The sequence below is a fragment of the Neobacillus novalis NBRC 102450 genome, assembly GCF_001591805.1.
GTDB lineage: Bacteria > Bacillota > Bacilli > Bacillales > Cytobacillaceae > Neobacillus > Neobacillus novalis.
Genome location: NZ_BCVP01000025.1, coordinates 57,672 through 115,342 on the forward strand (window position 1 = coordinate 57,672; position 57,671 = coordinate 115,342).

At 36.9% G+C, this 57,671-nt stretch carries 56 protein-coding genes and 2 pseudogenes (2 of these 58 cut by a window edge); 4 read left to right on the forward strand and 54 right to left on the reverse strand.

The window, feature by feature from the left end; all coding sequences use genetic code 11:
• The 9 genes from tkt to BANVL01_RS18380 form a co-directional block, all read right to left on the reverse strand.
• Window positions 1-867, reverse strand: the beginning of a protein-coding gene (gene tkt, locus BANVL01_RS18340) for a transketolase (RefSeq protein ID WP_066094959.1). It extends 1,128 nt beyond the left edge of the window; the window shows 867 of its 1,995 coding nt (coding positions 1-867); the start codon lies at window positions 865-867; the stop codon falls past the left edge of the window.
• Window positions 868-894: 27 nt separating this feature from the next.
• The gene (gene zwf / locus BANVL01_RS18345) at window positions 895-2,397 is read right to left on the reverse strand and encodes a glucose-6-phosphate dehydrogenase (RefSeq protein ID WP_066094958.1); all 1,503 of its coding nucleotides are present in this window, start codon (window positions 2,395-2,397) and stop codon (window positions 895-897) included.
• 297 nt (window positions 2,398-2,694) lie between these two features.
• The gene (locus tag BANVL01_RS18350) at window positions 2,695-3,015 is read right to left on the reverse strand and encodes a winged helix-turn-helix transcriptional regulator (protein ID WP_066097184.1); all 321 of its coding nucleotides are present in this window, start codon (window positions 3,013-3,015) and stop codon (window positions 2,695-2,697) included.
• A 45-nt stretch (window positions 3,016-3,060) separates the two neighbouring features.
• Window positions 3,061-3,558: a hypothetical protein gene (locus tag BANVL01_RS18355; protein WP_066094956.1), complete on the reverse strand. Its 498-nt coding sequence runs from the start codon at window positions 3,556-3,558 to the stop codon at window positions 3,061-3,063.
• A gap of 194 nt (window positions 3,559-3,752) precedes the next feature.
• Entirely contained in the window at window positions 3,753-4,424 is a 672-nt protein-coding gene (gene rpiA / locus BANVL01_RS18360) for a ribose-5-phosphate isomerase RpiA (RefSeq protein ID WP_066094952.1), read from the reverse strand.
• A gap of 27 nt (window positions 4,425-4,451) precedes the next feature.
• Window positions 4,452-5,777, reverse strand: coding sequence for a glycosyl hydrolase family 18 protein (locus tag BANVL01_RS18365; protein ID WP_066094949.1), 1,326 nt, complete (start codon window positions 5,775-5,777; stop codon window positions 4,452-4,454).
• Window positions 5,778-5,819: 42 nt separating this feature from the next.
• Complete coding sequence (cdaS, locus tag BANVL01_RS18370) at window positions 5,820-6,443, reverse strand: sporulation-specific diadenylate cyclase CdaS (RefSeq protein ID WP_066094946.1); 624 nt, start codon at window positions 6,441-6,443, stop codon at window positions 5,820-5,822.
• Window positions 6,444-6,546: 103 nt separating this feature from the next.
• Entirely contained in the window at window positions 6,547-7,032 is a 486-nt protein-coding gene (locus BANVL01_RS18375; RefSeq protein WP_066094943.1) for a hypothetical protein, read from the reverse strand.
• Between the two features lie 14 nt (window positions 7,033-7,046).
• Window positions 7,047-7,532 carry a CBO0543 family protein gene (locus BANVL01_RS18380; RefSeq protein WP_066094940.1) on the reverse strand — a complete coding sequence of 162 codons (486 nt, stop codon included), beginning with the start codon at window positions 7,530-7,532 and terminating at the stop codon, window positions 7,047-7,049.
• A gap of 313 nt (window positions 7,533-7,845) precedes the next feature.
• On the opposite strand from BANVL01_RS18380, the gene BANVL01_RS18385 reads away from it, so the two are divergent.
• Window positions 7,846-8,433, forward strand: a complete 588-nt coding sequence (locus tag BANVL01_RS18385) for a hydrolase (protein WP_066097181.1) — start codon at window positions 7,846-7,848, stop codon at window positions 8,431-8,433.
• A 117-nt stretch (window positions 8,434-8,550) separates the two neighbouring features.
• Here the strand turns inward: BANVL01_RS18385 and BANVL01_RS18390 are convergent.
• From BANVL01_RS18390 to BANVL01_RS18485, 20 genes and pseudogenes are all read right to left on the reverse strand, one after another.
• A pseudogene (locus BANVL01_RS18390) lies at window positions 8,551-8,820 on the reverse strand (NAD(P)H:quinone oxidoreductase, type IV); the annotation flags it as partial.
• 12 nt (window positions 8,821-8,832) lie between these two features.
• Complete coding sequence (locus BANVL01_RS18395) at window positions 8,833-9,261, reverse strand: organic hydroperoxide resistance protein (protein ID WP_066097179.1); 429 nt, start codon at window positions 9,259-9,261, stop codon at window positions 8,833-8,835.
• Window positions 9,262-9,610: 349 nt separating this feature from the next.
• Entirely contained in the window at window positions 9,611-9,886 is a 276-nt protein-coding gene (locus BANVL01_RS18400; protein WP_066094937.1) for a hypothetical protein, read from the reverse strand.
• Window positions 9,886-10,599 (reverse strand): pirin family protein, encoded by a 714-nt coding sequence (locus tag BANVL01_RS18405; RefSeq protein ID WP_066094934.1) that lies wholly within the window; start codon window positions 10,597-10,599, stop codon window positions 9,886-9,888. The genes BANVL01_RS18400 and BANVL01_RS18405 overlap by 1 nt, the downstream gene beginning before the upstream one ends.
• Window positions 10,600-10,845: 246 nt before the next feature.
• Window positions 10,846-11,511, reverse strand: coding sequence for an NAD(P)H:quinone oxidoreductase (gene wrbA, locus BANVL01_RS18410; protein ID WP_066094931.1), 666 nt, complete (start codon window positions 11,509-11,511; stop codon window positions 10,846-10,848).
• Window positions 11,512-11,561: 50 nt separating this feature from the next.
• Window positions 11,562-11,987 (reverse strand): DoxX family protein, encoded by a 426-nt coding sequence (locus BANVL01_RS18415; RefSeq protein WP_066094928.1) that lies wholly within the window; start codon window positions 11,985-11,987, stop codon window positions 11,562-11,564.
• A gap of 26 nt (window positions 11,988-12,013) precedes the next feature.
• Window positions 12,014-12,628 (reverse strand): alpha/beta hydrolase, encoded by a 615-nt coding sequence (locus tag BANVL01_RS18420; protein WP_305781546.1) that lies wholly within the window; start codon window positions 12,626-12,628, stop codon window positions 12,014-12,016.
• Between the two features lie 31 nt (window positions 12,629-12,659).
• Complete coding sequence (locus BANVL01_RS18425) at window positions 12,660-13,268, reverse strand: flavin reductase family protein (protein ID WP_066094921.1); 609 nt, start codon at window positions 13,266-13,268, stop codon at window positions 12,660-12,662.
• Between the two features lie 23 nt (window positions 13,269-13,291).
• Window positions 13,292-14,230 (reverse strand): ring-cleaving dioxygenase, encoded by a 939-nt coding sequence (locus tag BANVL01_RS18430; RefSeq protein ID WP_066094918.1) that lies wholly within the window; start codon window positions 14,228-14,230, stop codon window positions 13,292-13,294.
• 130 nt (window positions 14,231-14,360) lie between these two features.
• Window positions 14,361-14,588: pseudogene (locus BANVL01_RS18435) on the reverse strand (DoxX family protein); the annotation flags it as partial.
• Window positions 14,589-14,634: 46 nt separating this feature from the next.
• Window positions 14,635-15,057, reverse strand: a complete 423-nt coding sequence (locus BANVL01_RS18440; RefSeq protein ID WP_066094916.1) for a MarR family winged helix-turn-helix transcriptional regulator — start codon at window positions 15,055-15,057, stop codon at window positions 14,635-14,637.
• A gap of 872 nt (window positions 15,058-15,929) precedes the next feature.
• Window positions 15,930-16,592 carry an HAD family hydrolase gene (locus BANVL01_RS18445; protein WP_066094913.1) on the reverse strand — a complete coding sequence of 221 codons (663 nt, stop codon included), beginning with the start codon at window positions 16,590-16,592 and terminating at the stop codon, window positions 15,930-15,932.
• Between the two features lie 112 nt (window positions 16,593-16,704).
• The gene (locus BANVL01_RS18450; protein WP_066094909.1) at window positions 16,705-17,385 is read right to left on the reverse strand and encodes a transaldolase family protein; all 681 of its coding nucleotides are present in this window, start codon (window positions 17,383-17,385) and stop codon (window positions 16,705-16,707) included.
• Between the two features lie 73 nt (window positions 17,386-17,458).
• Window positions 17,459-17,836 carry a PTS glucitol/sorbitol transporter subunit IIA gene (locus BANVL01_RS18455; RefSeq protein ID WP_342342367.1) on the reverse strand — a complete coding sequence of 126 codons (378 nt, stop codon included), beginning with the start codon at window positions 17,834-17,836 and terminating at the stop codon, window positions 17,459-17,461.
• A 121-nt stretch (window positions 17,837-17,957) separates the two neighbouring features.
• Complete coding sequence (gene srlE, locus BANVL01_RS18460; RefSeq protein WP_066094907.1) at window positions 17,958-18,971, reverse strand: PTS glucitol/sorbitol transporter subunit IIB; 1,014 nt, start codon at window positions 18,969-18,971, stop codon at window positions 17,958-17,960.
• 20 nt (window positions 18,972-18,991) lie between these two features.
• A complete protein-coding gene (gene srlA / locus BANVL01_RS18465) occupies window positions 18,992-19,543 on the reverse strand; it encodes a PTS glucitol/sorbitol transporter subunit IIC (RefSeq protein WP_066094904.1) in 552 nt (183 codons plus the stop codon).
• A gap of 18 nt (window positions 19,544-19,561) precedes the next feature.
• Complete coding sequence (locus BANVL01_RS18470) at window positions 19,562-20,011, reverse strand: transcriptional regulator GutM (RefSeq protein WP_235845650.1); 450 nt, start codon at window positions 20,009-20,011, stop codon at window positions 19,562-19,564.
• Between the two features lie 30 nt (window positions 20,012-20,041).
• Window positions 20,042-21,964, reverse strand: a complete 1,923-nt coding sequence (locus BANVL01_RS18475) for a BglG family transcription antiterminator (protein ID WP_066094901.1) — start codon at window positions 21,962-21,964, stop codon at window positions 20,042-20,044.
• Between the two features lie 112 nt (window positions 21,965-22,076).
• Window positions 22,077-22,877: an SDR family oxidoreductase gene (locus tag BANVL01_RS18480; protein ID WP_066094899.1), complete on the reverse strand. Its 801-nt coding sequence runs from the start codon at window positions 22,875-22,877 to the stop codon at window positions 22,077-22,079.
• Between the two features lie 318 nt (window positions 22,878-23,195).
• Window positions 23,196-28,367, reverse strand: coding sequence for an AAA family ATPase (locus BANVL01_RS18485; RefSeq protein ID WP_066094896.1), 5,172 nt, complete (start codon window positions 28,365-28,367; stop codon window positions 23,196-23,198).
• Between the two features lie 199 nt (window positions 28,368-28,566).
• Between BANVL01_RS18485 and BANVL01_RS26875 the strand changes: the two genes are divergently transcribed.
• Window positions 28,567-28,743: an anti-repressor SinI family protein gene (locus BANVL01_RS26875; RefSeq protein ID WP_082805065.1), complete on the forward strand. Its 177-nt coding sequence runs from the start codon at window positions 28,567-28,569 to the stop codon at window positions 28,741-28,743.
• Here the strand turns inward: BANVL01_RS26875 and BANVL01_RS18490 are convergent.
• The gene (locus BANVL01_RS18490) at window positions 28,724-29,440 is read right to left on the reverse strand and encodes a response regulator (RefSeq protein ID WP_066094893.1); all 717 of its coding nucleotides are present in this window, start codon (window positions 29,438-29,440) and stop codon (window positions 28,724-28,726) included. The genes BANVL01_RS26875 and BANVL01_RS18490 overlap by 20 nt on opposite strands.
• A gap of 285 nt (window positions 29,441-29,725) precedes the next feature.
• On the reverse strand, window positions 29,726-30,922 hold the full coding sequence (locus tag BANVL01_RS18495) for a YhgE/Pip domain-containing protein (RefSeq protein WP_066094890.1): 1,197 nt from the start codon (window positions 30,920-30,922) through the stop codon (window positions 29,726-29,728).
• 166 nt (window positions 30,923-31,088) lie between these two features.
• On the opposite strand from BANVL01_RS18495, the gene BANVL01_RS18500 reads away from it, so the two are divergent.
• Window positions 31,089-31,706: a TetR/AcrR family transcriptional regulator gene (locus tag BANVL01_RS18500; RefSeq protein WP_066094887.1), complete on the forward strand. Its 618-nt coding sequence runs from the start codon at window positions 31,089-31,091 to the stop codon at window positions 31,704-31,706.
• Window positions 31,707-31,923: 217 nt separating this feature from the next.
• Here BANVL01_RS18500 and BANVL01_RS18505 read toward each other — a convergent pair whose 3' ends face one another.
• The 10 genes from BANVL01_RS18505 to BANVL01_RS18555 form a co-directional block, all read right to left on the reverse strand.
• Window positions 31,924-32,310 (reverse strand): hotdog domain-containing protein, encoded by a 387-nt coding sequence (locus tag BANVL01_RS18505; RefSeq protein ID WP_066094884.1) that lies wholly within the window; start codon window positions 32,308-32,310, stop codon window positions 31,924-31,926.
• Window positions 32,311-32,378: 68 nt separating this feature from the next.
• The gene (locus tag BANVL01_RS18510; RefSeq protein ID WP_066094881.1) at window positions 32,379-33,365 is read right to left on the reverse strand and encodes an MBL fold metallo-hydrolase; all 987 of its coding nucleotides are present in this window, start codon (window positions 33,363-33,365) and stop codon (window positions 32,379-32,381) included.
• Between the two features lie 359 nt (window positions 33,366-33,724).
• Window positions 33,725-34,738, reverse strand: a complete 1,014-nt coding sequence (locus BANVL01_RS18515; protein WP_066094879.1) for a pirin family protein — start codon at window positions 34,736-34,738, stop codon at window positions 33,725-33,727.
• Between the two features lie 110 nt (window positions 34,739-34,848).
• Window positions 34,849-35,793, reverse strand: a complete 945-nt coding sequence (locus tag BANVL01_RS18520) for a ring-cleaving dioxygenase (protein WP_066094876.1) — start codon at window positions 35,791-35,793, stop codon at window positions 34,849-34,851.
• A gap of 319 nt (window positions 35,794-36,112) precedes the next feature.
• Entirely contained in the window at window positions 36,113-36,388 is a 276-nt protein-coding gene (locus BANVL01_RS27865; protein WP_066094870.1) for a hypothetical protein, read from the reverse strand.
• A 187-nt stretch (window positions 36,389-36,575) separates the two neighbouring features.
• Window positions 36,576-36,968: a hypothetical protein gene (locus tag BANVL01_RS18535; protein ID WP_066097173.1), complete on the reverse strand. Its 393-nt coding sequence runs from the start codon at window positions 36,966-36,968 to the stop codon at window positions 36,576-36,578.
• 201 nt (window positions 36,969-37,169) lie between these two features.
• The gene (locus tag BANVL01_RS18540; RefSeq protein WP_066148023.1) at window positions 37,170-39,053 is read right to left on the reverse strand and encodes a TnsD family Tn7-like transposition protein; all 1,884 of its coding nucleotides are present in this window, start codon (window positions 39,051-39,053) and stop codon (window positions 37,170-37,172) included.
• Window positions 39,022-40,731, reverse strand: coding sequence for an ATP-binding protein (locus tag BANVL01_RS18545; RefSeq protein WP_066094864.1), 1,710 nt, complete (start codon window positions 40,729-40,731; stop codon window positions 39,022-39,024). Before BANVL01_RS18545 ends, BANVL01_RS18540 begins: the two co-directional genes overlap by 32 nt.
• On the reverse strand, window positions 40,709-42,877 hold the full coding sequence (locus BANVL01_RS18550) for a TnsB C-terminal domain-containing protein (protein ID WP_066094861.1): 2,169 nt from the start codon (window positions 42,875-42,877) through the stop codon (window positions 40,709-40,711). The genes BANVL01_RS18545 and BANVL01_RS18550 overlap by 23 nt, the downstream gene beginning before the upstream one ends.
• Before the next feature lie 15 nt (window positions 42,878-42,892).
• Complete coding sequence (locus BANVL01_RS18555) at window positions 42,893-43,702, reverse strand: heteromeric transposase endonuclease subunit TnsA (RefSeq protein ID WP_066094858.1); 810 nt, start codon at window positions 43,700-43,702, stop codon at window positions 42,893-42,895.
• 645 nt (window positions 43,703-44,347) lie between these two features.
• On the opposite strand from BANVL01_RS18555, the gene BANVL01_RS18560 reads away from it, so the two are divergent.
• Window positions 44,348-44,533 (forward strand): hypothetical protein, encoded by a 186-nt coding sequence (locus tag BANVL01_RS18560; protein ID WP_066094855.1) that lies wholly within the window; start codon window positions 44,348-44,350, stop codon window positions 44,531-44,533.
• 228 nt (window positions 44,534-44,761) lie between these two features.
• Here the strand turns inward: BANVL01_RS18560 and BANVL01_RS18565 are convergent, their stop codons facing one another.
• The 13 genes from BANVL01_RS18565 to BANVL01_RS18625 all read right to left on the reverse strand — a co-directional run.
• Complete coding sequence (locus tag BANVL01_RS18565; protein ID WP_066094853.1) at window positions 44,762-45,232, reverse strand: hypothetical protein; 471 nt, start codon at window positions 45,230-45,232, stop codon at window positions 44,762-44,764.
• Window positions 45,233-45,479: 247 nt separating this feature from the next.
• Entirely contained in the window at window positions 45,480-46,133 is a 654-nt protein-coding gene (locus tag BANVL01_RS18570) for a hypothetical protein (RefSeq protein WP_066094850.1), read from the reverse strand.
• Window positions 46,130-46,810 carry an ABC transporter ATP-binding protein gene (locus BANVL01_RS18575; protein WP_066094847.1) on the reverse strand — a complete coding sequence of 227 codons (681 nt, stop codon included), beginning with the start codon at window positions 46,808-46,810 and terminating at the stop codon, window positions 46,130-46,132. Before BANVL01_RS18575 ends, BANVL01_RS18570 begins: the two co-directional genes overlap by 4 nt.
• Before the next feature lie 775 nt (window positions 46,811-47,585).
• Entirely contained in the window at window positions 47,586-48,224 is a 639-nt protein-coding gene (locus BANVL01_RS18585; RefSeq protein WP_066094841.1) for a hypothetical protein, read from the reverse strand.
• The gene (locus BANVL01_RS18590; protein ID WP_066094837.1) at window positions 48,221-49,039 is read right to left on the reverse strand and encodes a hypothetical protein; all 819 of its coding nucleotides are present in this window, start codon (window positions 49,037-49,039) and stop codon (window positions 48,221-48,223) included. Before BANVL01_RS18590 ends, BANVL01_RS18585 begins: the two co-directional genes overlap by 4 nt.
• Before the next feature lie 178 nt (window positions 49,040-49,217).
• Window positions 49,218-50,252, reverse strand: a complete 1,035-nt coding sequence (locus BANVL01_RS18595) for a DUF4179 domain-containing protein (RefSeq protein ID WP_066148026.1) — start codon at window positions 50,250-50,252, stop codon at window positions 49,218-49,220.
• Window positions 50,242-50,775, reverse strand: a complete 534-nt coding sequence (locus BANVL01_RS18600) for an RNA polymerase sigma factor (protein WP_066094834.1) — start codon at window positions 50,773-50,775, stop codon at window positions 50,242-50,244. The genes BANVL01_RS18595 and BANVL01_RS18600 overlap by 11 nt, the downstream gene beginning before the upstream one ends.
• Before the next feature lie 481 nt (window positions 50,776-51,256).
• Window positions 51,257-53,059 carry a glutamine--fructose-6-phosphate transaminase (isomerizing) gene (glmS, locus tag BANVL01_RS18605; protein WP_066094831.1) on the reverse strand — a complete coding sequence of 601 codons (1,803 nt, stop codon included), beginning with the start codon at window positions 53,057-53,059 and terminating at the stop codon, window positions 51,257-51,259.
• A 53-nt stretch (window positions 53,060-53,112) separates the two neighbouring features.
• Window positions 53,113-53,268, reverse strand: coding sequence for a hypothetical protein (locus BANVL01_RS27420; RefSeq protein ID WP_156482359.1), 156 nt, complete (start codon window positions 53,266-53,268; stop codon window positions 53,113-53,115).
• A 261-nt stretch (window positions 53,269-53,529) separates the two neighbouring features.
• Complete coding sequence (gene glmM, locus BANVL01_RS18610) at window positions 53,530-54,879, reverse strand: phosphoglucosamine mutase (protein WP_066094828.1); 1,350 nt, start codon at window positions 54,877-54,879, stop codon at window positions 53,530-53,532.
• 35 nt (window positions 54,880-54,914) lie between these two features.
• A complete protein-coding gene (locus BANVL01_RS18615) occupies window positions 54,915-56,150 on the reverse strand; it encodes a CdaR family protein (RefSeq protein ID WP_066094825.1) in 1,236 nt (411 codons plus the stop codon).
• A complete protein-coding gene (gene cdaA / locus BANVL01_RS18620; RefSeq protein ID WP_066094822.1) occupies window positions 56,143-56,970 on the reverse strand; it encodes a diadenylate cyclase CdaA in 828 nt (275 codons plus the stop codon). Before cdaA ends, BANVL01_RS18615 begins: the two co-directional genes overlap by 8 nt.
• Before the next feature lie 315 nt (window positions 56,971-57,285).
• A protein-coding gene (locus BANVL01_RS18625; RefSeq protein WP_066094819.1) for an anti-sigma factor family protein crosses the window boundary here: on the reverse strand, window positions 57,286-57,671 show its 3' portion. 238 nt of this gene lie beyond the right edge of the window; 386 of the gene's 624 nt are visible here — the last part of the coding sequence; its start codon lies off the right edge, out of view; the stop codon is at window positions 57,286-57,288.

The window sequence follows — 57,671 nt, forward strand, 5'->3', positions numbered from 1 at the left end:
TACATAGAAATCTTCTTCGTATTCCCAGCCATACGCCTTTTTGGTTTCTTTTGCTTCCTCAGCTCCAAGTGGGTTACCGTGTGCTTTATTCGTTCCAGAAACTTTAGGGCTGCCAAAACCAATAATCGTTCTAACTTCGATTAATGTTGGCTGCTCTTGATTTAATTTCGCTTCTGCAATAGCTTTTGTGATTTCTTCGACATTATTTCCATCTTCTACACGCAAATACTGCCAATGAGCAGATTCAGCTCTTTTTTTAATATCTTCAGAGAATGAAAGATTTAATTCACCGTCTAAGGAAATATCATTAGAATCATATAAGGTAATTAACTTACCTAGTTTCATATGGCCAGCCATGGACATTGCTTCATAAGAAATACCTTCTGATAAATCTCCATCTCCAACGATTGTGAAAGTATAGTGATCAACTATTGGGTATGCTTCTTTATTAAATTTCGCCGCTAAATGAGCTTCAGCCATCGCCATTCCTACAGCATTGGCAATCCCCTGTCCCAATGGGCCAGTTGTAACATCAACACCATCTGTATGACCAAATTCAGGGTGGCCAGGTGTTTTACTGTTTAATTTACGGAAGCTTTTCAAATCTTCAATAGATACATCATAGCCGCTAAGATGAAGCAAGCTATATAACATACTAGAACCATGACCAGCAGATAAAACGAAGCGATCACGATTGAACCATTTTGAATGATTAGGATTATGTGACAAATGATTTGCCCAAAGTGCATAAGCCATTGGTGCTGCTCCCATTGGCAATCCCGGATGACCAGAGTTTGCACGGTTAATGGCATCGATTGATAAAGTACGAATCGTATTCACAGCTAAAGTTTCAATTGCTCTATTCATAAAATTTCCTTCCTCCTCGGAACTTGCTTATTGTGCTACTAATTCTTGAACGGGCTCACTTAAATCTTGTAACTTTTCATCATCGAGCCACCATTTGAATCCATCCTCCTCAAGCAATCGATGTGCTGCCGTAGGACCGTTGGTACCTGCTGGATATAAATGAAGGGGTAAGAGGTTTTCTTTAAAAGCCTCAAGGATAGGTTGTACCCACTGCCATGACAATTCTACTTCTTTCCAATGAGCAAAGAACGTGGAATCCCCACGAATAGCATCAAAAATCAATCGTTCATATGCTTCAGGTACTTCTTTTTGTTCATTTGAAAAACCAATCTTCACAGGTTCTATTTTTCCATTCTTAGGATTCCTGCTGTTTAGTTGTAAGGATACATTTTCATTAGGACCAATCTCGATCATCAAAAGATTTGATGCCACTTTATTTGCCCAACCCTTTTGACCAGCATTTTTGAATTCAATAACAATCCGTGTAGATTTTTCAGCCATTCTTTTTCCTGTTCGAATATAGAATGGCACCCCTTGCCAAAATGGATTGTCAATCCAAAGTCTTGCTGCCACAAAGGTATCATTTTGGGAGGAAATATCAATTCCCGGTTCATTTCGATAACTTACAACCGGCCTACCCAATATCTCGCCTGAACGATATTGACCACGAACAATATTTAAAATAACATCCTCTTTTTTTAATGGACGAACAGATTCGATCACTTTTTTCTTTTCATTTCTGATTTCATTCTGGCTGATTTTCTTTGGCATATGCATAGCAGTCATCATCAAGATTTGCAGCATATGATTTTGAACCATATCACGAATGGCACCTGATTGATCATAATATCCGGCACGTTCTTCAACCCCAACCGTCTCACTAGCAGTAATTTGAACATTCGCAATATGCTGGTTGCTCAATAGAGTTTGAATGACGGGATTTAAAAATTGTAAATCCCCCAAATTTTGAATCATCGACTTACCTAGGTAATGGTCAATTCGATAGATTTCATCTTCTTCAAAAACGTTGCTTAATTTTGCATTTAGCTCCCGTGCTGACTCTATATCGCGTCCAAATGGTTTTTCGATAATGAGTCGTTTCCATCCTTTTGTAGAACCTAACCCACTTTCTTTAATATTTAAGGAAATGACATCAAAGAACGCAGGTCCGACGGATAGGTAGAACATCCGATTTTCCGGAATATTTAGTTCACTTTCACGTTGTTGAACAAGGTTTAGAAGCTTCCCATAGTCATCAACGTTTGTTGCATCTAGTTTCTGGTAACGAAATGCAGAAAGGAAAGCATCCATTTTGTCGCGGTCGTCCACAACACGCCTTGAAAATGTCTTGATTGATTGCTCGACATGATTTTCAAACTGACTATCGGACACTTCACGTCTACCAAGTCCAATAATTGAAATCGATTGAGGCATTTTTTGATCAAGATATAAATTATATAAGGCAGGAAATATTTTTCTCTTCGCTAAATCACCTGTTGCGCCAAATAAGACGAAAGTCATTCCGTTCATATTCATTCCTCCTTGCTGCTGCTTTCAATTTATTCTATCCATTGTTTCAATTTCGTTTTACTAAATTCTCGAATCTGAGATATTACTGAAAAAGAAAAGCCCCTATTGCCTCTCAAATACCAAATTACTCATAGTATTTTTGTTCCTAGGTAACTTTATGTAACCATAATAATACTTTTTTATTCGTTCGTCAAGATATTTGTGTCTAATTTGTGAACTGGTAAATCATTGAAGTATCTACGGTGAAATCAACAAATAAAATATCCCAAAAGAATGTACTTTTGGGATTGCCTCACTTTATTTAATTTTCATCCATTTCATTGCCCATTGACTAATAGGTCCAAGAATTTTCGCTAATTCATTACCTTTTTTGGTTAATAGGTATTCTGTTCTTACTGGCCTTTCAGGGATAACATGACGTAAAACGATCCCATGCTCTTCCAATTCTTTCATTCTCTCCGTTAGCACTCGCTTACTTAAATCAGGGATCATTGTATGAATTTCACTAAAGCGTTTCGGTCCACTTAATAATACATAAATAATCAGCCCTGTCCATCTTTTTCCAATTAATTCAAAAGATTTTTCAATCTCCGGACAAAGTTCTGCCTGTTCTTCTATCAAATATCTCACTCTCCTTTTTTATTGGAATCAGAAGAAAAATTATCAACAAGCTATCTTTTTCTTTTGTACAGCAATTTTAACATCTAGATTAGGAACGTTTAATAATCCTTCTAACACTGAAAGTTTTGCCTTATGTTCCTGGATTTCTATATCACTAACAACGTTTGTTTGTTTATTATTATAGATCATTTTCCTTACTAATTCCTTGAATTTTGGAGATTCAATTAATAAATAATCAATTAGTTCGATTGCAGCCTGCTTTTCCAGTTCATTCTTAACTGCAAAGATACTTTGTTGATCCGGATCAAATACAACGATAGATTGTAAATCCTCTGTAATTCTTAAACCAAAGTAGCTTTTTTTCGTTCCGTAAAATTCATTATTCCGTATCCGCATTAAATCTACGCCAACCATCATTTCATAATAAGGAATGTTCTTATTTGGATATTGAAAACCACTAAGTTCAATGTTTGAAATTTCGTCAATAAATATTTCCTTTTCAAACTTAGTTTGGATAACCTTTGATTCTATCAAGTTCATTATTAAGACCTCACTTTTAATTTTTCTTTATATAATAAATTATTTGAACGAAAAGTAACAAGTGTATAAAAAGTAACCTGATTATATATAATATTATAGTTAATTAAGGTGAATAAGTCAATTACCTAATTTTTACTGCCCTCTAGCACTATATAGAAAAAATCATAAACCCCTTCATGTAAATCATGAAGGGGTTATACTCGTCCATTAATGATAATGTTCTTTTCTCTATTCAAGGTAATGACTTTATCGGCCATTCCAACAAAAAGTCCATTTTCGACAACACCCGGGATCAGATTCATGTTTTTCTCGAGTTCACCAGGTTGGCCAATTATGGGGAATATGCAATCAATAATATAGTTACCATTATCGGTTAAAAATGGGGCCCCCTTGTTTTGCCTTAGCTGTGGGCTACATCCAAGATTTTGAATATGTTTCATCGTCATTTCATATCCAAAAGGCACCACTTCTACTGGAAGTGGGAATGACCCTAATTTATTCACCCTTTTATGGGGGTCGGCTATAACGATAAAAGATTTAGCTGCTTTTGCGATAATTTTCTCTCTTAAAAGGGCACCACCTCCTCCTTTAATGAGATTAAAATCATCATCAACTTCATCTGCACCATCGATTGCTAAATCAATTTGTTCAATTTCATTAAACGTAACAAGTGGGATTCCTACTTCTTTTGCCAATTTCTCCGTTTGGATTGAAGTTGGAATCCCTTTAATAGATAGTCCCTCTTCAACCAGTTTTCCAAGCTTAGATATGGTATGAAATACAGTAGACCCCGTTCCAAGTCCAACGACCATACCATCTTTCACGTATTCTACAGCCTTTTCTCCAACCACTTTTTTATCATTCAAGGATTTTTACCTCCTTTTTTTGTACCATTAATGCACATTGAATTCATCTAGTATCATTTCCTCGGTCTGAGGCATAGTTAGACCGAGGTGCCAGCAGCCCATCCCCGCTAATCCATATTGTCGAATAACACGGAGTTTAACAAGCAAGCTTCGCGGGTCTTCAAACCACACTTCATGTAACTTTCCTTTATTATCAACATAACGAAACGATGGGGCAGCAGCATTTTCATCATAGTGAATCGGACTTTGATATCCAGTATATAAATCAATCGCATGTTGGGTCGAATAAGCAGAGCCAGAACGCTTATTACTTCCTATTACCCAATCATACGCATATTGTGGAATTCCCAACATCAGCTTTGATCTATCAACAACTGAGACAGCATAATCCAGAGTGGCTCTGACTCTGTCTATTGGGGCAATTGGACCAGAAGGACCTCCAGGCCAATGCCAATCATATGTCATCAAGAACATTTTATCCAGAAATTTCCCCAGCGTTTTGTAATCATAAGCTGTGGAATAGGATGGGACCCGATCTCCTTCTTTTGGCGGAACGGCCATCATAACTTCCATTCCTGCTGGATGAAGCTTTGCAGCTAATTCTTTAATAAACAAATTGAGGTTATCTCGATCTTGCGTTTTCACCTGTTCAAAGTCAACGACAATCCCTTTGTAATCATGACTATCCAATAGGGAATAAATATTATTAACCAGCTTTTTCCTTAACCAAGGCGTACTTATTAATCGATGAGTAAGATTTGGATCAAACCCTTTTTCGCTTAAATTTGTAATTGTAGCATATGGTGAGAGATTCTCTTTCCAAGCAATCTTATGTGCTTGGTTTTCAGGTGTTTCAATGATGTTGCCTTGTTCATCGGAACGATACTCAAACACGAAAATACTTGAAAGGGTCTTTTTATAATTATTCAGCATCCAAGCGTTGGTATTCTTATCTTTTGGAACAAAATAGGTTCCGGTCCATACATTCATTTTTGGAGGGCGAGGAATACTTAATTTCTGGCCGGGCACAATGACACGACTGTTTAAATGATTTTGTTGCATTAATGTTTCTTCGCTAATGGCATGACGATTAGCAATCGCCCAAATACTGTCACCCGCTTGTACAAAATAAGTTGAACCAGGTATCAACATCGCCTGGCCAAGGACTAATTGGCTATTCTTAGCTAAACCATTTAGTTTAGCAAGTTCATCACTATCAATTTTGTATTGTTTTGATATTTTGGTTAGGCTATCTCCTGACTTCACTTCATGGATGACTTGAGCGTAAGTCAATATAGGAGTCATTACTACCATATAAGCCGCAATCATCAATATCAATAAATTCTTAGCCATAAATATCCCCCTGGAAAATTTTTCTCAACCCTTTTAGATACTTTAGAACACAATTTGTTGTGTCGTGTTAATTGGATATAATTTTCCGTTTAAGGCAAATGAAATTTTACCTGTTTCTTCAGAAACAACCAGTGCAAGAGCATCACTTTGTTCCGATACTCCTATAGCAGCACGGTGACGTGTGCCAAGTTTTTTTTCTGTAATCATCTTCGTTAATGGAAGTATATTAGCTGCTGAATAAACTTCATTACCTCTGATTAATACTGCCCCATCATGCAGCGGGTTACCCGGATAAAAAATGGAGGCCAATAGCTTTGGTGTAACCATTGCACCTATAGTTGTTCCTTTTTGGATAATGTTGTCAAGAGAGTCACTTCGTTCAATTACAATCAACGCACCATGCTTACGTTTCGATAGATGCTGAGCTGTAGCGGTTAAATCCTCATATGTGTCAGTAAAGGACGATAAGTAACAATTTAAATAAAAAGAAGCCGCCATTGATTCAATTGAATTCAGCTGTTCTTTAACATCCTCTAGACTACCCAAAACACAATAGTTTTCGTTTCCGAGTACATTTAAATTAGATTGAAGCAAATGGATTAGGTGTTGAATTCCATCTTCTAAATTTTGTTTCATTGGTGAAAAATCGCAATTTTGAATGTCCATCTGTTTCCCTCCAACAACTGTTTTATCCTTTTAAACCTATTGAATAGAAATACCCCAGCTACTGGTCTCAAAAAAAAGCCCATGTGGATAGGCTCTTTTGAAATTAAGAAGGTCTCCCACGATAATTGGTTTTAGAAGTAATTTTTATTAATATATAACGAATTATAAATCCAATTCCTAACCCAGGTATCAAAGACAATATTGGAAGCCAAATAGGACCAAATGATATACCGAAAAATATCTTTGGCGAGTACATAAGACCTACTGTGACAAAATAGGCTCCAAAAGCAAATGGGACAAACGATAACCGAGGATTCTTACCTTCCGCATATTTATAGGCATCATACATTGCAAACATATAAACACATGGATAAAACATAAGCCATTGGTAATCAACCACTCTGGCAGCATCATTTATCTTCCCAAGAAAACTAAACATGATAGCTTGATTAAATAAACTGTTTACATTAATGATGAATTCTAAAAGGATAAACAAAACTCCTTTTAAAAGGTGACCATTTAATAATTGACCAAAACCTGGAAAGGCAATACTCCAAAGAATTGCTTCTAACTTATGCGTTTTATTCATAATATCAACCTTTATTATTCGGTTATATTTGGATTACCTTTTATTTTATCTAATATTTTTATTAATCCCACCAAACCTCTAATCGTAAATAAAGTAAAACTCACACTCCCGAATGTATGGATTGGTGACCATTTTTTCCATTTAAATAATCTAGAATTCTTTTCAAAATACCACTGACCGATACTCATCGGAACACTGAATGCTAAACTTTTCAATAAAATTTTTCCAAAATTATCATTATAGGACATTTTCACCCAAATAACACTTAAAATGGGGAAAAACAACATGTCATAAATAATGTTAGTTTTAAAAATTTTCCCTAAAGGCCGAACTGGATATTCAATTCTTTTGGTTCCGACAACATAAGCATCAACCAGAGTCGCAAGAACCCCTTTCGAGAAGAAAATAAGAAGATTTTCTCTCATTTTTGAACCTCTAAATAGAAATGGCAGGGCAACTACACACAAACCAGTGAGTAAATTTAACAACTTTTTCTCCATTCGATATCATCCTTTTTATCATTATTATTTTTAAAATTACCTTAAAAAATTTATTTATACCTACTCTAAATTGCTAGAAAAATATATTAGCAAGAGTAATTCACTCCTTATTGTCTTTATGCATATACTTTGATGAATTTAATTTTATAGTCCCAAAAATAATGGAGGTATTAACATGAATCCTGTTGTTTATCGGTGCCCACTTTGCAGAAACCATTTTTATCGAATTCCTTCCGCAGTCCCTGTAAATTCAAAGAGTACCACAACAGGCCGCCGTTCTCAGCATTTGCTTTCCCCGACTGACCATATTCTAATGTTAACCGACCATCAACCGCAAATGGTTTTTTCAGTCCAATCACATGATACTGCACTCCTGCGCAACAATATCGCCGGGCTAGCAAAAACCGCGAAATTATTCAGTATCCCTACTATATTGACATCAATAACAGCGGCAACTTTCAGCGGTAAAACTTTATCAGAAATCCAATCAGTCTTTCCTGATCAAAAACCTATTGATCGAACAACGATGAACGCATGGGATGATCTAAGAGTAGTAAGGCAAATCAATGCATATGGAAAAGGAAAAATAGTCATCGCCGGTATGTGGACAGAGGTGTGTTTGCTTGAACCGGTTCTGAGCGCTATCTCCGATGGGTATGAAGTATATTTTGTTTCGGATGCCTCAGGTGGAGTAACTAAAGAGGCCCACGATATGGCGGTTATACGTATGACACAAGCTGGAGCAACCCCAATTACTTGGCTGCAATATTTGCTTGAGTTACAACGTGATTGGGCTCTTAAAGAAACCTACAATGGGACACTCGATATTGTTAGGCAGCACGGAGGTGCTTACGGATTGGGAGTTATATATGCTAATGAGATGTTTGGGGCTTTTACGTAAGAAAAGGGATTAATCATTTTGCTAAAGACCATTAGTAGTTTAGTATTAAAAAATACTTTGGCTAAAAATAGAAAAACTAATCGGAGTTCCAATTAGTTTTTTATTAAAAAATGAATGATTTGCATTTTTTACCCATTCTGCAATTGTAACAGTTCGTTTTGCTTGATGTTTCACAGCATCTTGAACGGCACGAACATCTTCAACCATCTTACCTGACTGATCTACTGTTACACTGGTTCCATACGGATTTCCACCAGCCCCGAAAATGACTTGATTTGTATATCCTGGAGCTGCAATAATAGCTCCCCAATGATGCATCGTTGTATATAATGATAAAATTGTGGCTTCCTGACCACCATGAGGGTTTTGTGCAGAGGCCATACAACTGCCGAATCAGTTTTATTCAATAACCTCTAGAGTTACGTCAATATTCCCTCTTGTTGCTTTTGAATATGGGCAGAATTCGTGTGCCTTATGTACAAGGTCTTCTAATTTTTCTTTTTCAATACCAGTTCCTTTTACTTGTAACGTTACAGCAATTTTATATCCTTGATCATCTTCATCTTTTAAGAAACTAACATTTGCTGTTACTTGTGATTCAAATTTGATATGTTCTTTCCTAGCCATATGCTGTAAAGCTCCATCAAAACAAGCAGAATATCCAGCTGCGAATAACTGTTCAGGGTTTGTAGCGTTTGGGAACTCTTTTGCTCGAGGAGATCCCGGCATCGCTAGATCAAATTTTATATTACCATCACTCGATTCAACTCTGCCTTGTCTTCCTCCTACAGCTGTTGCAGATGATGTAAATAAGGGTTGTTGAGTCATTGTTTTGTTTTTCTCCTTGCTTGTTAAATTTCCATTTTCCCCCTGCTTATTATTTCCTTCACTTTTAATTGATATCCCAATTAAGGAATACAAATTAGTAATACTTGATTTTACACGATTTTCTGTTCGTGGAAAATCTAAGGTCGAATACGAAATCGGCCTCGCATTAATGGCCGTGAATATCCGAATATATGTGGCAAGAGTATAAGCTCTTGTCGGTATAATCTTAAATCAAAATGAAAAAAGTGAAATCGCGCGTACGATTTCACTTTTTTCATTGATTGAGGCTACTTCTGTCCCAGCCTCTCTTATTAAAAAATATGAGGGTTTTCTAATGATGCAACTTCTTTCATTGAGTCGGATAGACAGTTTTATGATCAGCAAGGATCATCAATTGTTTTTCCTTAGATTGAAAATTAATTTGTGCATCAGAGGAGTAATACCAGATCTTTTCGTTTTCCTTTACCTCAAATATATTTAACTCATCCTGAAAATTCAAAATTCCCGAAGCGGTTTCCACATCAACTGGCAACGAGATCAGCCAATGGTGGTCTTTTTTTTCAATAGTGTATATATTAGTTTGACACAGCAATCGGCTGCCTATAGAATGACGAATCATCAGCATTAAAATTCGCCTCCAGGTAAATCAATTAATAAAAAGAAACTATCTTGATTTCCGTGAATGGTAATTTCATGGGTGTCAGTGATTCGAGCTGCGTCCCGGGACTTTAAAATGGAATCCTTATTTATTGAGATTTCCCCCTCTATATTAAAGACATAAATCTTCCTGCCTGCTTCCTGTCGAAAGTTAAGTGTCTTCTTGTCTTCTAGCTTTGATAAGTAAAGGGTTAAATCTTGATGGATTTTAGCCACCCGATCTGAGCCGGTACGGGATATTACCGGTAATAAGTGATTATGTAATTGTTCAATATCATATGAAATGTCTTCATAGGACGGGATTAGCTTCTTTTCATTCGGTAAAAACCATAATTGTAAGAATTGTACTTCTTCCTGATTGGACGCGTTAAATTCGGAATGAAGCACACCAGTTCCAGCACTAATACGCTGAATGTTTCCACGACTAATAATTCCAGCATTTCCTAAGTTATCTTCATGTTTAAGCTGTCCCTTCAATACAATAGAAACAATTTCTGCTTCACGATGTGGATGAATCCCAAAGCCTTTTCCCGCCTGAACGGTGTCATCGTTAAAGACACGTAACGGACCAAATTGGATATTAGAAGAATCATAATATTCACCAAAGGAAAAACCTAGATTACTCTCCAGCCAATCATTTTTTACTGTGTAGCGTTTACCTGCAGGATAAAGTTCAATCAACTTTTTCCACTCCTTAGCTTAAATTTATTAAAAGGTTTTCCAGCGTTATTAATTAGTCATTAATTCTTTCTTCCAAAACAACAAAAGTTGGAATATATAACCGGATTTCTTCCGCTATATGCTCCAACTCTTTCTTACTTCTGCTAGAGATCATTTCATATTCTTTGGTTAAGAATTCGAAAAAGTCCTGATTGCTTAAGATTTAATTGTTAAGCTAAACGAAAGTTTCGATTAGCTTCTTACTATTTATTGATTTGCTTTTTTTACCCATTCTGCAACTGTAACTGTACGTTTCGCTTGGTGTTTAACCGCTGCCTGTACATCTTCAATCATTTTCCCATCTTGACCAACTGTAACACTTGTTCCATATGGATTACCACCGGCACCAAATGTAACTGGATCAGTATAACCAGGAGCAGCGACAATTGCACCCCAGTGATACATAGTCGTATAAAGTGATAAAATGGTTGCCTCTTGACCGCCGTGTGGGTTTTGAGCGGAAGCCATCGCACTTACAACCTTATTCACTAGCTTTCCATTAAACCAAAGTCCGCCCGTTGTATCTAGGAATTGCTTCATTTGTGATGGCATATTACCAAAGCGAGTTGGTACACTGAAAATAATGGCATCAGCCCATTCTAGGTCTTCTAATTTAACCTCTGGCACATCCTTTGTTTTTTCAACTGTAGCTTTCCAAGCAGGATTTCCTTCAATAGCTGATTTTGGTGCAAGTTCAGGCACTTTTAATACTTTTACTTCTGCACCAGCTTCTCTCGCACCTTCTTCAGCCCATTTTGCTAGTTGATAGTTTGTTCCACCCATACTGTAATAAATCACTGCTAATTTTACATTAGTCATTTTTTCTGTCTCCTTATCAGATGAATTACCAAATAATTTGGATAAGAATCCCATTATAATACACCATCCTATTTTTTCTTTCATTTAAAATTTACATTCATTTATCAAGCAGCTCTTTTGAACTCATTTGAACCTTTATGAAAAATCAATTGGCTAACTGATAATAGTTTGCTCCCATTAATTACAAGAAAAACTGCCATTGCTAAAAATGCTAAATCTAACTCATATCCAGCCATCTGACCATTTCCTAATAAACCAACCGCAAGTTTCACTTTTAATGTTGCCCCAATCATTAGTAATGCAAACAACGCAGATATTAATCTTGTTGCTACTCCAATGATTAACGCGACACCGCCCACGATTTCAATCAAAGCAACACCATATGCCATAAATCCTGGTAATCCCATGCTTTCAAACCATCCGACAATATTTTCAATTCCACCTTGAAACTTTACAATTCCATGAATTAAAAATAATGCCCCTAGTGTTACTCGTAAAATAAGTGCCCCAATTTCGTTTTTTAACATCATTTTCTACCTCTCCGTTATCCTATATTCTATTTGATCATTACCTTACGATACCAAGTCGCAGCGGCTTCGACTTCTTGCATTGTTAATTGATGACCTCTATTCTCCCAATGAAGTTCTACGTTTGCATTAGCCTTTTCCAATAAAGATTGTAATTCAGCCGATTCCATTGGCGAGCAGATTGGATCATTGGTCCCAGCTGCAATAAACACAGACTTACCTGATAAGTCAGGAAGATCCATTCCTTTTCTCGGTACCATTGGATGGTGAAGGATCGCACCCTTTAATGCGTTTTGATAATGGAATAATAAACTTGCTGCTATATTCGCTCCATTTGAGTATCCAATTGCGATAATATTATCTCGGTCGAAGCCATACTTTTCTGCTGCTTCATCAAGAAACTCATTTAATTCTTTTGTTCGATAAATTAGATCTTCTTCATCAAAGACACCTTCTGCTAATCTGCGGAAAAAACGAGGCATCCCATTTTCTAATACATTCCCACGGACGCTTAATACATTTGCCTCATCATCAATCATTCCTGCAAGTGGCAGCAGGTCTAATTCATTGCCGCCAGTACCATGAAGCAATAATAACGTTGGTTTTGTTGGATCTTGGCCTTTATTAAATATATGTTTCATTATTTATCTCCCCCGAAAATAGGTTTATTAGGAACTATTTAGGTCTTTCTATTTCAAAAATTTCACCAATTTTGGCGTAATTATTTCCAGCCAAACGACTTACAGCCGCTAAGCCCCTAGGGTCAATTCTTCCATTTTCATAAATATCGCTTTCGATATGAAATTGAACAACTTTTCCAATAATCAGGTCACACCCTGGAGTACCCGTGCCTCCCAATTCTAAGGAATGCTCCAAAGAACATTCCATTCTGATTTTCGCCTCCTTAACTCCAGGAACTGAAATTTTCACACTTTCTACTGGAGTTAAGTTTGCTAACTCAATCTCACTCACTTCTGGTGGAAGGTTTGCAGCTGTTTTATTAATTTTTTCAACATTTTGTTCATCCACGATATGAACTACAAATTGTCTGGATTCTTTGATGTTTCTTGCTGTATCCTTTTGTCTCCCCGTTGAGCGTTGAATTGATAATGAAATCATTGGGGGATTGGATGACACGATATTAAAATAACTAAATGGTGCACCATTTAATACGCCGTCTTTCGAAATTGTTGTGACGAAAGCAATCGGTCTAGGTATGATGCTGCCAATTAGAAATTTATAATTTTCTCTTTCAGACAATGAGGCTGGATCAATTGAGAGCAAAGAAATCATTCCTTTTCGTGTGATCAGTCTAGTTTTCTTACTTCAAACGGAAGCAAAGCTCGTTCTAACTGTCCTCTATGTTGTTCATACTGTTCTGGCAGCATCAATTTTTCACCCATTGTCTCTTGAGATTCATCATGAGCAAATCCTGGAGGATCAGTTGCAATTTCAAATAGAATTTCCCCATGTTCTCTGAAGTAAACGGCATTAAAGTAGTTCCTATCCTGTACAGGAGTAACACCATACCCTTTGGATGCCACGTATTTTTGCCAATCCAATTGATCTTGATCATCAATCGCCCGCCAAGCAATGTGGTGAACGGTGCCTACACCCATTTTTCCACGTCCATTTGGAGTTAATTTAATGTCGATAATATTTCCAATATCAGCAGTGGAACGAAAACGCGCTAAATCACCTTCTTTACCTACTAATTCAAGTCCCATTACTGTTTCCAACAATTCGGCCGTTTTGTTAGGCTGTGTTGATAAAAGAGTTGCTCCACCAAAGCCTTTGATGGCAACTTCAGGTGTTACCTCTCCGAAAGTCCAGGTATTTACTTCCCCTGCTTCTCTTTCTACAATTTCCAAGTGAAGTCCATGTGGGTCATCAAATTCCAAAAATTGTTCTCCAAAGCGTTCCATTTTAGTAAAAGGAATGTTGAACTTTTCTAGTCTATTTTCCCAAAATCCCATGGCACCTTTCGGAACTACATAAGAAGTGACACCTACTTGACCGTCTCCAATGATTCCTTGGCGGGCTCCCGCCCATGGAAAGAATGTAATGATGGTTCCTGGCTTTCCACCTTCATTACCGAAATAAAGATGATAGGTACCTGGATCATCAAAATTGACTGTTTGTTTTACCATGCGCAGCCCCAAAACTCCTGCGTAAAAATCTACATTTCCTTGCGGATGTCCTACGATGGCTGTGATATGGTGAATTCCCATTGTTTTCTTACTCATTTTTCAACACCCCTTTTTAAAGTACAATCCAGTTATTTTAAAGGAATTCGATACCTTATTTTGTTCCTAATCTCCATTTATTAAATATAATAACATTCATTTTAATTCAAGAATTATCAATTTGAGATATTTAGAATAAAAATGAATCTAAAGCATATTGACCAGGACCGATTGAAGCTATTCCAATGGCAACTGCAAGCAAAGTTAAGTTATATTCATATCCATTCGATGTTGCCCATAATCCGTTTGGAGCGTGAACCTTTACGATCACCATTGGCATAGTCCCTGCAATCAATATTCCTGCAAGTGGGGTTAAAAGTCCTAAAGCAAATAATATGCCGCCAATAAATTCTGCTAATTGTTTTTGCCTCGAATCCGAGGGATTTTTTTAAAAAAATGCACGTTTACACTTTATTCCTTACTTTTTTTAAAAGCTGCACCAATGCCTCTACCTCATCAGAATGTAATGAATCAAACAAATGATTGATGAACTCATGATATTTCGGCATGAATTCGTTCATCAATTCATTACCATCATCAGTTAATGTCACATGTATCACTCTGCGGTCATTTGCACAGGCATTTCGACTTAATAAACCTCTTTGTTCTAGTTTATCTATAACATAGGTCATCGACCCACTTGATACTAATATACATTTGCCAATTTGTTGAATCGTTTGTTTCCCTTTTTGATAAAGCACCTCTAAAACGGAAAATTCGGTAATACCTAGCTTGTTTTTTGCTATTTCTTCCTTTATTCGATCATGAATTGCTTTAGATGTTTGCATTAATAAAAGATAGGGCTGATTATTGCATTTCCTTTCCATTAATATCACCCCTTTTTTAAGTCTTGAATTCGATTATCTTGAATCTGAGATAATAATAATTCTAATTCATGTGTTTGTCAATAACCTATTTATTTTTAGTACATCGCTGGAGTGATTGTAAAGGAGATCAATGATGTACTTTATGGCCTGCTTTCTAAATTTCAACAAATTTCTTCGTTGCGTTAGAACGAAAAGCTTATTACCTTGGGTTAGATTACATATTCAAATAAACGATTGATTAGATTTTATAAAACTAATCAATCGTTTGTTTGAAATTGGATTAAGTGCTTATAAGTAACAATTTTCCCCTGAAAATCAATCCAAATAATGTCGGAAGTATGCTCCTCCTTGACCCTAAAAACCGCATTCTATGTCTAAAAATAGGTTTCCAAAGCTTAGATTACAAGTTTCGACAGGTTTTTCCATTTTTCTAGTTCAATTAAACGTTTGATTGAATTTTGTCTAATTCCTTCTGCTCCTATGATTTTCTCGGGAAATTGATCAAAATAATATCGAAATGAGCTCGACTTTTTTCACCCCCATTTCACTGCTTATCTATTTTTTACAACCCCTAAAACAAAGCCATCATATCCCTTGCTTCAACAATCCAACATTTAGAAAGGGACTGCCACTTTTATTGGAGAAAAGAAAAAGCAGTCAATGGCTGCTTTTTCTTTCTTATTCACACAAAACTACAACGCTTCAACATCGACAAACGACTTCATCAAATGTGACGAGAAGCTCCTTATTTTATTCTTAATACAAATTTCCCTTTTGCTCTACTTGATTCAGAGTACTCTATCGCCTTCTGCGCTTCCTCAATTTTGGGGAGGCTTACTGTGTGCGTACCTCATCAATTCAACTGTTGGATATTATTTAAGAAGAAACATCTCTTTACAAATATCAATGTTTATATCTTTGAAGTACTCAACAATCTTATCCGCCTTACTTAAATCCATGTTGTTAAATTCCGGATTGTTATATCCAATACATGTCATTCCTGCTGCTTTTGCGGCTAAGGTACCATTTTGGGAATCTTCAATGACCAAACAATTGGCTGGCTTCACATCTAACTCTTTAGCTGCTTTTAAAAAGACATCTGGGAACGGCTTAGAATTTTCACAGTCTTGACCTGTGACCAACACTTGAAAGGTATTATTTAATTGAAAGATTTCAACTGTATAATAGATGTCTTCAAGTGGAGAGGAAGAGGCAATCGCTAAAGGAACGCCCTGTTTATGCAAATGCATAATGAGATCCAACACTCCAGGAATGGGACGCAAACCATCTCTTTTTATAATGTCTTTCCGTATCGCTTCCATCCGTTTAATACACTCTTCCACTGATAAAGAAATCGCAAGCTCCTCTTTCATTTTCGTCCACGTATATTCTGCGGTGGTTCCCATGAATTGATGGTGGTAACTGCTATCCACAGAAATGCCTAACTCATTTAATAGAGTATCCTTTGCTTGAAAAAAGCTATCTTCAGAGTCAATAATTACCCCATCCATATCAAAAATAACAGCTTCTAGCATATAATCTCCCCTCATTTATGTATTTCACCCATTCCCCCCACATGCTCTTGAAAGTAAACTATGATGAATCTAGCATTTTGAGGATTCTGACCATTCTAACAAGATCTATCTTTTACGAGTTAAATAGAGTCGTTTTATTAATGCCATACGCATTCTGCCATTGCTCTTTAAATGCAGACACATCTGCTGGAGTGGCAGGAAAAGAAAGAAATTTCTCAATTAAATCAGGACTAACTGTTACAGTATGTGCACCAGCCAGGCATACATCGTGAACTTGTTGAACATTTTTAAAGCTGGCTGCTAAGATTTCTGTTGGTAACTGATAGGCAGCAAATAATTCAGCAATTTCCGCTACTACGTTTACGCCATTTCCAGTCAAATTATCAATGCGGTTTACATACGGCGCCACATAGTTGGCACCAGCCATTGCTGCAATAAGTGCTTGAAAGGCAGTATAAATGGTCGTCGCGAGTGTAGGAATTTGTTCAGCTGAAAGGAGTTTAATCGCTTTTATACCTTCGACGGTTGCAGGAATTTTGATCACTACATTCCCAGGAATCTTACTGGTAATATAGTTTGCTTCCTCCATCATTTCTTCTGCTGTATCCCCAATCACTTGGACGAATAATTCCTTTTCTTCTCCGATGACTTCTCTAATTTCCTTCAGTTGCTCTAAAAAAGGGCGATTTTCTTTGACAATGATAGACGGATTCGTGGTAACACCCGCAATCGGAAAATACTCATTTAGTTTGGCAATCTTTTCTACATCTGCCGAATCAATATAAAGTCTCATTATTCATTCCACCTCGTAAAAGAGAGGCTTATCTTTTACAAGTAAGCCTCTTCCTATTTAAATAGAATAATAACTATTCATGAACAATCTTAAGTTCTGTGCCCATTTCAATGGCAGGAATTTCTTTATTTTCTAAATACAACGTCCCAGGTAATTCTGGTGTAGTGGAGCCATCGAAACGCAATGTAATATGCCCAAGAGTCGTTAAGTTTCGTTGAACAAGATTCCCTGCGGAAGTAATTTCAAATGGTACATTATTAATGAATAGTTTGTCTCCTGCTTGGATTTCTCCCTCTGCCTCTACCACATCGATTTGATAGCAAAAATCTTTAAGGTCCTGAGGAGCCCCGGTACCAAACAAAATAAACATATTTTCTTCCAAGAATGAATTTGCGAATGGACCAATACTTTTTACTTTATTTTCATAAATTGTTTTCATATCCTGCGGCACGACAGCCAATTGTCGTACCTACCTCCTATGCAATAGATTAATCGTTGCTAATTTTCTTCATTCCTAAATATCTCTAGTATTGAAAATGATCAAATTAGAAAGAGCAATCCGTCATATCTAATTATTCATATAAACCGAAACTTGCAAGCCATGCAACAAATACCCTTGGAACCCCTATTAAAAATCTCGAATAGAGAACAGATGGCACCCCAACTTCTACTGTTTCTGCTTCTGCTTCTGCAAGTCCTAATCCTACAGGAATAAAGTCACAGGCATTTTGTGTATTAATCGCAAATAAAGCTGGTAGTGCTAAGTGTGGCGGAATATTGCCCTTACCGATTTCAACCCCAATCAATGTACCAATAACTTGTCCAATTACTGCGCCTGGGCCGAGTAATGGAGACAAGAACGGTAACGAACAGATAAACCCGATTAAGAGAAGCCCCCAAATATTACCTGCGAGTGGCGACATGACCTTCGCAAACACATTACCAATCCCGGACCCTTGGATAATTCCGATTAATAGGGATACAAACGCCATGAACGGAATGATCGTGTTAATCATCGTTTGAACGGCATCACGCCCTGCTTGATAGAAAGTATTAATAACTTTACCTGCACCAAGTCCAAATTTTGTTACGATGCTTTTATTCTTTTTATCCGCTAAAGTTTGAGAAATCTTTTTATCCGCACTATATTTGAATTCCCTTTCAGGATCTTCAATCTTTTCGGCAGCCGCTGCTACAAATGCCTTTGAACCATCAGCGGACTGGATTTGATCGAGGTCAACTGCCGAAACATAAATATCTTCGGTGATGAATTTAGCTAATGGACCTGTTTTTCCTGTCGGCATAATATTAACAGTTGGAATACGCTTTTGCGGATAAATCCCACAGCGCAATGTACCGCCACAATCAATAATCGCCACCATAGTGTTCTCATCAGGAACCGATGTTTGAAAACCATTTACAGCTTCTCCGCCAGTCAATTCAGCTATTTTATCGACAATGGCAGGTTTAGCACCGCCGCCAGTAATATAAACAATTTTATTTTTCTCAGCAGTCGGAGTAATCGTTAATGGACCTCCGAAACCACCGCTGCCTTTCTCAATTTTAATGGAACGATATTCAGTCATCTTATAACCCCCCTCAAATCCTAGTGATTTAATTTAACTTCTGATTTTAATTTTATTCCTTGTTGTTTTTCAACCATTTTTGTTGTAAAGTCCGTAATCCAGCCGGCAAAGAAGTTCATGACTAAACCAACTAAGAGGTAACGAACAGCTAATTCTGCTGTACTAAAACCGAGTTGTTCAATCCCTGCTGCAATACCGAGAAAGATAAACAACTCTCCTGGGTTAATATGAGGGAATAATCCATTGCTTGTATGACAGAAATAAGCACCAGAAGCATAATAACTTGGTTTGTATTTTTCTGGTAAAAAACGTCCTAATGACAAAGACATTGGATTCCCTAGCATAAACGATCCGATAAATGGAAGAACCATATATCTTAATAGTGGATTTTTTGATGATGCTGCCGCCAGCTTGTTTATCCGTTTTTCCCCAATCAATTGGATCAAGGTATTCATCGCAACTAATAATAACAAGACGACGGGAACAATCCCTTTCATCCATGAAATAAATGTATCCGCACCAGTTTGAAATAATTTCATAAATCCTTCGGCAAATGTAATCATAATATCCATGCTAATTTCACCTCTTATTTATTTTTTAAAAGAAACAACGCGTTCCGCCTGCAGCATCATCCGCTTAAAGGGACTATTCTTTTCAGGAATTTCTCCCCCGCTCATGATGACTTTGTAATTATGAACCGCATCAAGAATGGCTGATTTCAACAATTTGTTGCAATGACCTAAATCTTCTTCTCGTATTGTTTTAATGTTTTTATCTTCAAAACCCGGTAAGTCCCTGACTTTGGCCATAACCGTAACGCCTTGCATTTTCTTCGCCTTAAGAATTTTCCCGCTATTCGTTACAGCAAACAGGACAATCGTACCAGCACGTACCTTTCCAGGTTTTTTACCGATGGCTACTTTCCCCATTCTGCGCAGTTCTGCATACGACTTCGAAAAATGCTTAATTTGCAGAAAACCTAATCCCATTTGAACTAAAAAGGCACCCGCGATAAATATCATAATAATGATCATTTGCATGAGATTTCACTTCCTAACTTGTTGATTACCTTATGACCTCGTTGCTTGCTCAAGGTATTTAGATAGCTCTTCATAATTGGCTGCGTTTGCTAAATCAAATAACAGCTTTTTGTTTGCAGAAATCTTAATGATCTCATCGTATATTTTTACGAGAAGGCTCGCATCATACTCTGTTTGTTCCGGTATACCCAGCAGAAAGACTAATTTAATATCTCTTCCTTCAACTTGTACCACGTTAGGATATACCCCAAGTGCCAATTCGATTTTATTCGATTGATTGTTAATGGTATGTGGCAGGGCAATATATTGATCAAACACCATTGATCCTTTTGCTTCCCTATCCAAAAGCCGTTCCTTAAAACCCGCGTCAAGGTAGCCTTTATTCACTAAATCATCAATCATCCTATTCACGTTTTCTTGATAGCCTTTGCTGCTATCTAAAATGAAGTATTTATCTTCATTAATTAATAGCTTAACGATGGAATTATGATTTCCAACGTCTGTAAGTTTGAACTTTTGCAAATAGGTCACTTTTTCAATTTGTTGGGAAACGCTTTTTTCATCAAAAATTTCATTTATCATGATTAACGGTTTATCAAATTCAATGGCTAATTTTACTGTTGAAAAAACAATGTCATACTGCTCGAAAAGATCTTTTGTTACCTCTGTTTCTGAAAAAAGGTCAATTTCTGTACCTTTATTCAAAATGCGCTGTAATTGAATCGCGACTAATTTGGCTGTACCTCTACCGGTTCCGCAAATGACAGCGACCCGCTGCAAACGTGCAACTTTTCCTTCATTTTGAGCGATAAACACACCAAAATAAAAGGCGATATACCCCATTTCATCTTCAGAAACCTGTAGATCATACTCATTTTCAATGACTTGCCCAGCTATTTCGGCCATTTTATAAGCGACAGGATATTTTTCCTTTACATCAGCGAGCAACGGATTTTTTATCCGCATATTAAACATCAGTCGATTTAGCATGAAGGTTATATGATATTGTAAATCTTTAAAAAACACTTCATTATCGCGGACAATGTCCTTTTCAAAGCCAACCTGCTCGAAAATCTGATCCAACAGCCGTTTAATTTCATCTGTAATCGTAATATCAACCATCGTGTGATTGTTAGTCGGCGTCCTTCTGCCCGCAATAGGAATCGAAATAAATAAGCGTTCTGGTTCAGGAATCGTTATGGGCAACTGACTTTCGATGGCCGATACGATTTCTTCTGCAATTCGATATTCTTTTGAATGTAAAAGCTTATTGTACTTCTCATTAAGCTTTTCAAGAGGATGATTTCTTACTAAGCGATCTAACATAACAATGATTGACTGCATTAATCTATTAAATGTGGTTGATTCTAAATCGTGTTGGCGCGCAATTCTTATGACTTCTGCTTTAATATCCTCATCCAATGGGTAGCCGCTATAAAGATAGTCATAAATGTTATCAAGTATAAATAAGCGTAGATCGAGTTCATTACCACTTAAAAACATCCCGCTATTCGGTTTTCCACGAATGGATAAATTATAGCTTTCCAAGGCAACAGACGCCTTTTTCAGCTCATTCACTAGCGTTGTTCTACCAATATTCATAGCAAATGCTAATTCATCTAAGGTATTCGTTTCATCGCTATTCATTAATCGTTCGATGATAAAGGCAATACGTCTTTGTGGTGAATCAAGCAAATTTTTCTCTGAATTAATTTTTCTAATCAAGTCTTCAAATAATTGCTCATCCTCAATATATAAGCGGTACCCTTTACCTTTTTCGTTCAATAGTGACGCAATTCCATCCAAATCACTATTGAGTTGCTTAATATAATTGCGAATGGTTCTTGTACTAACCCCCATTGTTCCGGCCAAATAATCCAATGAGCAGTACGTTTTCTTTTCGGTCAATTCAATTATCTGAACAACGCGATTATCCATTATTAAATCAGACATGCTTCACTTCACCACCTTTTCTAATGAATGCTTTATCTAGAATTGTAAATGATCTTTTCAATAAAGCATTCAAATTAAAGGCAATCATTTAGTTCTAAATAGCTCCAGATTGTTAACCTCGGGACTTTCCTCCTGAGATGTTAATTGTTGTTCCCGTAATATAACTAGAACGTTCTGAAGCAAGGTAAGAAACCAAATTGCCTATTTCCTCCAGTTTTCCCTCTCGTGCCAATGGAATTGACTTGCTGTAATCTGTTGTCAGTCCATCTACTGTAACGCCACGAGTGTAGGCAAGCGCTTCATTATAAGCAGAAGTTCTCAATCCTGTTGCTTCCATAATACCTGGTGCAATCGCAACAACCCGGATATTATATTTCCCTAATTCCTTTGCCCATGCACGGGTAAAGGCGATAACTGCTCCTTTTGTAGCTGAGTAACAGCTTTGCCCTGCAGAGCCTTCTTGACCAGCTTCGGAAGCAACGTTTATTATAACACCGTTATTATTTTTCAACATTTCTTTTGCCGCTGCTTGTGCACAAAGGAAAGGTCCTTTTTGGTTGACAGCTACCATAAAGTCAAAGTCTTTCTCACTTAATTCGTATTCAGGCTTTTCCCCTTTGACATCCACTAATAATCTCGGAAGATTCACACCAGCATTATTCACTAGGATATCCACACTTCCAAATAATTCAATCGTTTTCGCAACCATTTGATTCACGCTTTCATTATTGGTTACATCACATTTCACAAAGTAAGAGCCGTTCGCTTGTGGTCCTTCCTCTCCTTTTATATCAGAAACAACTACTTTTGCCCCTACCTTCAATAATTCTTCCGTAATGCTTAACCCGATGCCAGATGCACCACCCGTTACAATCGCTACTTTCCCTTCTAATTCAAGCCAAGAATTATCCATCACCATTGCCTCCCATTCAAAGTCTATTAAAATTGATTTAATCCTTAGTTTTATTATAGGGAGTGAGGAGTACTAGATTAATACACAGTTTTTCACTTGAAATTGAAAAGGGTTGCATTTTAGAACGAAGCAAGGGGTTGCACATAATGATTGAAATTTTCCGTTGTTAATCAAACGTTTGATCAATAAAAAAGAACCGAGATGGGCGTACTAGCAGTACGCTTCTCGATTCTATGGATTTATCCGATTTTGCCTCTCGTTTTCCCTTCAGGTATCAACTTTCTAAATGAGGGAAGGACCTTGTTACATTCAAATAATCTATTTATTCATCTGTTCAGCTACTAAAAGTTCTGATTCATTTAATTGTACAGCTGGAATTGTGAAGTAGATGGAAGTTCCTTTCCCCGGTTCACTTTCCGCCCAAATTAATCCTTTATGGAAGGAAATAATTTCCTTGCAGATAGCCAAGCCCAGCCCATGTCCTTCCTTAGAGGTATGTCCTTTCTTTGTATAGGACCGTTCAAAAATGTTTTCAAGGTCATCCGGATTAATTCCGGAACCGGAATCGTGGATGGCGAAGGTAACATGGTCAGATTTTTCCTCAAACAGCAACTGCATATGAATCATACCTTCTGCTGTATGCTTAATGGAGTTACCTATCAAATTTGATATCACCTGATCAATTCTTCCGATATCTACGTTAACCAATGGATAGAGCCTGCCCTGCGATAAGGGGTCTGAAGCTTTGAATTCCAGCCCATTTTTCGTTACATCCCATTCGTACTGACCACATAGATGCAAGAACAGTTTATCCGCTGCAACGTTTTCCATTGAAAAATTAATATTTCCAGCGGTAAGCTGGGACAAGTCAAATAAATCCTGGATAAGCCGGTTTAGTGAATAAATACGTTCCCTGGTTCTTTTTAGATAGACTAATTGTTGTTCAGGAGTATCTACTATTCCATCAATAATAGCCTCGATATAACCTTGAACGGATGTAATGGGTGTCCGTAAATCATGCGATATATTTGATAATAAATCACGCCTTAGTGCTTCTTCATTTTGTAGCTTTTTGTTTGTTTCAGCAAGCCTTTCTATAGCATGTTCAAGATCCGCTGTTCGTTCTTTAATTTTATCTTCAAGAGTTGCGTAAATCCTTGCATTTTCAATAGAAATGGCTGCTTGAGATGAAAGCATCGTGAGTGTTTGAATATGTTCTTCTGTAAACGCGTGAGAAATCAAGTTGTTTTCAAGGTATAAGATTGCAATTAACTGGTTTTGATGGCATATTGGTAAGGATAAAACAGATTTTGGCCCGCTTTTCCTTATATAAGGGTCATCTACAAAAAGCCCAAATAAGGTGGCATTTTCAAGAACTACATGTTCCCTTGTTTTATAGACATAATGAATGAGCTGCAGGGGTACTTCATCACTGAGTTCGTTAATATCACCAGGTAAATCTGTAATGAAGCTGCCATCTAAATCTCTTTTAACAACGATGTCTAATTCATTATTTCGATATAATAATAAAAAACCCTTTTCCGCACCTGCATTCTTTAATAAAGTCGTAATCATGGTAACAATTAATTCCCCGAAATGGATTTCTTTAGATATTGCTTGCGCAGATTTTAGGATTGTCTCCACATCAATGTTTAGATTACTCCTTACGATGCCTTTTGTTTTGTTTAATGGCTCGGCTATTTCCGGGAACTCAAGCAGAAGATGATCCGCTTTTCTAACAGCTCCCCAAAGCATGTAATGTTCATGTGCAAGTTTTAAATAATAGCGGCCTAATTGCACATATCCGGTGCTAATGCTGTAATTTCCAGCACATTCATAAATGATTGCGATATCCTGTTTGAAGTTGTTTTCAATTGCATAGAAAATAGCCTTTTCAAAATACGAATCTATTTCCTCCTTGCTTTTCTTCAAAACCCTAAATAATTCAGCCTCCATTAAATAATACTTATGTTTATAATTCGTAGGTGAGCATTTGGCCCATTTTTTCATTTTCTTAATATTTTTTCTCATATTGCGGATGTGTTTCTTTTTTTCTCTTATTGTACATTTGTCACAAATGCGGCTGAGCCATAACGTACGGTAGAAATAATAATCCGGAGTAATGACGAGTACATTCGTATGATCAATTAACGTAGATAGTTTTTCTAAAAGTTTTATAGCCTGCTCTTTTTCCTTTAAGAGATATGCCATTTGAAGCCTTAACGTAAAGTGAACAATATATCCCGAATCATCATCATTGGAAATTGGCAAATCAAAAATAGGTTCGATATTAAATGACAATAGCACATCAAGCCAATGTTTCATTTCGTTCATAAAATCAACAGATAGCCGATAATTAATACTTCTGACAAATTCCAGCTGCTGATTAACTCCCGCCAGCACTTCCTGAAGCCCCTCCCCTTTCAAAAGAAGGGTCATAATAATAAAAGAACTTGCAGCGCCTGCTAAATGTATGTTGCCTGACTCCACACTATACTTCTGCGATTCATAAAGATAAAAAAGATTCTCTTGTAAATGATTTTTCCAATGATTCACAAACGTAGCATTAACGAAATATACTCTTGCTTTTAAGCTTTTACTATTACTTTTCTCAGCATGCTGAATGGCTAGTTTTCCAAATTCAAAGCTTCTCCTAAAGTTTCCAAACCCGGCACCTTGAATAAGCGAAAAATTATTAAATACTAAACTGGAAATATCAGTTTGCCCATTTTTTAATGTGAACGTAAACGCTTTTAACATCAAACTAGTTGCAAGGTTTTGATTCACATGAAAAGCAGGTGCATTAATATTAATTAATGTTTGCATGAGCTCTTTTTTTGTATCATCCTTCATAACAGGTAAATCCATAAGTTTCAAGGGATTTTTGTTTCTAAATGCAAGCTGAATACGAATTAATTCCATCACAATATCTATTTTTCCTGGATTGCTGTTAATTTCCCAATCGTACAGCTGTAATCCTTTTATTCCTGCATCAACTGCATCTTTTACCCTATGTAAATGTGTAAATAAAGTAATCTTTAAATTATATAATTTTAACTTCTCTTCTCTAGAATGCGCCTTTGCCAAAACCTCATCAAAGGCGGTCTCTGCCTCCGGAAAATGACTGTTTAAATAGGCTGTTTCACCAAATCCTTTTGTAATTTGATAGGTTAATGAATAGCTTTGCTGCCACGAATCCGAAGCTAAAAGTTCCCTGGCCATTAAAAAATATTGATAAGCCGACTGAAAGGCAGCAGCCTTTTTTGCTTCCTCACCCGCTAAGGCATTAAGGGAAGCAAGTTCCTTTCTTTCCTCGTCGTTTAAGAAAACAGCACTAGTATTCAAATGGGATACGGCCTCAAATAAAACTTCATTATCTAAGTAAATAGACTTGTTGTTTTTTAAATATTTCCCGATTTTCAAATGAATTTCTTGTTTCTCAACTTCTGTAAGCAAAGAGTACATAGCCTGCTGAACCTTATCGTGAATGAACAAGAATCGTTCTTCATCCCGATCCTCTTTCCCGACAGGTGAAAGAATCAGAAAACCCTCTTTTACTCCTTGTAATAAATCCGTTATAGTCGACTTCTTTTCTGAATTGAGAAGCGCTGCCAATATATGTATATCGAATTCCTGTCCAAGGCAAGAGGCTGTTTTGAGTAATGTCTGGAGCTCTTTAGGCTGTTTTTTAATCCGGTTAACAAGGTAACTAACAATGTCTTCGCTAATTGTTAAATCTTTTATCATTTCAAAATGAATTGTTTTTATTGAGCCGGATTGTGAGATTACTTTTTCCTTTTCGATGGTATGGAAGAGTTGTGTGATATAAAAGGGGTTCCCCATAGTGATGTTATAAATCATCGTGGAAAGTACTTCCCCATTCTGATCATCAACTTGGTATTGATCACATACCCATTGTTTTACCTGTTCTTCTTGTAGATGGTTAAGTGTGATTGATGTATGAACTTTGTTAGAATCATGCATTTTTTGAATGGCAGCACTTGCAGCCTTATTCAAGGCTAAATCTGAATCGTCCCGAAAAGCAAGGATAATAAATAGATTCCTAGTACTAACATTCGAAACTAAATATTCAATCAATTCTAATGAAGCTGCATCGGCCCATTGGAGATCATCTATAAATAATACAAGAGGGTTTTCTTCAGTAATTAGATTGATTAATTTATGAAATATCATAAGTAAGCGGCTGCGGCTTTCAATTGATGGAAGAACTTCTACCATAGGCTGACTACCGATAATCCATTCTATTTCAGGCAACACGGCAGACATGACGCCGGAATCGTTTCCAAGCCCATCTGCGATTTTTTGTTTCCAAAGCGAAAGGTTCGTTTCTCCTTTCGAGAGGATAATGCGAACCCAGGTTTTCAATGCCTGTGCAATCGGAGCGTATGGAATATTTTTGAGCAGCTGATCAAACTTTCCTTCTAAAAATAGGGCCTTCATTCCCATAGAACTATTTTTCAAATGACGAACAAGTGCTGTCTTTCCACTTCCAGATTGGCCAGAGATAAAAACAGTTTGCTGGTGGCCGTTTAAGGTATGATGCATCATCTGGGCCAATAGATTAGATTCTTGATCCCTTCCGTAAAGCTCATCTAGCTTTAAAAAGTTTTTTGCATTATCCATTAACCCCAACGGGAAATCCTCAATCCATCCCTTTTTTTCATACTCCTCGCAGCAATATTTAAGATCCCTCTTTAATGAGGCCGCCGATTGGTAGCGATCATCCGGTGACTTTTCTAATAGTTTTAGGATGATTGAAGATAGAACACCAGGGATTTCAGGATATATATCCGTAGGTGATTCAGGCAACCTGGTAAAATGGGCATGAATCGTTTCTAAGGGGTCAGTTGAACTGAAAAGCAAATGGTTCGTTAGCATTTCATAAAAAATAATACCCAAAGTGTATAGGTTTGAACGGAAATCCACTTTTCTGTTCATTCTTCCTGATACTTCTGGGGCCATATAGGCAATTTGTTCTGCAGGGAGTTCATAGGTTCTTAGTAAATTTCCCCGGGATATGGAATGGAATAAACCTAGTAACAGGAGTCTTCGATTTGTTAAATCAATCATTAAATTGTATGGGTTTAGCTGAAGCAGTAAAGCCCCTTTGGCATGAATGTTTTCCAGTATCTCACATAGTTGAATGGCCAAAACGAAAAAGTTTTGGATAGAAAATGATTGGGTGTTTATTAGTTTTTTATAAGGAATTGCAGCAAACGTTTTATACACCGGCATGATGTGGTTCCCGTTTTGAATCAATCGGATTGGCTTAATAAAAAAGGGATCATTAATAGCAGCGATTAATTCGCAAAATGCCTGCAATTCTTCAATATCTGCTTTGTATGGGAGACCCACTACCTTTTGGATAACGATTTCCTCGTTTTCCGCGATGAAAATTCCTTTATAATATTCAGCGAATGAATCTGCGGTTATTTTTTTTAATTCTTTAAAGCCTGTTAGTTTAAGCATTTTGGTCCCCACCTTATAACCGAAGGAATTTCGTATAGGTTCTGTCAATTAAGTCCCTATTTCTCGTTTTTCAATTCACATAGGGACATTATGAAATTATATGCTGCAAAAACTTTAAGTAAACTTTAAGTGAATTTATACAGAAGTTATACTAAAGCGCCTAACATGATATTAGAATATTCAGAAACAGGAGGTCGAAATGAAACAAACCACGATTAATTGTGTTCACCCTTCTTTTGATGACACTTTAAAGGAGGAGGAATTGGATTCAGAATGGCTTTCCCTTATATGTAAAGCAAAAGAAATGGGTATTTCATTAACTGAAATTAAGGAGTATTTGTTAAACCCTGGCACTATCATTCGGAAGGATCGGTAAATTTATAACCAATTCCTCGGACTGTTTGAATAAATACGGGTTTTGCCGGATTAGTCTCAATCTTTTTTCTTAGGTTGCTGATATGAACCATTACGGTTCTATTATCACCAAGGCTATCTTCACCCCAGATTAACTGAAATAATTGTTCGACACTATAAACCCTATTTACATTGCTGGCCAAAACACATAATAATTGATACTCTTTAGCAGGTAAAGAGATTATTAATTCCTCTCTTTTTACGACACAACTATCTGTGTCAATGGTGAAACCGGGGAAATACAAAATCGGGTTCTCCCTTTTATTAAGTGCATTTTTATTCTCATAGCTGTTTTGTTTGACCCTTCTTAATTGTGCTTTAATTTTTGCCACTAAAACGCCTGGGCTAAAGGGTTTTGTAATATAATCATCGCCGCCAATCCGCAAGCCTAGGATTTTATCAATATCATCTTCTTTTGCACTTAAAAATAAAATTGGCACATTCGTCTTATTACGTATGGCTTGACAGGTTTCAAATCCGTCAAGCCCCGGCATCATAACATCAAGCAGAATTAAATCTATGTTGTGTTTTTCAGAGAGAGTGATAGCCACTTCGCCATTCTCCGCCAATAATACCTTATATCCTTCTTTTGTTAAAAATAGATTCAAAACTTCACGAATATCCAGATCATCATCGACAACTAGAATCAAATCCTCCATTATGAATTTCCCCCTAAGAAACTATCTTATGGTTTCATTATTTTCCGTTTTTTAAATAGTTATTTTATACTAAGCATCTCCCTTCTATTTTACTATAAAATAACAAAATATTCCCTAATTCTCCAATTATGTTTAATAAATAATAACGCACCCGTTTGTTTGTGTACATTTTTTCACAAACTTTACCAATAAAGCCGTTTCTCTATAGAGAAACGGCTTTATTGGTAAACAGGGCAACAACTTTTCCATTTAATGTCTTCTTCTAAAGTTAAGTTAACAATATTCTTACATATTTCGAGAATCCGATCCTACTTCCTTCACTTTATTACGTTTTAAAGCAGTACCAAGTATGACAATCATGCCTGCTAATCCAATCCAAACAAGGACAGAAATTGGAGTGTTCCAGGTTAAGCCTTCCCCAAAGAAGAATATTTTTCGAAGACCGTCTACCATAAATCGCATTGGCAACCAAGAATAAATCCAATCCCGATAAAATGGAGACATCATTTCAGGTGCCATTGCAAGTATTGGTCCCCCGAAGAATAGCAATAAGGCAAAGAAGCCGATACCCTTAATCCCAACTAATGAAAGTACAGCTAAAATCATTAGGATGAAAGTAAATGAGGTAATGGTTAAAAATAAGGCTGTATCCATGAAATCTGGAATGTTGAGTCCTACCATTCCCTTTGCTATCCAGGTAAAGCCAAATCCAATTACCAGTGCGACAATAGCACTCATGATAATTTGCCCTGCCTTTGTTACAAGTTTTTCTTTCCGAGTGGTGATCGGCATTTTGCTAATGGCAATAAAGAGAATCGCCGCACTTGCCAAACTTGCCATCCATAATGGCTGGAACAAGGAAATAGGAGCGTTTCCGTTCGCACTATTGGTGCCGATTTCATTCACATTTGTGACTTTCTTCGTGATTGGAACTGCAAGGCTTGCTGCCTGTTTTGCTGTCAAAGTTGCTCCTTGTTTTTCAAAACCATCAAGAAGTTGGTTGCGGACAGTGTTATTCATGTTGTCAACTACTCCATTCAAGACCTGTCCTGCCATCGTTGCAGCAGCCATATTCATTCCCTGATTGATCAATATTTGTATTTCAGGTGCAGAAGGTGCTGGAGTCCGTAATGATGCTTGCTTTGCACTAAAATCTTTGGGAATCACTAAAGCCGCGTAATACTTTTGGTTATCCAAACCTTTTTGGACTGCATTACTACTTTTTACTTCCACCCATTTTACAGCAGGTTCTTCATCCTTAGTTGATGTTGATGTTGAAGTTTTTTGCATCATTTCCACAATCGTTTGCCCCATATTCATCTTTGGTTGATTAGGAAGTTCCACTCCCTCATCCTCATTTACGATGGCAATAGGCAGATTTTTCGGTTTTGGCTGGACCGATGGAAATAATGTCAGTGAAAAAATAAAAATAACTGCCAAAGCAATGATCGGTGAAACCAATACCAGTTTATTTTTGAACATATTTTACCCTCCTTGGTTTTGGGTTATAATAATAGACAACTTGTTGTTTATTACATTTCAATTTTAAATGGGGGACTAGTTCTGTTTCAATAATCAAAAATGGCAGATGTGTTGGTTAGGGAACACTTTCTATAATTGTGTTGGATAAAAAGAAGGAGGACGTAGCTTGCGAGATAGTAGCTTTGATTTGCGGGTCATTCGTACAAAAGATGCCATCCGAAATGCATTAGTTGAATTAATTGAAGAAAAAGGCTTTGAAGCAATCACAGTTAAAGATATCACAAATAAAGCAAAAATAAACAGAGGCACTTTTTATGCTCACTATCAGGACAAATTTGATTTAATGACCAAGTGTCAGGAAGAAATCATGCAAGAAATGTATAACATAGCAAAAAAGAACTTTCCAGGGGTTATTGCTGCACTGGGAACCAACTCCCCGAACCTAGCACCTTTCTCCCTTGTAGTTTCATTATTTGAGTATCTAAATGAAAATAGTGGATTTATGAAAGCAGTGTTAGGTCCAAAAGGAGGTTTATCATTTCAAGCAAGACTGAAAGATTTTATGTGGGAAACAATGTTTGGAAATAACCCAATCCCAGGTATTAAGGAGGAAAATTTACTTGTTCCAGGCAAATATTTAGCTTCTTACGTTGCATCTGCACATATAGGGGTAATTCAGCAATGGTTGGATAGTGGCAGAAAAGAATCTCCTCAAGAAATAGCTCGTATCCTATCGGCCATCACAGTTAATGGACCCTTCTTTGCAGCTGGTTTGAAAAAATAAATCCTTCAAGAAGGGACACTATCTTAGAAAAACAGGTAATGTCCCTTTTTCTGTGCTAAAACCCCAATCGGAGTTCCTGCTCCTAAAGCAATAGAGGTTTTCGACAAGTTTAATATACATGATTTTAGAAAAATCGTATCCTTTTTCCATGAACGCACCCGTTTTTTTTTACAGTCTATTTATTCGAATTGGATAATATTACTTGTCGATTGCGGGACTAATGCTCTGTTAATATTACTCCCGCAAAATTTCCGCTCAATACTAGTTTCTTATCTTGATTAGTACATAGGAAAGTTGCCAAAATAGATATTCTATTATTATCTTTTCTTTCCAGTTTTTCAATCGTTACTTCACAGCTTATTGTGTCTCCAGTAAAGACGGGTCTCAAGAATTCAAAATTCATTGTACGAGCAAGTACATTGTAATCTCCGCCAACTTTTGTTGGTAATGTAGCAGTCAACAACCCTTGAACCACAAGTCTCCCCAGTTCATCAGGATTCGTATGGTGGTTCCCTTCATCCATGGATACCTTTGTAAACATTTCAACAACTTCTTTTGTGAATGCCCGTTCAAATCGAATGATGTCTCCAACTTTCAAATTCAATTTACACTCCCCCCTAAATTCAATAGTTTGATAAAATAATGAAACTCGAAAGCAAGATTCAACAGTTTTTATTCATTATGGAATATCTTGCCCTGCCAATCTTTCGGCTTGATATTCTTATCCATCCATTCCTTTTGTGGTGCTATGTATGGAGCCGTGGCGATTAAATGATTATTGTGCCAGCCTGCTGCACCGGAACGAATCATTTCATCAACCAGGACTTGAATAAATTCTTCCGGCTGAAGCTGGAAGGCGTAACGTGAAAAATCTTGGAACCAACCACAATTTAATAGGTATTTACCAATTTCTCCTTTTGACAATCCGTTTTTCATGATTAGTGTAAAGGCAAAAATCCTTTTGCAGGCATGCCATGAAACTTTTTCTGGACTTTTAAGCCACTTTTCAAGCCGTTTCCTTGCTGTATCAATGGAACTAAGTGGATCCTCTATTTGGGGTCCATGTCCTGAATATGCCTGCTTGATTCGGAGCGTGGATACACGATCTATACTTTCTAATGATCGTTGGATTGATGAAACACCCTCTCGAAAGAGGTTAAACCAACCGACATCATTTCTGTGAAAGAGATCCCCGCAAATGAATATCTCTCCTTCAGGTTCATATAGAGAAATATGTCCTAGCGTGTGTCCCGGTGTGTGCAGGACTTGAAAAGTTCTGCTTCCTGTATGAATTTCATCGTTATCTAGTAGCTTCAAATCGACTCGGTAAGGTTCCACAGGCTGATCTAGCCATTCAGCACTACAGGCTTCAAGGTCACAAGCATTAATTAAATTAGCATCCCATTTATGAGCAGCAATCTTCACTCCATAATTTTTTTGAAGATGAAAATTCCCCCCTGCATGGTCACTATGATAGTGGGTATTCACAATAAGATGTAATTCCTCTGGTGAAACGCCTGCTTCAATAATTAATTGCTCTGTTTCTTTCGCATCACTCCCAAAGCCAGTATCGATAAGGATTGAGAGCTGATCCTTGATAAGAACCATGTTTGCACTTGGAAATTTTCTCTCAAAGAAAATAACTTCGGGGTTTTTCATTAATCTTGCCTCCTAAAATTCAAAGGTAAAACAAATATGATTTAACGTTCAGTCAATCATATTTGTTTTATTTTTACATGATTTATTTAATATATCAATTATTCAGTTTTTCTTATTTGCAAATGATCACGTTCTGTCATTTTTACTTCTTCTAAAAGTTACTTGCAGATCTACGTATATTTCGTAATTCTATAAAAATAAACGCACATATTCATTTATATGTGCGTTATGTTTAAATCGATATTTGAATTTTGTTTTTTATTTAGCAATTCTTACGATAGGTTTAAGTGTTACTTTTCTCTCATTAATAGAGCAAAAAAGCCTATTTTCCTACTTACCTTACATTTAATGAATAGTGGTTACCTTTTTTCAACTCTTCCATCCTTATAGCTCGCGAATCTTCCTGACTCACGCTTATTTACAGGATCTGGACGGTCCCACGGCCAGCCTCCAAATTGTGTATTTTGATAATCCCTGAATGCATCGTGAATTTCCTGCTCAGTATTCATGACAAACGGTCCATAGGATACGACAGGTTCTTGTATCGGCTCACCCTCTAGGAGCAGCATATAACTCTCAGATAAGCCATTTGTGATCGTGATTTCCTGATCACCGGCAAGCTTTACACGATGATACGTTTCAATCGCTGTTTCGTCTATATTTAGTTTATCTCCCTGATAATAGTATATATTTCTCGTCATTGTTGCTGAAACTGACGGCAGGGTGAAGACTGCTTCCGGCTCCATATGAATAACGTAGATCCCCACATGATGATTTTTATCGTTTGCCCAAGAAGCAGAGTTTGGCTCTAAACTAGACTTACCCATCACACTTCCGGCAATCATTCTTACGGTCGTTTTCTGTCCATTCGCAGCAGCCGATTCTACTTCCGGTATATCCTCAGCCCATAACATTTTATATTCAGGATCAGCGAATTTATCTTTTGCAGGTAAATTCAGCCATATCTGAAAAAATTCAAGTGGATTGCCTTTGTCCTGATGGACGAGAGGAAACATTTCAGTATGCTGTGCACCCTTACCTGCTGTCATCCATTGAACATCCCCATTCCCAAATCGTCCTCTGGACCCATATGAATCAAAATGATCAACAAAACCCTCAAGAACGACTGTTACCGTTTCAAAACCTCTGTGAGGATGTACAGGAAATCCCGGAACCGTTTTGCCATGATACATTCTAAAACCATCACGCAACGTAAAATCCTCGCCAAGATTTCTGCCTTCCAATGAAACGTTAGGACCCTGCTGGTCATTTCCTGAAGGATACGCATCTTTATGATGTACTGTCATAAGGAACGGATCTTCTGTCTCCCATGGAAATCCCAATTTTTGTATTTTGATGATTTTGCTATTCATTTCTATTTCTCTCCTTTATAAGCCACCCTATTGTGGATTTATTTTGATCTTTAAATCTGAGGTAACGTGATAAACAACAGCCTATTGATGTGATACTGTTCGTTTGTTAATTAATACTCCTCAATAGGTTTTAGATTTTCTTCAATTTCAACTCTTCGGTCTTCTAAAAATGGTGGTAAATCTAATTTTTCACCCAGTGTTTCGATGTCTCCATCAATTGTGAAGCCTGGCCCATCGGTTGCAATTTCAAATAGAATCCCGTTTGATTCACGGAAATATAGGCTCTTAAAGTAGAAACGGTCGACAATTCCTGAGGAATGGAATCCTCTTTGTTTTACTTGTTCTTCCCAATAGGCAAGCTCTGAATCGTTTTTTACACGAACCGCTAAATGATGAATACTACCGCGGCCTGGTTTTTCAGTCGGTCCGTCTAAATACTTCACGACGATTTCTCCAAAAACCTCTCCTTTAATTGATTGAAAAATCGCTTCGTCATCTGTACGGTTTATCTCTGTGTAGCCAAACATATCTGTAAGTGTGCTTGCCAGTTTATCAAGTCTTCGTACTGTTATTTCCGTAGTGCCCATTCCTTGAATTTGATGCTCTGCAGGGACATCGGATTTTTCCCAAGTTTGCCAGTGCACCACTTTTGCACCGTTTGAGACAAGAAGTACCATACGTAAACCTTCAGGATCCTCAAAGTGTAAAGCTGGGTGATTGGCATACGTTGTAATGTCACTATGCTCAATACCGTGTTCCTTAAATCGTTCTTTCCAATAGAATAAACTTGTTTCTGATGGTACTAGTAAACCAATTTTTGTGATGGAATTTGTACCACGATAAGTTTTTCCAACTGGTGGAATTTCAAAAAAAGATAGTTCAGTACCTGGGCTACCTGTTTTATCTCCGTAAAATAGGTGATACATAGATGGATCATCTTGGTTCACGGTCACTTTCACACGACGTAATCCAAGCAAGTGACGGTAAAAGTGATTATTTTGACTTGCGTTTTTTGTAATCATTGAAATGTGATGATGTCCCGGAATTTTATACATAGATAATTCCTCCATTTTCAATTAACTAGTCAAGTGATAATTAAAAAAATTAGCATTTATCACAAGTAATTGGACTCTTAATTTTCCATTTTACTTTCGGTATTTTTTTGCAACTTAGTCATGAGCATATATAGTGTTTTCTGCTCTTCCTCTGTTAAGCACTCATTGACAATGGACGTTTGGAAAGTAAGTTGGTGTTCAAAAACTTCATGTATTTTATCTTCCCCCTTTTGAAGTAAGGGCAATCCATTTAGTTTTTCAATCCTGCTTTCGCTGTATATACCCCTCTTGCTCAAGACGACCTTTCGTTACTATCACTTTATACCTCAAGTGAAAAAAGTGCAACAAAAATATCTCGAATTGAAAGTATTTTTGCTGCATCTCTGAATTTCATGCCGAACTGTCTCCCGCTCTTCTCTTCCGCCTCAGATCGTTGATATATCGGGCCTCCCCCACATTCAATCAAACGTTTGATCAATAAAAAAAGAATCGGGAAGCGTACCAGCGGTACGCTTTCCCGATTCTTTTGTTTGCAGACAACAAAGTCGGGTACTGTAAAACGCTGGAACCCGCATTCCTGCGTTTTAAATTGCATTAGTGAAAAAAGAAAGTCGGGTACCGCCTTTTTTTCTACCATACAACAAAGTCGGGTACTCGAACGGCTCATATTGTCGAACTAAGCCCATTTTTTTGTACGGTGACATTTGTATATAACTCACTCGCTAATTGAATAAAAAACTAATAAATAAGGTGCCACCAATTAAAGGTAACACCTTATCCCGTTACTTATGTTGGTATTCTAATACTTCTACCTTAAATCCGTGACTACATCCAATTTTAGGACTATCACAAGATGGAGAAACTCTTACTTTAACCAAGTCATCTTGATATCTATCAGGAACTTGAATTCTTAAAGAAATATCATAAGAATGATTGTTGTTATAAACAATATTAACAATCTTCTTTTGCTGCCAGCCAAAACCAGATTCCTCTTTTCCTCCATACTCTTTTATTACCCTTTTATCAATAGCTGGAAATATAATATCCCGAATAATATCTTCTGGTGTAACATACCAGTCTTCCGCATACGGTTTAATTTCCTTTGGCTCTGGAGGTTTAGCATTAGCTAGGTTTCCTGTGAAAAACATTAATAAGATGATAAAAAGACAAATCATTTTCTTCAAGATGCTCACTCCAGAAAGTATTAACGATAGATTTCGAACTGACTCGTTATCACTTGTACTTTTTATCCCCAATTATGACCTTTTGATATATTGTTCCCCATTAATACAAGAATATGTATTATGTTAACTTCCGTCTAAACTAAAACGGTTAACAAAAATCAAGGGGCTTCATTTTAGAAGCCCCTTCAATATCTACTGATTTACCGTTTCATATTCAGTCGTTCTTAATGTGATTAACCTTTTGACTTCGTTTGAAACGGTCGGTCTAAGTCCTGCTTTTTTGTAAATTTTCCATTCAAGAATTGGCTCATCTTCTTTTTTTAGTTTTTCAAGTGTAACTTCAACCCGTCTTTTTTGGAAGGATACTGTGTCTTCCGATACTTTACGGATATACTCCATGGTCTTTGGGAGTTTATCCGCTTTTTTCTGGAATAAAGATAATTCATTTAACTTCTTACCAATGGAAGTTATCGTTATCCTTGTTGGTTTTTCAGCTTCCATGTCCCAAGTTTGAACTACTTTCTTTATTTGTTTCAACAATTCTTTATCCCGCTTCTCCCAATCGACCCGTTGATTCGGAGTTTGAATCCTTTTCTTTACAGGAGAATTATCGTTAAGCCAATCAGAATCGTTCCGATACAAAAAGGCATACACATCAGGAGCCATCTTTCTCAACTCTGTTTTTGATTTTTCAGGGTATTCCTCCTGAAGTTCCAGCCATTTGTTTTTTCTTTCTGTTAACTGTGTTTCGAAATCTTCCAATGTCTGATTCACATTTTTCTTTTCAACTTTCGGCAACTTCCAAGAGACCTTTAATTCCATTTCAGCCGCATATTTTTTAATGGTGGCACGATCTGCCTGTAATTCCTTTGCTATTTCTGTAAGGGTGTTCCCTTCGTTCACCAATTCCAACAGTTTTTCTTTCCAAACGTGACCATATTCTTTTATTGTGCCGATACGATATTTGTCTTCTCTGTTTTGATCAGGTCCTCTCCTTGAAAAAACAAAACCACAAACACAGTGGAATGTTCCAACTGGTTTCCTTGTATCATAGCAAGTGGTTATCGTTAAATCTGTTACGACTGGCTTATGATGGTTGGGACAAGCAACATTGAGACATAACCAAGATCCCTTTCCAAATGGAAGATACTCCATTTTACCAAACAAATGATTCAAATCAGTTTCCAAAAACATCATCACCAATAAATGCCGAATCGGATGAAAGGACTTGCGGTGTTTTTGAAAGATCATCGTTAACCAATCGGATTCTTCGATATACACTTGTGACTGCAATAATTCTAAACTGCGTTCGGAGAATGTTGCTCCAAAACATTGGTATAACCTGTCCCGTTTTAAAAACCCGTTTATACTTGCATATCCTTTTTGTTTTATAAGGGTCAGGTATTTTTCCCGAAGCGTATTATCAGTCTTTTGGAGATGGGTATTATTTAGGAGAGTTTCGGTTGCTTTGGCAACTTTTATGAGCAAACGAACCTCTTCTTTCTTTAGTTCATCAAGATTATTCTTTGTTCCTTCAACAGACGGAGTGGCGATGATATATTCATGTTGATTTTGTGCTTTTACTGAAACATTAGTTTCTTCCAATACCTTTTCGTGTTTAGAACACATAAAAACACCAGGAGCCTGATGAACCCGACGCCAATATGTTTCACCAAGAGTGTCCATATCCTCTTTGATACAATCACGGCACACCCATAGGTTAGTTTTTAATTTGACATTGCTTGCTGCAACACCAATACGGGTGTGTATTGTACTACCCTTATTTTCCATCATGGACTGCTTTACTTGTTTCGCCTGTTTTGGTAGCAAAAAGGCTCCATAATAGGGATACATCGTATGATTATTAATCAATTGTTCTGCATCCCAATAAGAACCCAGCTGGCTTAGTAAAAAATTTAAATTGGCAGGTAAGTCCCAAACGGACCGAACAGTCCGTTTTTCAAACAGATCTTCTGTTGTCATTTTTGGACTCGTATTTCCAGACCGTACATGATACCTCGCCAATACGCTATACAACAATTCATCAGGATACGGAGTGGGAAACCAGTGCAGCATGTTCATCATCCTCCCTGAACTCGTCTAATGGTTGTTTGATGATATTTTTATCAAGAAACCATTCGTGAACCGACTTTTTCTTCTGCCTTCCTTCTTGCATTAAACGCCCCAAATAATTTTCATCAATGGACATGGATTTCTTTTTCTTGTTCTTGCTCGCAACTTTCTTGTCATCCTTATCAATAAGGAGTTTTACCGCTTCTTTTAGTATCATTGATTTTCCAATGTCTTCACCCGTATCTTTAAATACTTTCTTTACAGCACTTTGGACTTCCTTTGGTTCAAAATCCATGGCTAACAGTTGCAAGGTAACCTCTTCTAAAAGAGATTGTTCCTTCTTCTGACGCTTTTGCTGCGTTAATTTCTTTTGAATCCGAACCTTTTCCTGAAAATCAATGGAGGATTTATACCTTTCGAGTTCCTCATCCATATCAATCGGACGAATATCTTCATATTTAGCAATTTCACTTGGAATCCCTGACCTTAATGCATTTAACATTGGTTGTACCAGTCTTAAGCTGTCTCTAGCCACTTGCTTGACGATTTGTTTGCTTATTTTTTCTTCCCCTGTTGAAATTGCTCTTACTTGTGCCAGCATAAAAAGTTTTACGGCAATGTCAAGAATCCCTTGGCTTTCCTCGTAAAGTAAATCACTAAAGTCACTGGTTAATTCAGTAAAGTCTGTTGTCCACTGATATTCCCACATACCATCCACGAATAAATCCCAGGACTCATCTTGTGGCATTTGAGACCAAACCATATCTCCCTGACCACTTCCGCGTCTTGCTTGTCGAAATTCACTTTGTAATATAGAAATGGCTTTATTCGTCCCGACCATCAAAACAGGAATGCCGATGGTGTTAACCAAAGTAACAAAGAAGTTCAACATTTTATCTGAACCGCCACTTTTACTAAGACTGAGATGCTGAATTTCATCGATGATGAGTAAACCAATTCCATGGAGACTAGATAAATGAGCCATTCGCTGTAACATTAAATCCGTCGTATTTTTTTGTGCCCCAAATTTGTTTAAATAGTTGGACCCTAATAATCGATCCAATTCAGCGAAAAAGCTCATACATAAACCTTTTAAGGACCCATCAAATGGACAATCGAGCTTCAACCAACTAATCTGGGTATAAATAAAGGGCTTCCCTTGATACTCATGATGCTTGATCAATTGAGGGTAAAATGATAGCACCCTTTCGATTGCGGTCGATTTACCAATCCCTGAAAGACCAATAATCGTAAACCCAGCCGCTGTTCGTTTTGCTTCTGTTTGGTACGTTTTTAAAAACTTCCCTTCCTTTATCGCTCGATAACTTTCATGAACCCTCATGACTTCTTCTTTTTTCATTGGATTTCGGTGCAGGTATCCTTGACGAATCGCTCTGGAAATCCTTTGTTCAAGATCGAGATGGTTTTCAAATGGTTGGAAATATTGAAACAACCTCTGCAAACAATGAAACCGATAATTAGCATTTAAGGATCGTTCTTTTTCGTCATAAGGAGGTAAAACAGATAATTGGTCAACTACTTCTTCCTCCGTAAAAATAGGAGGTAGTGCTTCTATTAATGGATTGGATTGATAATCTTGAACAATTTGATCGCTGTAAATCGCATCCACCATTTCTTCACCATGCAGTATCTGTAAATCACTTGCTGCTAACCCTTGCATGCTTCAACTTCTCCTTTTGTTTTTGACGTAATAATTCAATCTTGGAAAGACCTTGTTTTGGTGTTGTTTCCTCCACTATTTTTTCTTCAATCGGTTGAGTAAACTGTTCCGCGTCAGCCAGTAAAAAGGCTTCCTCTTTCCTTCTTGCTTCTTTTTCCATAGAACGATTATCTCTAATACCTTTTACTTTTTGATTGTTGCTCATCTCCACTTTTTCTTTATCCAACGATTTCTTCGCCTTTTCAACAATGTGTTCTATCTTGCTATCTAAATTGGAATTAGTCTGCTTCTCTTCATGTGAATACCCCTGTTCCTTTAACAATTCATAATTAAAGTAATATTCGACTTCCTCCATGGTTTTGCCGCTATATTTCTTTTGGTGATCAAGCAGTGTTGCCACTTCATAGCTTCTGCCGTCTTCACTAGGCAAGTAGATGTGCGACATATCTCTTGGTTCGTAGCAAATTGGAATTTTCCAGCTCTTTTCACTTGCTTCACCGAACCAATTTTCTTTTAATGCCGTTTCGCTGCTGAAACGCATCTTTTTAAATTCGATACCTTTATACGTTACCGTTGCGTTTGCAGTCGGAAGAAGATGAAGTTTTACAATATCTTCAGAGTAAGAGCGAAGTTTACCTGAACGGTTTTTTATCCCCCAATTCCATAATTCACGCGGGATAAGTGGCACTTCGTCCTGAATCATCATTTCATCTTGGTTATAATTTTTTAACCAGTGATGATTGTTGTGGTGCAGGACACAATGGATAATCACACTTGTGAATTCCTCCAATGTAAGGGTAGCATCTAGTCGGTAATCTCTGTCGCCTCTTACCCTAACATCCCTATCCACGGTTCCAGGTAAAAACGGCTTCACTTTTGTGTTAATTACCCTAAAGTGCTGCTCGACAATTCCTTTCCAATCTGCTCGATATGGCGGCGTATTTTCTACTTTCATATTAAAAGCATTGATTAATCGCTCGACATTGTAACCTTCCAATTCCCCGCGGTCGGCTAACAGTATTTGAGGAAGGTAATGACAATCCCAATCTTCCTTGGATATATCAATACCGTACTGCTTACAATACGAAACTTTATCACTGGCGGTATTAGCAAGAGCCATCATTGCCCCAAACCAAGACGGACCTTCTAATCCAACATATAAACCAACTACCATTCGGCTGAATACATCAATCACTACATAAATAACAGGGCGACCGATAATCCAATTTCGGTTAAAAGAACTTACGATATAAACATCAGCGACCGTCGCATCAATTTGATATTTCGTCCCTGGTCCGTATAAATCGCCTACGGATGTTCCCAAAACCGCCCGATGTTCTAAATCGTATTTTCGATTTCCTTTTCTTTTGCGAAGTTTTTCTTCCGCTTGATAGGTCTTCTGATACCAAAACTGGAATTGCCTATATGACGGGAGCTGTTCCTGATCCTGAAGAATAGGCAATTTCACACCACTCTCATAACGGTAATCCTTTACAAAGAATGTTTTGAGCATTAAATCATAGGTTTTGGCAAGTGGATTTTGTTTAACGGTATGATAAAATCTCTTTATACTAACCTCAAAAGTCCTTTTGATTTCGTCATTAATAACGATGCCCTCACCAATTGTTGATTTAAACTTTCTAGGTCTCCCCGTCTTTACGGTAAAATTCTTTTCCTGTCCCTTTCCCCCAGAATTTTGAAAATCGGGTAGCAATGCATTTTTTGATTTACCTCTTTGCCAATATTGGGTCATATATTTATAGATCAACCGTTTCGTCTTCCCTGTGCTTTCCATAGAATGGCGAATCAGAGGACCCCTTTTATCGGCATCAAAAATATCAGGCTCTTGTAAAACCATATCTTCGATGCACTCCCACCGTTCATCCCGCAACAACCTATTTTTTTCGGAAAGCTGTTCATCGCCCTGATAGACAAACCCATAAGGATCTTCATCGACAAATGATAATAATTGGTCCGAATGCATTTGTTGTAAATCTGAAATTTTCCGCTTAATAGGAAGCGTTTTTTCCTTTTCCATGTCAATGGTGATACAGATGATGTTACCTTCATCTATCCAAATAATTCGTTCCGTTCGTTTTTTGCCATCCGCTGCTTCGATACTAATAATGTCATTGATTACAAACATTTAATTCCTTCTTTCTTATATAGAGTCACGCTTGATTACATCCTCTACCCAAAGGTGAGTGTAAATCTTCTTTGTTATATCAGCAGGGACTTCTTTTCTTGCAATTAAATGCTTAAGAATTTCGAGTCCCATTCCATTTTCCAATTGAAAGGTATTATCAAATTCAGTTACCATTTCAATAATGGAAATGTTATATTTTTTGATAAACGATTTCATTTGCTTGGCAAAGGTATTAAGTGTGGAAGCGGGTAAATCCTCAATTTCAAAATAAGAGGGGTGCAGCCATTCCACATTTTCAACCATATCCTTTGGAATTTCTTTTTCCGTAATAATTCCCCAGTCGATTCCACGATTTTCCCAATAGGAACGTTCAATTTCGAATTTCTCAATCGTTCGCTCATTTTCCAGTTCACTTGACGGTTTTATGGTTCGAGCGACATGTTTTGTGCCTGTCGAATCCTTAATAGTTATAAGGAAGTCAGTTGTCATCACAATAGGAACCTGAGATTTTGGATCGGTCGGATGTTTAATCCCTTTTTCATTTGCAATAATCCAGGTATCATCACGAATCAATGGATATTGCTCCCGAATATCCATAACAGCATCATTCCATTCCAACACATAAAAGTAATTCCGCTCTAATTTAGATAAGAACTGATGGATACGATTTGTTTTCCATCCTTTTCCTCTCGTTGATATGCCGCTTGAAGGAACATCTTGAATGTTAATCCAGGGCTTGTACTCCTCGCCCGTTCCTTGTCCCCGACCTTCTTTTTCCATATCAAGTATTTTCTTTTCCGTTAATTCTATTTTCCTTTTTGCCACGGTTATCACTCCTTTTCCAAAAATCTTCCATGTCCCTATCATAAACGGGAAGAGCCCGTCTTACATGCTGCAAAATTTTCTAGTACCGCCTTTTACCAAAAAAATATTTTTAACAAAAAATCTTATAAAGAAATATTTTTTTCGACAAATTTTCATCGGTGATTCAATAGATTATTTAAAAAGAATATATTTTTAGGTCATTTAAAAATGACATATTTCTATCATCATTAACAAATAATGTAATTTATAAACCGCGATATTGCAAAAATAATAAAAAACATGTCGGAATTAAGTGTGCAATTCTTTGATTTGACTAGCAGCACGAATTAGGAATTGATTTTCCCGAAAGTAAAAATTGCCTGCTAAAATGAAATTAGGAAAGGAATTGGAAAATACTAAAGGAGAATGGATGAAAAAGGTGAGTTTAAAGATTATTGATGACACAAGCAAAAGATTGGTTAAAAATCTTATAAAAGGTTTTAGAGATTAATTTCATAATACGACACTTACGAGTTAAAGGAGAAATGTAAAATGAATGATGTAGAAAAAGAATACCTTTCGGATACAATTGCAATTTTAGTTGGTTATGACGGATAACACGAAGTTGATGGGCTAAAGGCGTTAATTGATGAAACAAGAGAAAGATTGATTAAACTTTATAAGCAACAGGTTACGAAAACAGATTTAGGAATTGCATTTAATCTTGATAGTCCGTTTGAAGTTTTAGAAGGCGGAAAGGGAAATCAAGGAAATGATGATGAAAACAAAGCAAAAACAACATTTATCCGACATCTTAATGATAAAGCGATGAAGAATATGGAGGATAAGTAAAACGCAATACGATATAAGGACCATCTTTATTTTGTAAATAAAAAACATTAATACAAAAGCAGTTGATACGAAATCAACTGCTTTTTCAATTATTAATTCATTGTTAAAACATATACGAATTGAAGTGCGAATTCGTCTGCGTATTAGCATTTTGCACAACTGAAACGAACCCGTTAATTTTAATCCATTTTTTAATTAGGCTTTTGCAAATGAACTACGAAAAGATGGTTAGGATTTCGACCTAATCTTTATGAATCCATTAAAATGATATAAATTTTGATAAAACTGGTCTCTATTTCCACTTTTACAGTATTCGATTGAATGATAAAATAATGCCTTTATTTCAATTAATACCTCTTCATCTTCCAAATGCTTTATCACATCAGGAGAAAGCGTCCTATCCTCCGTTACTTTCAATAATAACCGCCGCCACGATTTTGGCATTTTGACTTTCTTATTATGTAAGGCATTCATTGCACCGTTTGTTGAAAGTTCATCAAAGGTTATTAAATAGGCTTCGAAATAATCTATTTTCGGGTCCTTTCCATCAACAAATTCATCTACACGTTGTTTAAGATCAGATGGCTTTACGTTTTTACTATACTTCCCCCTTAAAACCGACCGCAGCTTTTTTAAATATTCTTCATATTCATCTTGCTCTAAATCGCCGATGGTTTTTCGAATGTTACTGACATACATATTCTTCTCTCCCTTATTTCTCTATATTTAAAGTAATATCCGATTATTCAGAATAAATACTTACCAATTGAATTTTTCCAACCACAATATTAGGGATGAATTTTTATTTAATCACAGGTTTTTTTGCCGACAAAAAAAGACCCAATCCTGAAATTAGACTGAGTCATACTTGATCAATTTTTTTACAAAACCATCGCTGATGAAACACTGTTAAGTCAGTTCCCGACTTTTTTGTATTTCAACAACCCTAAAACCCATCACTGTATCCTTCAGGTTTAGTGGGGAAAATGCTCACTTGCAATTGATTAGGCTTTGGTTCGTTGTTGGTGTTATAAATACCTTCAACACCGATCCAAATTTTATCGTAAGGGAAAATTTTAATATCTTCAGGATATGAATCTATCTTATTTTCTCTTTTCTTTGTAACATCTGTTTTTAATATATCAAACAGTTTATTTTCATCATATTGTACATTTAAAATGTTAAATATCTCTTTGAAATTATCCGCTACAACGTTTCGCTGTTTTTTATTGTTATAAAAATGGAAATTGGAAATTTGTATAAAAAACCGATCAATTTTCTCATCATGATGATTGTAAACAGTAGTAACCATATAATGATTATCACCAGTAAATGTTGAGGACATTTTGTTCTTAGCAATACTTGAAGTTAATCCTTTGCTCTTACTTAATTTTTCGTACACATCTTCTGCGGATAATTCAAATACTGGAACAGAATTAAAAACAGCATTTTCTTTTTCTATTGTTTTCGCTGAATCCTCATTTTCCATTTCTGTCTGAGTGGGCTTTGGATTTTGTTCCGCCTTTTTTGTAGATAAATTAGTGCACCCTGTTGTAATAATTAACATCACCATTCCAACTATCAAAAATATTCTTTTCATTGTTTTATCACCCCTTTTGTTTTTTTATTTGATAACACTTTATGGTTAAAAATCCTTCCTTTGTCAAGTTCAAATACTTCATCGCATAATAACTCAATATCCCCTTCATGATGGCTAGTTAGCAGTATTGTCTTTCCAGAAATTTTATACTCTAGAAGTAATTTGTGAATTTCTTCTACCCCTCTTTTGTCCAAACCATTGAATGGTTCATCCAAAATTAGAATCTCTGGATCCTCCATAATTGCTTGTGCAATTCTTAAACGTTGTTTCATTCCGAGTGAATATTTGGACACCTTTTTCTTCTCATGCCCACCTAAACCCACCATTTGAAAATAATGAAGAATTTCCTTTTCATTAATTTTATTTTGTATTTCAGCCAATAGCTTCAAGTTTTCTGGTCCTGTTAATCCATTCATAAATTCTGGAGATTCAATGATAACCCCTGTATTTTCAATAAAATCAACATCTTTTCCTATGAATTTCCCATTTACTTTAATAGTTCCTGATGTAATCCGCGTAAGCCCGCATATTGCTTTGAATAACATGGTTTTTCCTGAACCATTATATCCAACAAAACCATATGTTTTGCCCTTCTTCAACTGCAATGTAATATGATCCAATACTTTACTATTTCTTGACTCTTTTGAAACCTCTTTCACTTCAATTTGTAAATCCATATAAACCCTCCTCAAAAATACAAGTTATATTTTTTAATTAAAATTTTTCCAAGAATAGAGATTAAACAATTTAATAGGGTGATAAATAGTAAACTATCCACAAAGAAGAATTCGTAATCGAATAAGATAAAATTAAATGCCGTTTGCGTTATATCAGCCATGATAAGGATTAATGGAACTATTAATCCCGCCATTATTGCTGGAACACTACCTTTAACGAGGCTTACATATATCATCATTCTGTTAATTGAAAAGATGAAAAGAAAAAATGCGAAAAAATGTCCTAAAAGAAAAGTAAGTATAGTGATTGCTGTATAGGAAGAATATGACGAATGTAATGAAAAAATATGTTTGTCCATAATAAATACAGTTATTAGCAAAATACCATAAAGCAAAAAGGAAAACTTCAGTGACCTTTTAAATGAGATACGTGACATTTTTCGTATGTAACTTTTTACATTCCCGTACCGTATTAATGTCATATACAGATACGGTTTATTAAACTTAATAAAATGACTGCTAGTATAAACAGTGCCAATGAATATGACGGTAAACATTCCTAACAAGGTAGTCGGACTTCGAAAGTCAATATAATCGATGTTTGGATTTTGGGTATTAATAAATAACAAACTAAAAACATCTAGTATATTTATAAAAACACTTTGGTTTCCAGCATGATTACTCAAATTCCTTATCACATTGATTCCAATTAAAGCAAAGATCATGATATAAAAGCTGTATTCAAATAGCTTTTTTCCATTCGGGAATATTTTGTTCATGTTAGCTTCCTCACTTTCTTTACAGCTTGGAAGGAAACCAAAATAATAACAATATATAGTCCAATAAAGCCCAACAATATACCCATTTCCACTATCGAGCCGATAGGGGCTAAATATAAATAAATCGGTGAGTACACATTCGCAGTTCCATCAACGGACACGAATAAGGACATGATTAAAAAGTATAAAACTGCCCCAATAAAGGCGATGTTACTATTAAACAAAAGATGTAAAGCTACAAGCAATAAGCATACGAGCAACAGGCAAACATTAATTAAAATATAGAATTTTAAGGTATAGAAAATGCTTACACCCTTTTGATTTAGGGTTAGAATGAACAAAATAATGATGGTATAAATCGTAGTAAAGATTAAATTATCCTTCATTAAACCTGTCGTTATCTTGTTTATCGCCCTTGTATATGCCTTATATCTTATCAACGACATGGAATTAATTTTTTCAGAATAATAAACGGATATGTATGCAAAATAAGTCAGGTAGAAGGCAAAAACAGCTTGATAGCTTTCACCCAATAAGGTAAACTCACTCATTAACCCGTAAATAACAAATAACCGAACCGTCATATAATACATAAGTGATAGAAACGAAGCATATAAAATTTTCTTGAGTATCAAATCGGATCACCCTTTGAATATCTATATATGATTGCACCGACCGATGCTATAAGCGGGATAATTAAAGGAATAAATACCTCAAATGTCTGAAACAATGTATTGTATGCCGTAACACCTTGCATAATATTAAGCAACGGGAGGTTTAACGTTTCCGCTAAATTACCGATTACTATGTAGTAAACCATTGGAACAACGATGATCAAATAACTTTTCTCCGTCCATACCGCTACTGCAATCCCCATCACGCCAAAAGTAAACCCTATGGCAAAATAAATAGTTGTAGCCATAAATACATAGAAAAGGTATGGATGATCATTATAAAACGATTCACCAAAAATATGTGCGTAATTCCCTACATTGTCCAAGTGATCTGTTATGAATGTGGCTCCTATTGTGAAAAAGGTGAGATAAGTGACAGTCACACACAGAGCAGATATAAACGAATATTTTAAAATAGTTGTAAACATATATTTTTTGAATTTTTTTAAGCGTATGCTTGCATAATTAAAATATCCGTTCTGCTCATTATGGAATTGAATAATGGGCAATAAGGAGAAAATAGGGAAAAAGTATATGGTGTATCTTGTGGCAAAGTCAATATATGCCTCCCAACTCATCAACTGATTCAACATTAAAAGCACTGTTTCTCTCGGATCTTGCCCAATTAGGTCAGGTTCATTTTGAAAGTCGGCTATAAATAACCAATAATACATTTCACTTGAAAAGAACCAAGACAGTAACAAGCTGCTTAACAAAAGTATCATTGCAACTAGGGTATATTTATTATTAAACCTTAATCGATCTATCCTATTCATTTACTCCTCCTAACTCTGGGTTTTATTTATCCCAGTGATGAATGATTCGCCTAATTGGGAAACAAAAAGGCGGCATAATAAGGATGCATCGCATAATTAAAAATCATTTGATCCACATCCTTATTTTAATAACATATTCCCCTTGAAAAGGTATCTTTTGAATACAGCCTAAAATATATTATTTTTTAACCAGGTCTGTTTCACCAATTTCTTCAACAACTAATTTAAGTCTGTTTGCATCAGCATAAGAAGATACTGGGAAATTTGTTGAAATAATCGTTTGATTGTCTTTTACTTTCATACTAAAGGCATTTGGCTGATATTTCTCTCCATTTTCATCAGTGATGTGCATCCGACCGCCAATTAAATTTTCATTTTCGATTACTCCATCCAAAGCAAATGTTATATTAAGAGATGTTGGATTCGCAATCGCTGATGTAACTTGGACTTTAGACGATGTATTCTTCATTGCATATTCAATATTTGAAAACGCTTTTGTATGTTCCCCTAGTTTGAGCCTCCAATTACCATTGATAACCTTAAACTCTCCATCCCCATTGTTAAAAATTACACTTTCCACTTCAATCACAGCATTTTTTAATAAAGGGATAGTTCCTTCGTTTGAATCAAGCACTGCATCGTATTGAACTGTGCCCGCTTTTAAGTCAATTGGACCGTTTTTATTTTCAATACTTGAGATATATTTATTAGTTCCGTGTAATTTTTTCTTATCTGAAACAAATTCATCGATATATTCTCCATCACCATTTATGATACGGTAGTTTAAAGAAACTTCTTCCACACCTTTATCTAATAAAGATTTATCCTTAAAAACCATCTGAAAGCTTAATCCAATTTTATTGTTATCAGAAAAATAATGGTCTAACATAACTTTGATATTTTTATCAGAAGCAACGCTTTTGCTATCTTGTGTAAATCCTTCATTTACCGCTCGTTCAATACCCTTATCATGGAAATTGAAAAATTCATAAATTCCAGCTTTTACATTATCATTCGACACAGTCAATCCCACAACTAAGCAAGCACTAGCAACGACAGCGATTATACCATTTCGATTGAATTTTCTTTTCTTTTGTTTAGATTGCTTACGAATCGAATCATAGGTCTTATCTAGTGACTGTCTCACAGTAAATGGGATTTCCTTCTCTTCGTTCAAAATATTATTTAACTCCTTATCGAAATTATTGAACATAACCAATCACCCCTCCGCCTTTATCATAATTACTTCTTAATATTGATTTAGCTCTGGACAGTCTTGACTTAATTGTCCCTTCAGGTTCTTTCAAAAACTCACTTATCTCTTTGGTGTTCATACCGACAATATAATATAAGACAATCGCTGTTTTATAGTCGGTATTAAGGGCATTAAGTTCATCTTCCAATTCCATTTTTGAAATCGAATCATTTGTCTGTTGTTGCAATTCCTCAACATCTACCGCTTCAAAGATATTCTTATTTTTGTTCAGAATGCTATTGCATTTATTGATTAATATTTTGCAAATCCATGTATTGAAATAAGCAGGATTTTTTAGACTATCTAATTTTTCATAAGCTGACAAGATAGCATCTTGCATTGCATCAGCCACATCTTCATCATTATTCAATAATTTATTAGCAACTTTATACAAAACTTGTTCATATTGCTTTATTAGCTGAATAAAGGCTTCATTATCACCCTTTTTTGCCTTTTTCACTAAGGCGTTTAATTTCGCCATTCATATCCCCCCAGGTAATTCCAGATAATCAGTATTTCAAAATAAATATGTACTCTCCTTTGTTCCTTTCACTATGTTAGATATGGAAACATATCAAATGGTTGCATTATTTTAATAAAATATTTTGGTCAGAAGAATTGCTTACAAATGCAACTCATGACTATGATTTAAAATAAATATGTATCGCCTTTTTTTCTCTCCACTATGTTAGATATTGAAGCATATCAAATAGTTGCATTATTTTCAAAGAATATTTCGGTAAAAATATCGTTTACCAATGCAAATAAAAAAGACCCAACCCTGAAATCAGATTGAGTCTTACTTGATCAAATTTTTTACATAACCATTGCCTATTGGACAACTTGGGGTTGGTACCCAACTTTGTTGTTCAGTACCCGACTTTGTTGTCGAGTACCCGACTTTGTTGTTCAGTACCCGACTTTGTTGTCTTTCAACATCTTTTGAAGCCATTACAGTCAGCTTATTCCACAGTTACCGATTTCGCGAGGTTACGCGGTTTATCGACGTCACAATCGCGGTGTAAGGCTGCGTAATAGGCAATTAATTGCATTGGTATGACAGAGATAAGTGGTGTTAATAATTCATGTACTTCTGGGATGACGAAGCTATCTTCGTCCATATTTAGACCCTTCATCGAAATGATGCATGGGTTCGCTCCGCGGGCAACAACTTCTTTCACATTTCCGCGAATGCTTAGGTTTACACTTTCTTGAGTGGCAAGGGCAATAATTGGTGTCCCTTCTTCAATCAAAGCAATTGTACCATGCTTTAATTCGCCGCCTGCAAAACCTTCCGCTTGAATATAAGAGATTTCTTTAAGCTTTAAGGCACCTTCTAAACAAACATAATAGTCAACGCCGCGGCCGATGAAGAAGGCATTGCGTGTTACCGATAAAAATTCTCTTGAAATGTGTTCGAACAACTCTTTTGAGTCACATAGAACTTCCATGGCATTGGCGATAATCCCCAGCTCATGCACAAGGTCAAAATCAACACGAATATTTTGGCTCTTCGCAGTCACTTCCGCTAAAATAGCTAACACAGCTAACTGCGCTGTATATGCCTTTGAAGAGGCAACCGCAATTTCAGGACCAGCATGCAGCAATAGTGTATACTCCGCTTCACGGGATAGAGTTGACCCCGGCACATTGGTAATCGTTAACGTACGATAACCCATTTCTTTAACTTTCACGAGCACAGCACGGCTGTCAGCTGTTTCGCCACTCTGTGAAATAAAGATAAACAACGGCTTCTCCGTTAGAAGCGGCATATTATAAACAAATTCACTGGCAATATGAACTTCAACAGGAAGTTTAGCAATGCCTTCAATGAACTGCTTTCCAACAAGACCAGCGTGATAAGAAGTCCCGGCAGCAATAATATAAACCCGGTCAGATTCGTTCATAGCGCTAATGATTTCAGGGTTAATCGTTAATTCCCCCTGCTCATTTTGATACGTTTGAATAATCTTACGCATCACAAGCGGCTGCTCATCAATTTCTTTTAACATATAATGAGGGTACGTACCCTTTTCGATGTCACTTGCATCAAGTTCAGCTGTAAATGGCACACGGCTAATAATGTCTCCGTTTAGATTTTGGATGGTTACATCATTCTTTTTAACAATAACAATTTCCTTGTCCATTAGTTCCAGGTACTGATTCGTGACTTGAATCATTGCCATTGCGTCACTAGCAACAACATTAAAGTCGTCACCTAGACCAACAAGAAGCGGACTTTTATTTTTTGCTACATAGATGGTTTCATCGTCCTGTGCATCCAAAAGCGCAAGTGCATACGATCCATGTAAAAGTGTCAATGTTTTACGGAAGGCTTCTAAAACCTCTAAGCCTTCCTGAACAAATAACTCAATCATCTGCACAATGACTTCTGTATCTGTTTCACTTACGAAAGTAACATCTGTTAAAAATTCACGCTTTAAAAGGTCATAGTTCTCGATGACACCGTTATGAACGAGCGTAAAACGTCCAGATGTACTTTGATGGGGATGGGAGTTTACTTTGCTTGGAACACCATGTGTTGCCCAGCGTGTATGGCCAATTCCGATGTTTGCCATTACGTCTTCATCAACAATTCCGCGTAAATCAGCAATGCGGCCTTTTTCTTTAAAAACATGAATGCCGCGCTCGTTTCTTAAAGCAATACCAGCTGAGTCATAACCTCTATATTCAAGCTTTTCCAAGCCTTTTAATAAAATTTCCTTCGAGTCATTATTACCAATATATCCAACAATTCCACACATTTTTTTTCCTCCCTAAAGGGGGACAAGGTGCTTCTGAGGGCGTACTTGCCCCCTTATCTCTGTTTTTTTGTCAGGTATCTGTCTATACCTTTTTGAAACATTACGATTATTATGCGCATTTTCTTCTCTTTGTCCACAAAGTTGCCTTCATGTTTTAAAGAAGAAATTTTCGGCCTTGCACACACAGCCGGGAGGTATCCGCCGAACATTCGATAAACCTCCTCCTCGTCAACTAACCAAACTCTCTTTCAGTTAGTTCAGGCGCTTTTAAATACTGATTCCTCCTGCTGCCCTCCTTTCCAAGAATCCTTTCTAAAATGCTTTAAAGAAACAAAGCAAATTAATAGTACATGATTTGTCAGTCGTCCGTCAACAAATAAAATAAATGTTAATATTTTGTTCAAAAACCATTCATAATAAAATATGCATAAGGGAATGGAATCGTTCCCTTATGCATATTTGAGAAATCATTATTCTTTTAATTCCATTTCCTCTTTCACGACTGTGACGATGCGGTTCACATAGGATTCACATAGTTCTTCCGTTGAAGCCTCTGCCATAACGCGGACAAGCGGCTCTGTTCCTGATGGGCGGACAAGGATTCTCCCGTTCCCGGCCATTTCCGCTTCTACCTGGTCAATAACCTCTTTTACGCGAGGGTTATCGGTCACATGATGCTTATCCGTTACTTTCACATTCACAAGCTTTTGCGGGAATTTTTTCATTTCGCCAGCAAGCTCTGACAACGGCTTCCCAGTCGCCTTCATAATATTAACTAATTGCAACCCGGTTAATAAGCCATCCCCTGTGGTGTTATAGTCCAAGAAAATGATATGGCCTGATTGTTCGCCACCGAGATTATAACCATTTTTCTTCATTTCTTCAACAACATAACGGTCACCAACCGCTGTTGGTACACTATGGATAGCATGATTCTCAAGCGCTTTATAAAAACCAAGATTGCTCATAACGGTTGAAACAATCGTGCTTTGCTTTAAACGACCGTTTTCTTTCATATATTTGCCGCAAATATAAAGGATTTGGTCGCCATCGACAATATTTCCTTTTTCATCAATGGCAATTAAACGATCGCCATCGCCGTCAAAGGAAAGTCCGACATCAGCCCCTTTTTCCTTCATCATCGCAGCAAGTGCTTCAGGATGAGTCGAACCAACACCTTCATTGATATTTAAACCGTTTGGTGAAGCCCCCATTGTTGACAGGTCTGCATCCAAATCAGCGAATAAATGCGTTGCAAGCGAAGACGTTGCCCCGTGTGCACAATCCAATGCAATATGGATACCGGAGAAATCTTCCTCAACGGTATTTTTCAAGTATTGCAGATACTTTTGCCCGCCTTCAAAGTAATCCATCACCTGACCAAGCTCTGCCCCGGTTGGACGAGGCAATTGATCCTGCGGCAAGTCGATTAGTTCCTCAATTTCGACCTCTTGCTCATCGGAAAGCTTAAAGCCGTCAGAGCCAAAAAATTTAATCCCATTATCTGCCACCGGATTATGTGAAGCGGAAATCATCACACCCGCCTGGGCTCCTAATGCTTTTGTCAAATAAGCGACACCAGGAGTCGATATCACTCCGAGGCGCATTACTTCTGCCCCAATCGAAAGTAATCCTGCCACAAGCGCCCCTTCCAGCATATGTCCGGATATCCGTGTATCACGGCCGATTAACACTTTTGGACGATTCTTATCTTTCGTTAACACATATCCGCCAAAACGGCCTAATTTAAATGCTAGCTCTGGTGTTAATTCACTGTTTGCTACTCCTCGCACCCCATCGGTACCGAAATATTTTCCCATTTAAAAATCTCTCCTTCAACATAAATTGCTGGATATTAGGCATTATTTTTTGAAATTGTAATTTTCGCCTTCACTTTATCAGGTTTCCACTTTACATTCGGCGGGCCTTCTACCTGAATATTCACTTCATGATCCCCCTCCGTAAGACTAGACAGATCAATGTAAACTGAAAAGTCGTCCGGTTTCAAAGCGCTTAATGCCGCTGTTGGACCATTTATTAATAAATTTATCAACTGATTATCCGGATCATTTATCTCCGCTTGATAATCTTCGGATAAGCCCTGAATTTTTACCGGAATACCCGATAGGGTCTTCTCATCCTGCTTATTGACATTGACCACCACAGTTACTTTTACTGTTTGCGGGCTAACCTTAGTAATCCCATTTGAGATGATGACAGGTAAAGTAAGTGTTGTATTTTCGCTAATTTTACTAATGTCTACTTCGACCCTGACACTTTCTGTCGTCTTCAGCACATCTTCATGTCCCATAATAGTCGCTTCATTTGTGTCAAGTTCTATCGATTGAATCGTAACTCCCTCTTGAGCTGTTCCTTTTCTCACAATATTAATCGGAACAGTCTTGGTGTTACTTTTTACGGGAATGGTGACCTTAACGACCTCAGGTTCCACCACGACATTTAACTTATTTAAATCCTTGTCCAGAACTTGGATACGAGCTTCTTTCGTAAATGATTCTTTCAGTTTACCTTTCCCATCAAGGGTGGCCTTTACATAGGAAATTCGGTCAATCACACTTTTAGCACCGGTAATTTTCACTTTACTAGGCTCGACAACAGGCTGCCCGGCGGAATAGCCCTCTTCTATTTGGCCTGAATTAAACTCTGCCTCGACTTTGAATTCCTTAGTAATCTTTTCCTGAACCGTTACGGTCACACTGGCTGGGCTTAGGGTTGCGGACAATTTATCAGATAAATCTCGTATTTTTAGTTTCACTGTTTGTTTGCCAATCTTGGCATCTTTCAAATCGAGATAAACCTCGAAGTTCTTTGCTGCCTTGGCTGACTGAACGTGGGTTTTCGGTCCTTTTATGGTTATATCGATTGTGCTGGGAATTCCGGCCACGACTAAATTCTCCACATCGTAATAAACTTTTACAGGAAAATCCTTTATTGTGGCTGTCGATTGTCCCCCCGGTACATAGACATCTGTAATCTTCTTGCCTGTATGTTGTACCGAAGAATATAAGAGCATGGCTAATAACAAGGCAAGGATTTTAATAAACCAAGGATTATCCATCCATTTATCCATTATTCTTACCCCTCCAGTTCCAACGAGCGGAAGAAGTCTGTTTCGTTTTGTTATTGATTAATAATTCACTTGTCAGTAATTCTTTCAAACCCTCTGTATTTACATCGCGATGAAGCTCGCCATTCTTTGTAAGTGAGATATTTCCCGTCTCCTCCGATACGACGACAGTTATACTATCCGTGACCTCACTAATTCCTAATGCCGCCCGGTGCCTTGTTCCCAGTTCCTTGGATATAAAGGGGCTTTCCGATAATGGAAGATAGCAGGCAGCAGCCGCGACATTATTTCTTTGAATAATCACTGCACCATCATGAAGCGGTGTGTTCGGGATGAAAATATTAATCAACAATTCCGAAGAAATGGTCGAGTTTAATTGGATGCCGGTTTCTATGTAATCACTCATGCCTGTTTCTCTTTCAATCGATATTAAAGCACCGATGCGGCGCTTTGCCATATAATCCGTTGCTTTAATGATCGCTTCAACAGCTTTTTCCTGATTATCATCAACCGGATTACTGCTTCTCGAAAAGAACCGTCCCCTCCCTAACTGCTCAAGGGCACGTCGTAGTTCAGGCTGAAAAATAATAATAATCGCAAGAAACCCGTATGTTATCACTTGCTCCATCATCCAGCTTAACGTTTGTAAGCCGAGAAAATCACTGACAACTCTGACAAGAAGAATGACCAATATACCTTTTAATAACTGAACGGCCTTCGTTCCCTTTATCACGTTAATCAGCTTGTAAATGACATACCATACGAGGACAATATCAACAATACTAGCCAAATACTTCCATATTGTGAAATCAGCAAACGGCATTGTTTTTCCTCCGTAACTTTCTAAAAACGTAGATTGAATACAACTAATTCATTATAACATAAATGCACCATGTACTTATTATATCTATCTCCTAAAAATTAATTATGAGTTATACACCACTATAAACTATAAAAGGTTATTCAGAGCACCATCCCTGCCAATAAAGGCGGTGTGAGCAGAGCAAAGCTTAACTATATTCAAAGTGTTTTATGTACATCTCCCACTACTAATGGATTTTCTGATTCCTTATGCGGCGCTCCGCCCCTTTTCCTAAAAAAAAAACAAATCACTCGTTAAAGATGAGTGATTTGCCTTTTATTCGGTTTCCGGCTGGTCGAAGATATCAATGACTTCTTGTGCCGTCCTTTTCATATGATACCAAACCCAGTCGAAGACCTCATTAACTTCCTCAATTTGGCCGGTTACATGGCCCGCAGAAGCCAGATATTTCTCTCCATTAATAACCGTTACATTGCCTTTAATTTCACCTTCAATTTCCAATTTCCCATTTCGAACGATGACATCGCCTTTGACAGTTTCCCCTTTAGGGACAATGACTGTATTATTTTTTACGACCAAGTTTTTTTGCTTCGTTACAGAAAACTCCTGATCCTGATTCCAAGTGGAAAATATGCTTCCCAACATTAATAGGAAGAATAATGAGGCTGCGACAAGCATTGGATGATTTTTCAGCCATCGCC

What these genes read in the sequence shown, in the direction of transcription:
- zwf (WP_066094958.1), bottom strand. Translation starts at nt 2,397, where the DNA reads ATGAACGGAATGACTTTCGTCTTATTTGGCGCAACAGGTGATTTAGCG.
- BANVL01_RS18355 (WP_066094956.1), bottom strand. Translation starts at nt 3,558, where the DNA reads ATGAACTTGATAGAATCAAAGGTTATCCAAACTAAGTTTGAAAAGGAA.
- BANVL01_RS18365 (WP_066094949.1), bottom strand. Translation starts at nt 5,777, where the DNA reads ATGGCTAAGAATTTATTGATATTGATGATTGCGGCTTATATGGTAGTA.
- cdaS (WP_066094946.1), bottom strand. Translation starts at nt 6,443, where the DNA reads ATGGACATTCAAAATTGCGATTTTTCACCAATGAAACAAAATTTAGAA.
- BANVL01_RS18375 (WP_066094943.1), bottom strand. Translation starts at nt 7,032, where the DNA reads ATGAATAAAACGCATAAGTTAGAAGCAATTCTTTGGAGTATTGCCTTT.
- BANVL01_RS18380 (WP_066094940.1), bottom strand. Translation starts at nt 7,532, where the DNA reads ATGGAGAAAAAGTTGTTAAATTTACTCACTGGTTTGTGTGTAGTTGCC.
- BANVL01_RS18385 (WP_066097181.1), top strand. Translation starts at nt 7,846, where the DNA reads ATGTTAACCGACCATCAACCGCAAATGGTTTTTTCAGTCCAATCACAT.
- BANVL01_RS18395 (WP_066097179.1), bottom strand. Translation starts at nt 9,261, where the DNA reads ATGACTCAACAACCCTTATTTACATCATCTGCAACAGCTGTAGGAGGA.
- BANVL01_RS18400 (WP_066094937.1), bottom strand. Translation starts at nt 9,886, where the DNA reads ATGCTGATGATTCGTCATTCTATAGGCAGCCGATTGCTGTGTCAAACT.
- wrbA (WP_066094931.1), bottom strand. Translation starts at nt 11,511, where the DNA reads ATGGGATTCTTATCCAAATTATTTGGTAATTCATCTGATAAGGAGACA.
- BANVL01_RS18415 (WP_066094928.1), bottom strand. Translation starts at nt 11,987, where the DNA reads ATGATGTTAAAAAACGAAATTGGGGCACTTATTTTACGAGTAACACTA.
- BANVL01_RS18430 (WP_066094918.1), bottom strand. Translation starts at nt 14,230, where the DNA reads ATGAGTAAGAAAACAATGGGAATTCACCATATCACAGCCATCGTAGGA.
- BANVL01_RS18440 (WP_066094916.1), bottom strand. Translation starts at nt 15,057, where the DNA reads ATGGAAAGGAAATGCAATAATCAGCCCTATCTTTTATTAATGCAAACA.
- BANVL01_RS18445 (WP_066094913.1), bottom strand. Translation starts at nt 16,592, where the DNA reads ATGCTAGAAGCTGTTATTTTTGATATGGATGGGGTAATTATTGACTCT.
- BANVL01_RS18450 (WP_066094909.1), bottom strand. Translation starts at nt 17,385, where the DNA reads ATGAGACTTTATATTGATTCGGCAGATGTAGAAAAGATTGCCAAACTA.
- srlE (WP_066094907.1), bottom strand. Translation starts at nt 18,971, where the DNA reads ATGACTGAATATCGTTCCATTAAAATTGAGAAAGGCAGCGGTGGTTTC.
- srlA (WP_066094904.1), bottom strand. Translation starts at nt 19,543, where the DNA reads ATGGATATTATGATTACATTTGCCGAAGGATTTATGAAATTATTTCAA.
- BANVL01_RS18470 (WP_235845650.1), bottom strand. Translation starts at nt 20,011, where the DNA reads ATGCAAATGATCATTATTATGATATTTATCGCGGGTGCCTTTTTAGTT.
- BANVL01_RS18475 (WP_066094901.1), bottom strand. Translation starts at nt 21,964, where the DNA reads ATGTCTGATTTAATAATGGATAATCGCGTTGTTCAGATAATTGAATTG.
- BANVL01_RS18480 (WP_066094899.1), bottom strand. Translation starts at nt 22,877, where the DNA reads ATGGATAATTCTTGGCTTGAATTAGAAGGGAAAGTAGCGATTGTAACG.
- BANVL01_RS18485 (WP_066094896.1), bottom strand. Translation starts at nt 28,367, where the DNA reads ATGCTTAAACTAACAGGCTTTAAAGAATTAAAAAAAATAACCGCAGAT.
- BANVL01_RS26875 (WP_082805065.1), top strand. Translation starts at nt 28,567, where the DNA reads ATGAAACAAACCACGATTAATTGTGTTCACCCTTCTTTTGATGACACT.
- BANVL01_RS18490 (WP_066094893.1), bottom strand. Translation starts at nt 29,440, where the DNA reads ATGGAGGATTTGATTCTAGTTGTCGATGATGATCTGGATATTCGTGAA.
- BANVL01_RS18495 (WP_066094890.1), bottom strand. Translation starts at nt 30,922, where the DNA reads ATGTTCAAAAATAAACTGGTATTGGTTTCACCGATCATTGCTTTGGCA.
- BANVL01_RS18510 (WP_066094881.1), bottom strand. Translation starts at nt 33,365, where the DNA reads ATGAAAAACCCCGAAGTTATTTTCTTTGAGAGAAAATTTCCAAGTGCA.
- BANVL01_RS18515 (WP_066094879.1), bottom strand. Translation starts at nt 34,738, where the DNA reads ATGAATAGCAAAATCATCAAAATACAAAAATTGGGATTTCCATGGGAG.
- BANVL01_RS18520 (WP_066094876.1), bottom strand. Translation starts at nt 35,793, where the DNA reads ATGTATAAAATTCCGGGACATCATCACATTTCAATGATTACAAAAAAC.
- BANVL01_RS27865 (WP_066094870.1), bottom strand. Translation starts at nt 36,388, where the DNA reads ATGCAATTTAAAACGCAGGAATGCGGGTTCCAGCGTTTTACAGTACCC.
- BANVL01_RS18535 (WP_066097173.1), bottom strand. Translation starts at nt 36,968, where the DNA reads ATGATTTGTCTTTTTATCATCTTATTAATGTTTTTCACAGGAAACCTA.
- BANVL01_RS18540 (WP_066148023.1), bottom strand. Translation starts at nt 39,053, where the DNA reads ATGCTGCACTGGTTTCCCACTCCGTATCCTGATGAATTGTTGTATAGC.
- BANVL01_RS18545 (WP_066094864.1), bottom strand. Translation starts at nt 40,731, where the DNA reads ATGCAAGGGTTAGCAGCAAGTGATTTACAGATACTGCATGGTGAAGAA.
- BANVL01_RS18550 (WP_066094861.1), bottom strand. Translation starts at nt 42,877, where the DNA reads ATGTTTGTAATCAATGACATTATTAGTATCGAAGCAGCGGATGGCAAA.
- BANVL01_RS18565 (WP_066094853.1), bottom strand. Translation starts at nt 45,232, where the DNA reads ATGTATGTCAGTAACATTCGAAAAACCATCGGCGATTTAGAGCAAGAT.
- BANVL01_RS18570 (WP_066094850.1), bottom strand. Translation starts at nt 46,133, where the DNA reads ATGAAAAGAATATTTTTGATAGTTGGAATGGTGATGTTAATTATTACA.
- BANVL01_RS18575 (WP_066094847.1), bottom strand. Translation starts at nt 46,810, where the DNA reads ATGGATTTACAAATTGAAGTGAAAGAGGTTTCAAAAGAGTCAAGAAAT.
- BANVL01_RS18590 (WP_066094837.1), bottom strand. Translation starts at nt 49,039, where the DNA reads ATGAATAGGATAGATCGATTAAGGTTTAATAATAAATATACCCTAGTT.
- BANVL01_RS18595 (WP_066148026.1), bottom strand. Translation starts at nt 50,252, where the DNA reads ATGTTCAATAATTTCGATAAGGAGTTAAATAATATTTTGAACGAAGAG.
- BANVL01_RS18600 (WP_066094834.1), bottom strand. Translation starts at nt 50,775, where the DNA reads ATGGCGAAATTAAACGCCTTAGTGAAAAAGGCAAAAAAGGGTGATAAT.
- glmS (WP_066094831.1), bottom strand. Translation starts at nt 53,059, where the DNA reads ATGTGTGGAATTGTTGGATATATTGGTAATAATGACTCGAAGGAAATT.
- BANVL01_RS27420 (WP_156482359.1), bottom strand. Translation starts at nt 53,268, where the DNA reads ATGTTCGGCGGATACCTCCCGGCTGTGTGTGCAAGGCCGAAAATTTCT.
- glmM (WP_066094828.1), bottom strand. Translation starts at nt 54,879, where the DNA reads ATGGGAAAATATTTCGGTACCGATGGGGTGCGAGGAGTAGCAAACAGT.
- BANVL01_RS18615 (WP_066094825.1), bottom strand. Translation starts at nt 56,150, where the DNA reads ATGGATAAATGGATGGATAATCCTTGGTTTATTAAAATCCTTGCCTTG.
- cdaA (WP_066094822.1), bottom strand. Translation starts at nt 56,970, where the DNA reads ATGCCGTTTGCTGATTTCACAATATGGAAGTATTTGGCTAGTATTGTT.